Here is a 56,973-nt window from a genome sequence, read left to right as displayed (position 1 = left end):
GCGAGCAAGCCGATCTCGACGGGTGACAATCCGCTGATCGAGATGATCGGCCGCATTGAGATGTCGATCTTCGTGCCAACCGAACAGGGGGACGCGCAGGCTCTCGACCTGGCTGACCAGTGTGAAGCGATCTTCCGCAACTATCGTTGGCAAGTTCCGCCCAACCGATTGCTTGTCGAAGGTTTTGAGCGGACGATCCTACCTGAAGAACAGTGGTATCAAGTCAAAGTGTCTGCGCTTTGGCGCACGATCATGCGTCCAGAACGATGAAATCAGCGCCTCCGGATAAATATCTCCGGAGCAACTGGCTCCAAGAAACCTCTATTTTTGGAGCTAAAAGACAGATGTCTTATAATTCGAGCAATATTTCTTACTACATTCTTCCGGAGACTGTTGAAGGTGTCACGCCTGAGACTGGCACCGCGCTCAAGCTGGCGCACACGCCTGGCAGCGGCCCGAGCTACACGAAGGAAACTGTCTCCAGCAGCGCCCTTTATGCCAAGCGCCAGAGCGGCGGTGTCCGCACGATGGGCGGCAGCGTCAGCGGCTCCTTCGACTTCGAACTCAAGCGTTCGCCCGCCATCGACATCCTGCTCGCTTCTGCGCTTAGCGGCCAGTGGTCCGGCAATGTCCTCCAGGCCGGTGATCAGGACAGCAGCTTTTCGATCCTCAAGACCACCGGCGATGCCGACGATCTCTTCCACTGCTATACCGGCGTCCAGGCGAGTGAACTGTCGCTGACCACCGAGACGGTCGCCATGGTGGAAGCGTCTACCACGCTGATCGGTATGAACTACGTCGATCCGATCGCCTATGAGCCTGGCGAAGCGCTGGTGTTCCAGGAAGATGCTGGCGGTTTCCCGCTCGCCGCAATCGACGTGACCGCGTCCATCGCAGCCCTGCCTTCGATCGATGTTCGGTCGGCTACCCTGACGGTCTCGCATGAACGCGAAGCAAAGGCGGCCCTTGGCCCGGTCTCGACTATCGGGGTTGGCACTTCGGGTGCCCGCACCGCCACCCTGGAGGTGACCTTCTACCGCCGCGACTTCGCGCCGGAAACCGCTCTGGTCAACGATGCCACCACGTCGGTCGCCCTGACGATCGGCTCGGGCGCTGATGGCTATGTCATCAATATGCCTGCCGCCCAGGCCTCGTGGCCCGAAGAAAGCGTCGATGGCGCCAGCGTCCTGGTGACGATGACCTTCACCGCGAAGGTCAATGCTCAGGGCGATATCAAAATCACCAAGGCGGCATAACCTCGCCCGCCTTGGAGAGGGGAGGGCAAGCGCTCTCCCCTCGACCATTTGGATAAATAATCCGCAACATATTTGCGAGGTTATACATATGTCCAAGTTTAAGCGTCATTCCCGTTTCGATACCGATCTTGCCGAAACTGGTGTTTGGTTTTCCGTAAAGGATGAACTCGGAAATCATTACGGTGATTTTCTTTGCTCGCTGATCGATCAGCACGCCACCCATACCAAGCTCCGCGCCCAGCGTGCCACGAAAGGTCGTCCCGATCGTCAGGGTCAGAACACCGACGCCGCGAAGGTCGTTGCCGAACTGCTCGTCACCCTGTCGGTGACCGATTGGGAAGGCGTCTGCTACGCCGATGGCAAGCCGGTCGAATTCAACCGCGCCAACGCAATCGAGTATTTCACCGAAGAGACCTTCGTGGCCCAGCGGGTGCTGGAATATGCGCAGAACGTCGAGAATTATCAGCCTGCCAGCGCGGATGACATCGTAAAAAACTGATCGCCGTCCTCGACTATCGCTCGACCCAGGATTGGCGAGTATCAGTCGAGGACATCGAACGCGGAACCGCCAAGGCGCGGCAATATGCCCTGGAGCATATCGCCGCCTGCCCTCCAATCGAGCCATTCGCCGCCTTCTATCATGACGCTTTTATCGAGCTTCGAAGCGAAAGAGCGTTAGGTGTCGGTGGCTTCGGCCCGATCCCTATCACTCGCATCCATGAATATGGTCGTCACTATGACCTGACCCGCCATGAGATGCAGTCGTTGAAAACCGTGGTGATGACCCTGGACGGCCATGACCGCGAGAAGGCCGCCAAACGGGCCACCGGGGCGATGAAATAGGGCTGCACCGGCTAAATAGTCGATGCAGCCCGTCGCCTCCCCGAAAATTGACATCATCATCGACAGCAAGAGCGCCCAAGCTGGCGTCCAGCGCGTCAACGCCGCCCTGAATTCCATCGTCACCGGCGCCAATGGCATGAACAATGGCGTGTCCGGCGCCATGCGTGGCGTCACCGGTTCGACGATCACCACGGGCAATGCGGTCCAGCAACTCGCCCAGCGCTTGACCGGTGCGAACAACAACGCGGTCGGGCTGTCCGGAACGCTTGGTCGCCTGGCTGGCGTCGGCCGTGGTGCGGCAGGCTCGATCGCAGGGTTGGGCGCATCGTTCGCCGGTCTGGGCGGCTTGGCAGTCGCGGGTGGCGTGGCCGCAATTGGTGCGGCAATTGTCGCTGTCGGCACGGCTGTCACCTCTGCGACTGCCCAGGTGCAGGCTTACAAAGCCAGCCTCACGACGATCATCGGCGACACTCAGAAGGCCGGTCTCGCGTTCGACGCTCTGGCTGATTTTGCGCAACGCACCCCCTTTACATTGGACCAGGCGGTGGAGGGTTTCACCAAGCTGTCCGCCCTGGGTCTGACACCGTCAGAGCGCGCTATGACCTCCTATGGCAACACGTCGGCCGCCATGGGCAAAGACCTGATCCAGATGGTCGAGGCTGTGGCCGATGCGACCACTGGCGAGTTCGAAAGATTGAAGGAATTTGGGATCAAGTCGTCCCAAGAAGGCGACCGCGTCAAGTTTACATTTCAGGGCGTCACCACTGAAGTCGGCAAGAATTCCACGGAAATTCAAGACTACCTGATCGCGATCGGCGAGACGAAATTCGCTGGCGGGATGGACCGCCAGGCGCAGACCATCGGCGGCGCCATGGCCGCGCTGGGTGATCAGATATTCCTGCTTTTCGCCAAGATCGGCGAAGGTGGTTTCGCCACCGGCATGACCAAAATCCTGGACGGGATTTCCAGCGGGATCGCCGCGATCACCCCTCTGTTGTCAGGCATTGGGAGCGTCCTCGGGGGCATCATCAATTTCGTCGCCGAAGTGGCGTCGGGTTTTGGCTCGATGTTCACCGCGATGACGGGCGGCGGGAAGGAAAGCCTGGGCCTACTCGACCTGCTGACAGTCGGTTTCAATCTGTTGGGGCAGTGGGTCACGGTAGCGGGTAACACGGTCGGCTCGGTCTTCCGTGGGATCGCCAACGTCATCCAGTGGGTCGGCGGTGGTATCCGTGAATGGTTGGGCAAGGCCTTCACGTGGCTGACCGGTGCCAGCACCGCGACCGTCTCCGACATGGGGCTGTCGTTCATAGCGCTGCTGCGCTCGGTCAAGTATGTCGCCGGTGCGATCCCCGACCTGTTCGCGACCGCGTTCCAGGATGTCAAAAAGCTGTTTTCCGGCTTGGGCAGCATCGTCGGCCGCCTGCTGTCCGGTGACCTTACGGCTCTCGGTGACATCGGTTCGGCCTTCACGGTCAGCTTCGCGAACAGCGCCAAAGCAATGGGTAGCATTGTTGACCAGGCGGCAAAGATCGCCGGTGATCAGAAGGGTGCCCAGGGCGCTCTCGACCGCATGCTCGGCCGTGGCAAGACCGCCAAGATCGACGATTTTGCTCGGGAAACTCCGACCGACAAGCCGACTCCTGGCGTGGACAAGGATGCCGCGAAAGCCGCCGCCGACGCCGCCAAGGCCGAAGCGGAACGCCAGAAGCGTATCCAAGAGTATTGGCAGACGCTCGACAACAGCGTCACCCTGGCGAAGATGTTGCCATTGGAGGCTGAAAAGCACAGCAAGTTCCTGGAGCTTCAGAAACTATACGGCGATAAGCTGTCCGACCAGGACAAGGCCGCGCTCGCATCGTCGAAGCAGAAGATCGCCGACAAGCTGCGCGAAATCGCGCTCGGGAAGTCCATCACGTCGATGGCCGACCAGGCTCGCCAGATAGAAAATGCCAACCTGATCAACGCTGGCAAGAAGCTAGGGCTGACTGAACAGGAAGCCGGTGTGCAGGACACGTTGGCAAAGCTGCGGATCGACGCATTGAATGGCGGCGCCACGCTCGCCGACCTGTCCAGCGAAGCCTGGAAGGCAGAAGAGAAAAGGCTGGAAACGGCTCTCCGGACACAGGCCGCCTTCGACGGTCAAGCCGACGCTTTGAAGAAGGTGAAGGACATCGCGGCGGGATATTCGCCGCAGTATGATCGCGCCCAACGCCTGGCCGGTATCGAGAAGGATCGCGCTGATTTCCTGGCTGGTGCAGACAAGGCAGGCATCTCGAAGGGCGTCCAGGCCAGCGTCCTGGCGGGCATGGATAAGGCGCGCGCCGGTATCGAAAATGAGTGGGTCTACTCCTTTACGGACACGATCCATTCGCTGGCCGATGAACTTGGCGGCAGCTTCGGAAAGGCCATCGGCAAATTCGGACGCGCCATGGACCGCATGGCCGCCGCAGCATCGGGTGACCTCAATAATGCAGGGCCACTCGGCGGCATCGCAAAACTGCTCGGCAAGGATGTCTCGAAGGGTTTCGCGACCGGCGCCCAAGGGATGCTCGACGATCTCCAAGGCACGATTGGCAAAGCGTTCGGCATCAATGGCGAAGTCGGCCAGGCACTTGGTGAGACTCTCGGCAAGATGCAGGGTGGGGCGGAAATCGGTAGCGTCGCGGGCAACCTGGTCGGCGCCCTCGGCGTGAAGACTTCGGCGACTGGCTCAATGATCGGTGGCGCCCTCGGCTCGTTCGCGGGTCCGTTGGGAAGCGCGATCGGCGGCGTTCTGGGTGGCGTCGTGGGCGGCCTGCTGAAGAAGACGCGGTGGGCAACCGGCCAGATCGACCTGGTGAATGGTGGTCTCGCGACCGGCTCGGTGGCTGGTAATAAATCGTCTTTCCGCGACAATGCCAGCACGGCAGGCGGTGCGGTCGGCTCCAGCGTCCAGGAAATCGCTGATGCCCTCGGCGCCGTGATCTCCGGAAACCCCAACGTTTCGATCGGCCAATATAAAGGCGACTGGCGTGTCAGCAGCACGGGCCGAACCGGCAAGCTGAAGGGCAAGTATAGCGACGTGACGGATTTCGGCGACGATGCAGAAAGCGCCGTCGCATACGCGGCCATGCTCGCGATCCGCCAAGGTGTTCTCAGTGGGTTGTCTGACTTTGCCGACCGTGCGCTCCGCAATTCGTCCGACGATTCATTCGAAACGGTGCTTTCAGTCGCCACGCAATATGAGACGCTTCTGAAAGAACTGGCGGCTTTCGACGACCCGCTCGGCGCCAGCATCGACAATGTAAACAGCGGTCTCGACAAGCTGATCAGCCAGATGAAAAACTATGGCGCCACGGCTGAAGACCTGTCGAATGTGGAGCGCTATCGTCAGGTCCAACTCGACAAGATCATCGCGGATCAGACATCGTCGCTTCGTGACCTTCAGAAGACGCTGTCCGGCGAAGGTTCGGGCCGGACGGTCCTCCAGCGCCTGAACAGCAGCCTGGACGAATATGCCGGATACCAGGCCGATCTCGCCAGCGGAAAGTCGATCGACAATGACGCTTTCGCGTCGCTCGCCAATGAGATTTTCGGCCTGGCGGGCAGCGCCTATGGCACTTCGACCGGCCAGTTCCAGTCGATCCTTTCGATGCTCAAATCGGACAATGCTGCCGCGATTTCCGCGACGGAAGATCGCGTCATGGCAAGTCAGGATGCCGCCGCAGCCGCCCAGCAGAAGCTCGTCGAGCAGAACGCAGCCGCCGCGCAGCAGCGTGATCAGTTGCTGGCGGAACAGGCGAAAGCGAATGCGCTGTCGGCCGAACAAAACGCTCTTCTCCGTGAACTGGTCGCCAGGGGCGGGCTGGGCAATGCCTTCGCCAACGCCCTCGGCTACGTGAACGGCGTGCCGACGGCCCGGACGGTCTAAATACGACCATGGAAATTCTTAATCGCGGGTCTTTCGTCCGCAACAGCCACCGATATGAAATTCTCGAAGACCTCCCGCTTCAATCGCTGGAGCCATCGTCGCGGGAGATCGTCATTGAGACCAGCATGGGCGAGGCTGCGGCGCAGGCGCTGGCCACGAAAATTCTCGCGGATGCAGGGCGCGTCACGCAGGGGTTCGAGGTCGCGATCGAAGGCGTGATCGACCTCAATGATTTCGCCGGTCGTCCGCCGCTGTTCACCGTCTCGCTGCCTGGCTATGATGTCGCCGAACGCGTATTTCGGGTGATCGAAGCGCGGGTGACCCGCCTCGCTGGCCGCACGACCCTGGTGGTGCGCGGATGACCGCGATCCTTGTCGCCCCGTTGCCCTTCACCGTCATCAGCGGTGACGCTGCGGCGAACCGTCCGGTCAGCAACCTGGGCAAAAACCCGCCTGGCCTGGTGTGGCGCGTCGATGGTGAAACCGCTTCGATTGTGGTGCAGGTCGATGCCATGTTCGACACCATCGCGCTGATCGGTTCGAACTTACGGTCTTTTGATACCGTTCGCGTTCGCGTTGGTGCCACTGCCGCCGCGACGGTTTCCGCCCCATCGTTCGATAGCAGCGCAGTCCCCGCATGGTCTGGCACGAAGATCGACGGGGCAGGGGCCAAGACGATCATTCGCGCACCATCGACGATGGTCAGTCGCTTTGTCCGAATCGACATTGGCGCGCCCGGCCACCTGGACGGTTATATCGAGGCGCAGCGCCTAGTTGTCGGCAAAGCCATCCAGCACGATGCGATTGACCGGGATGCTGAGACGACCTGGGTTGATAGTTCACCGTCATACACCGGGCCGAACTGGTCGGCGTTCGATGAATATGTGCCGCTTCAGCAGACCAAGGCCTCGCTGTCATGGATTTCATCGGCCGCATATCATTCGGAGTGGGTGCCGTTCTTATCCCGTGTCGGTATCACGACGCCGATCCTGTTCGTCCCCTTCCTGGAGGATGTGGCGAGGCATCAGACGACCGTCGTCTTCGGCAATGTTCAGCAGTCGATGCCGGTCAGGCATCCTGCATATGACATCCATAACCTCGAACTCACGGTGCGAGCGCTGGCGCCTTAATCCTCATTTTTCGGCGCGTTGAAGCTCTGCAAAATGTTTGTGAACGCGGGTGGAGGAGGCGGCGCAGATGGCGGCGGCGGCACTTGGCCATGATTGAGCCACTGCCAGATTTCGGGAGGCAACGCTCCGCTGGCGCGCCAACTAGGGAAATCGACGAGGAAAAAGCAATCCTTCCCAAAATGGCCACGGAAACTCTCCGTCAGCGCCTGCGGCATAGCTTCACTCTTGAGGAAGAATGTCCCAACGAACGGCTGAAAATACTGACTTACGAGCCTGTTATACCTGATGAAATTAAGCAGCTTATTCTCATCATGTCCGAATGAAAAATATCCATAGTTTAGGACGAAGTTATTCACTGGTTGCGTCCTTCGCTTCGGGATTTGCGATCATTACCGGAGAAATTTGGATCGGAATTTCCTTCATCCCATCTTCCGTTCGAACTCCGATTTGCTGCTGGATCATCATCTTCTTCTCGACGTGCTGTTCGCGCTGAAGCCGATCAGGATCGCGGAGCGTGAAATAGACCAGTTGCCAGCAAGCGATCGCCGCAGGAACGATGCCGATCAGCATAAACAGCGAAGCAGCGATGTATTGGCTCGCAAAGAACAGGCCTCCGGATATCGATAGGCAGAGCGGAACTGCAATCAGACACATCGTGAGCGCGGGGTTCATTGCGCTGCTTGTGGTAATCCTGGTGGCGAGGGTCGCCAAATGACTCTGGTCGCTATTCATCATTCTTCCGGTGCCGCCACTTCGATTTCAGGAACATTCATAGCGAAATGATTGGTTGCGGGACAATACCTGTGATTGTCCCATAGCGACGCAATGGATGCACCCGCATCCTAAATATGGAGGTGCGTAACCTCCTAGTTAAGATCGAAGCCCGCGCCCAGAATGGCGCCACCCAAATTCTCCGTATGTCCTCGCTCGGCGCTTCGGCGGCCGGAACCGTCCTGGACGGTCATGCCTGGACCCCATGCGTCCGGGATTGGGGCGAACGCTCCATCTCCATTTTCTCCAGCGGCGAGCTTCAGCCCGCGTCCGTCTCACATGGCGATGTCATCTTCCTGGTTTCCAGTGATTTTGACAACACGGCCTGGGCCTCGCTTTCGTTCGACGGTCGCCCCGTGGAAATGTGGATCGGCGAAGATGGTGCCGATTTTTCGGAATACGAACAGGTGTTCGCCGGATCGTGCGGCGCGTTGGCGCGCAACGGTCTGGAATGCACGATCGGCCTGGCCGGTCCCGACGCCAAGATCGCCAAAGACCTTCTCTCGCTGACGTATAGCGGCGAAGGCGCACTGAATGGCGATCCGGAAATCAAAGGGGCGTTGAAACCGTGGTGTTCGGGCGAGGCCAAGAACGTCAGCGGCGTCCTGATTAGTGAGAATTATTGGGTCTACCAGTATCACGGTTATGGCCCCACGGGCGGCGTCACCGGCGTTTTTGAGAATGCCTGGCCCGTTGCGCCGAACGCGTCCGCGACGGTGGACAGCTATGGCGCGCTGATCGGCCTCGACCTTCAACCTGGTCAGTGGGCGCACTGTCCGAAAGAAGGTCTCTATCGCCTCGGTGGTCAACCCAGCGGCCTGATCACGGCCGATGTCGTCGGCGCCACGGTTGATGGATCGCCCGCGATGACGGTAGGCGAGATCGTTCGTCACCTCCTGTCCACGCGCGTTGACGCCGATGAAATCGACGCTGCTACCTTCGCGCCATTCACGCAGGCCTGGTCTCTCTATGTCGATAGCCAGGTCAGCGTTGGTGACCAGGTCCGTGAAGCCATGCGGCAGGCGGGCGGCTATCTGCTGCCCGATCCGAGCGGGAAATGGATCGCCGGTGATTTTTACGCCGATGGTCCGGTCGGTGAACTGCGGGGCGATCGCGCGGCCGAACCGTTGGTCGAGAGCTATAGCCAACTTGCATCCGCTCCGCCTGCCTATCGCGTGAAGGTCGGCCACGATCGCAGTTGGACCGTCCATAGCGACGATCAGATTTCACCGCTGCTGCTGGATATCACTGACGAAGAGGCGCGCGCTGCTGCCGCCGATGCTGCGGCGAAGGCCGAAGCGGCTGGTCAGAAGGCCGACACCGCGATCGGGAAGGTCGATGATGTCGCCACCGATCTCGAAGGCGTGAAGGAGACGGTCGATCAGACGGTCGGCAAGACCACCGCCCTGGAGCAGAAATTCGCGACGCTCGACGCAGCGATGGACGGTGCGGAAAGCGAGATCGCCGATCTCCAGGCCACCTATGGTTCGACCGCCGCTGCCGCCGCAAGCGCGGACGCTGCTGCCCAGCATGAAGCGAATGCTCAGACCGCCGCGACCAATGCCGCCCAGGCGAAGACCGATGCTGAAAAAGCCGAAACCGACGCCGTGGCGGCCAAGACCGCTGCGGAAACGGCGAGGGGCCAGGCTCAGACCGCCGCCACGAATGCTGGCACGGCCAACACCAACGCACAGTCGGCCAAAACTGCCGCTGAAAGCGCCAAGAGCGCAGCGCAGGCGGCGAAGGCCGATACCGAAACCGCGTTCGCGAATTCGACGACCGCGAAGAATGCAGCCCAGGCTGCACAGACGGCCGCTGAAACCGCGAAAAGCCAGGCTCAAACCCAAGCGTCAAACGCCGCTGGTTCGGCGACGGCTGCGGCGGGTAGCGCCTCGACGGCCAGCACGAAAGCGACGGATGCAGCCAAATCTGCCACCGCAGCCTCTGCGTCGCAGGTTTCGGCGCAATCTGCTGCTGATGATTCTCAGGACAGCGCGGATGCTGCTGCCACGAGCGCCTCGGCGGCTTCGACCAGCGCGTCTGCGGCCGGACAATCCGCCACCGCTGCCCAGAATTCTGCCACTACTGCGACGACGCAGGCCGGTAAAGCATCGACCAGCGCGACGAATGCGGCGACCAGCGAGACAAACGCCAAGGGATCAGAGAATGCGGCGAAATCGTCGCAGACCGCTGCTGCCACCTCCGCGACTACAGCCGGTCAAAAGGCTGATGCTGCTGCCACCAGCGCCTCGACCGCTTCGACAAAGGCGACAGAGGCCAGTCAATCCGCCTCGACGGCCACCACCCAAGCGAACACCGCGATTACAAAAGCCGGTGAAGCCAGCACGTCTGCCAGCCAGGCCGCGACCAGCGAAACGAACGCAAACGCTTCGAAAAATGCTGCGGCGACTTCGGCGACAAACGCTGCGAATTCGGCGAATGCGGCCGGTGGGTCTGCCACCGCTGCGGCGGGATCAGCATCCACCGCCAGCACTAAAGCGAGCGAGGCCGGGAACAGCGCGGCGGTTGCAAGCGCACAGGCGCTGACCGCAGCCAGTCACGCAGCCGGAAATTTGATCAAAAAGGGGGTCTTTTCGGATGGCTCTGTTGGCGAGTGGGGCGGCAGCGTATCCACGATCACAACTGGCTTCACGCCGCCAGATGGCTCCACTCGCGTTCTCCAATTGAAGAACCGTGACAGCTATGAAGGCGAGCTTTCGCCGTGGCCCTTTTCAACTGAACGTAAGGTGCGGCTTACCGGACACCTCCTGTCGTTTGGTGCATATAAAGCCAGCATGGGTGTCCAAATTCAGGACGCAGCGGGCACAAACAATTGGATTTTGCGTGGGGCAACTCCCGCCAACTCCAAGGTTTGGAGCTATATTGACGAAGTTGTAACGATCCCCGCCACCACTGCCAAAATCCGATACTGCGTCGTATCGGACGGCGCGTCCGGTGCGAGCGACCATGATCTCCGCGCTACTGGCCTGAGTGTCACCGACGTTACCGACAGCACTGCTGCCGCTGGATCGGCGAGCGCGGCGGCGACCTCTGCGTCGGCCGCAGGCACTTCCGCGACTAACGCGGGGACGAGCGCGAACAGTGCGACCCAATCGGCCAACACAGCATCGAGCAAAGCCAACGAAGCCGCCGCATCTGCATCGTCTGCCGCGAATAGTGCGTCTAGCGCGTCTAGCTCGTCAAACGCGGCGGGTAATTCGGCCACCGCCGCAAATTCGTCGGACGTATCTGCCAAGCTCACGGCTGCATCGCAGATGCCTTCGGACTTTCAACAAGATGGGAAGTTTTGGCAAAATGGCTTTGGCGGTCTGCCCGCCTCGCTGACCTCGATCACCCCGAACTCGACCTTCTCATTCGTCAACAACAGCGATGTTGGCCGGACGATGCGCGTCACGGCGTCAACGCAGACAGACGTGTCGCAGATCGGCATGATCCAGCTTCAGCCTGACCGGATTTATCGGATCAGCGCGAAAGTCCGACAGCAGAGCGGCTCCGTTTTCGCGCAGCTTCAGCTTTACCGGATCGGCGTGAATTCGACTGGTGGCACGCTGCAAAATGGCACCGTCCAGTCTACTTATACCTTCACCGCGTTGAATCAGTGGGTCGAAATGTCCGGCACCGTTCCGGCATCCACGACCAACGCAATGATCGCGGCTGGCGCATCCAGCATCCGTTCGCTGCTGCGGCTGATGGCAGCTTCGTCCACCGTAACGGTCGATTATTCCTACGTCCGGATCGAGGATATCACCGAAAGCACTGGTGCGGCAGGTTCGGCGAGCGCTGCTGCCAATAGCGCTTCACAGGCGTCCGCGAGCCAGGCTGGGGCAGCGAGCAGCGCATCATCCGCGCAGACTAACGCCACCAATGCGGCGACCAGCGCGGGACAGGCCTCCACGAGCGCCAGCCAGGCCAGCACGTCGGCGAATAATGCTGCGGGATCGGCGAACACGGCCTCGACCCAGGCGTCGAATGCCGCAAATTCAGCCAGCGCAGCCGGGGGCAGCGCGTCGGCCGCACAGTCGAGCGCCAGCACCGCCAGCACCCAAGCCTCGAATGCTGCCAATAGTGCCGCCGTCGCGAGCAGCCAGGCGCTTTACGCATCATCGCGCGCGGCGGGTAATCTGGTCGCCAAGCCCACTTTCGAGGATGGCGATAAGGGCATGTGGACCGGCACGGTGTCCGTCGTTGCGGACGCGAACTCGGCGATTGGCACGAGCAGGGCGCTCCGCTCGCAGGCGCGTGACGCCGCTGAAGGCGATTTCATCCCGATGCCTGGCAACGGCGTCCGCATCCTCCGCGTTTCTGGCTACGCAAAAGGCGGATCATCTGCATCTTATCCGGTCAACGTTGGCATCCAAGGCCAGTTGGCCAGCGGATCGTTCACCTTTCCATATTCGCGCGCCGCAAACGCTGGTGTCACGACCTGGACCGCCTTCGACTTCAACTTGGCCATTCCCGCCACGGTTCTCCGGTTCAAACCTTTCGTGCAATCGCAGAACGATGCTGGCCAGGCCGGTTCGATCCACGATGCCCGCGTTGTCGCCCTGCGGATTGAAGACATCACCGAAAGCAATAGCGCGGCAGGTTCTGCGTCTGCTGCTGCTTCGAGCGCCAGCACGGCCAGCACGAAGGCGGGGGAGGCGGGGCAGTCCGCCACGTCCGCGTCGAACAGCGCGAACACCGCGAATATCAGGGCTGGCGAAGCATCGTCGAGCGCGAGTGCAGCGGCGGGATCGGCCGCGACTGCATCCTCGGCAGCATCCACGGCGACGACGCAGGCAAACCTGACGGCGCAATACAGCACGGCGGGGGGCAACTTGCTCCAAAATACCGACTTTGCGGTCGATACGTCAGGTTGGTGGACTGGCATGAACAGCCAGTCGAATGTCGTGTTTCCGATCAATGGCGGCGGCAACGATTGGCATCCTGAATTTGCGAATGCCATCAGCATCTATCAGCAGAGCAGCGGCGCCACGGGGAGTTCAGATTGGATGCAGAATATCACGGTTCAGCCGAACCAGTGGTATGATGTCTCGGTGTTGGTTGCTGCGCATCGCTGCCAGGTGCAAATCTATCTCCAGTTCCAAAATGCTTCTGGTGGTGCTGTATCGACTCCATCATCTGGTGTCCTGACTCCGCTCAGCGGTGGCACGAACATGAGCAACTGGACCCAAGTAGGATTCAAAGGACAAGCGCCTGCCGACGCGGTCAAGGCCCGCCTGTATCTGCGCAAATTCGGCACATTTGGCGGCCAGGCGGATAGCTGGGCATGGTTCTTGCGCCCCCAGGTTCGCGAGACATTCGCGACCGCCCCAACCCCCTGCGCCTACTCGCCTGGTGGCAGCGGTGCTGTTGCGGCTAGTCAGCAAGCGACGATCAACACCCAGCAGACCGCCATCGCGACCGCCAACTCGACGATTGCCAACCACACGACCCGTCTCCAGGCCGCCGAAGCGAACGTCAGCCAGACGATGGGCGCGGTGTCCGACATTCGTGGGCGCACGACGGCCTTTTTCCAGGTCGATGCTGTTGCGGCTGGAAATCGTGCGCAGCTTCGCCTGGTTGCCGATGCGAATGGCGGTGCGGGCGTCGATATCATCGGCGATCTTCGCATCAGCGGTAACGCAATGATTGGCGGGACGATCAATCCGGAGGCGCTGGACCTGTCGCGTTTCGTGAAGAAAATTGGTCCTGCGTCGGCCAACGCCAGCGACGCCAGGCTGATGTATGCGGCCGACCTTGGCGTGACGATCGCGAATGGCAGCTACCAGCTAACCGGTTCGATCGGCTTCACCTACACGAGCGGCCGCCAGACCATGACGCAGAGCGGGAAACCATATTATATCGACTATCTCAATGATGGCGGCCTGCTGATTGCTCTCACCAAGAATGGCCAGACGATCGCGCAGAAGAGTTGGACCGGCACGCGGCTATCGGTCTATGGCGCGCAGAATTTCTCTGCGGATATCACCACGATTTTCGACGATCTCGACCTGGATAACTCGGTCGGGAACGTCACCCTGGCAGTCTATTCGCGCAAAGGGTCCAGCGATACCGGGATGATCAATGAGGGCGACTACTATCGCCGCGAGATGAGCGGAAATTACTACAATTTCTCGATGTCGAACGTGAAATGCAAATGGACCCTCTGGTGACAAACGGAGGGTCAAGAGAGAAAGCTAAATAGGTGCATGAGCCTTTACAGCAATCTCTCTACGACCCTCCGCGAGGTCATCACCGCAAGCCTGGCCGCAGTGGTCGCCCAGATCGACGAAATTGAAGCAGCGATCGAAGCCGCCACTGTCCGCCAGGGCGGCGCCATCGACCCGATGTGCGCGCAGAATTTCGTCAACCATATCTCCGTCCTCAACGGATCGTTGATCACCCTGCATAACGAGCGGGCGAGGCTGGAAGATATCCTGGCGAGCGAGGCCACCGAGTGAAGGCCGTGATCAAACGCCTGGCCAACAAATTCCGCACGAAGGCTGGGCGCAGGGTCGCATTGGCGCTCGCGGTGGCGGGTCTGGGTCTGGTCGGCGTCACCGCTGACCCCCAGCTTCTCGACGATAGCATTACGGTCGCGGTCGCGATCATCAGCGTGCTGTGATTGACTTCGATTTCCTGGAGGTCGCTTTTGGCTGGATCGATTGGGCCTCTGTGGGGATCGCGCTCGCGGCGCTATTCCAGTTCCTGCCGCAGATCGCCGCGCTGATGTCGATCGGCTGGACTGTCTATCGTGTCTATTCCGACTATCACGAGAAACGGGATAAAAACCGGACATAAATAGGGGTCATGTGATCCCTCTTGGCTCAAGATGGCCAAATCTGAAATCGGTCTGCGCGAAACGCCAGGCCCAACCAACAATCCACGAATTCTCGCCATGGCGAAGGAACTTGGCGGCAAGCGTCTCGGCATCGCCTACACGGCCGACAGCGTGGCCTGGTGCGGCCTCTTTGTTGGCTGGGCGATACTGAAGGCCGACATCGAGCCACCCGCCGTATGCGTCCGCGCGAAGGCCTGGGCGACATGGGGTGCCAATCTTCGAGCCGAACGTCTCTCGCCAGGCGCTGTCATGGTGTTCGATCGTTCGGGTGGCGGCCACGTCGCTTTCTATATCGGCGAAGACGCCACCCACTATCACGTCCTTGGTGGAAACCAGAGCGACAGCGTGAACGTCATGCGGATCGCCAAGGATCGTTGCATCGCTCGCCGGTGGCCGCGTGGTGTGGCTGTCACTGGTCGGCCGGTCTGGTTGGATGCCAAAGGCGCGCCGATCTCGACCAATGAAGCGTAGTTAGGCTTTCAAAGCCAGCGCCGCGACGGCGCCCACGATCAAAACGACGATCACCAAATAGATTACCTTATCGACCTTCGAAGATAGTTCTGCTTGCTCCGTCGCCCATTCTGCGTCCCACTCATCTTTTTTTCGCTGTTCTTCCAGTGCTTGCTCGTCAATCACACCCAAATGGGCGACATCGATGTCGTGGGCACCCTTCAATGCACTTTCTAGGTCAGCATAGGTCTGCTGGTTCATGACATAGCGGTCGAATAGTTCGTTGCGCTTGATGTCGTATTTTTCGGCCAACCAGAGACGATAGGCGTCAGACGAAAGATCGCGTTCCATCGGTGGCCTATTCGCAGCCGGATTAATTGCGATAGCAACCGCCTCTGGCGGCTGACGCTGGCCGCCAAAGATGACCAGCAGCGTGCCGATCAGGGTGACCAAGCCAGCCACCATCAGGTGGTTTTGGCGCTGCGCAATCAGCCCGATATTTTCAACCCTGCTTGATCCGAAATACGTGCTAGGCACCTCCACGCTTGTGTCCATATTGAACGCGATCAGCAACCAGATGACGCCGATAGCAATCAGACCAAATCCCACTGGTCGCATCATCACACACCCCCTAAGTCATTTGGACGCTTCGCATATCTCGTAACTCAAGACGAAAGAAGTGTCGGAGATCACGTTTTATCTTGGCACGCAGAACGCCTTCACGGTCGATGGGGCATATATGATGCCATTGCTGTTTGGTGGCGGGGCAACTTGTCGGCGGGTCACATCTCTAGCGTGCTGGCATTTTGCGCCAGACGGATAGTCGATTCGCGTCATGCCATCACGATCCGAGATGACCAATGTGTGCGGTCCAGGGGAGAGCTTTTCCTCTTTGGGATCGAATTGATCGAAGACGTTTTCATGCGGCGGCTCATATTTCTTCCAAGGGCCTTCTTCAGCCTGCGCGAGCAATAAGGCCAAGAGTGCAATCATGTTTTGATCCCCGTCGTTATAGCCGATTGGTGGCGCCTTTAGATCGACGAGGTCAAGCCGATCTCTTCCATCGTATCGCGGAAATCGTTCACCGATCGCAGCAGATCGGGCTGATGGAAATCGGGGAAGACCCGCGCGTCATCGTCCAATTGATCGTCCTTCGGGCGGCGCAGGTTCATGCTCCGTAGCATCCTCCGAGCAACCCTTTCCAAGACCGCACCAGGCGAAGGATCGGGCGTGGGATACATGGGCAGCGGCCGGTCCAGGCCAAGGTCGGCGCGATCCTCCGGATGAAGGGTCGCGATCAGGTAGGGGATGCCCATCGGATCGATCGTGTAGCTGAGATGGTCCAGCGGCTCGGGCGGACGGTCGAACAGGTCCATGATGTCGTGTCGAAGAGTGGGGGCGGGTGATTCGTCGGTATCGCGCATCACATATTTAGGGCGGGTGATTCGCCACAACGGCCGACCTTATTGGCCCGTCGTGTGGCTATTTTGCCCCAAACTGCCACTGTGTCTGACACATGTGGGACGCAAACGGCAATAATTGCCACATCGTCAACTATTCGAAAAGTGACCCAAACCCGCAGATTTCTGCCGATTTTTGCTGGTGCGGACGATGGGACTTGAACCCATATTCCCAGGGGGAGGCGGATTTTAAGTCCGCTGCGTCTACCGATTTCGCCACGTCCGCGCTGCGCCTTCCCCTGAAGGCTCAGGCGCGGCAGGTCAAGGGGCTGATCAGTCGGCGGCCTTGCCGTTCAGCCGTTCGCGCATTTCCTTGCCCGGCTTGAAATAGGGCACGCGCTTGGCCGAGACCGGCACCTGTTCGCCGGTGCGGGGATTGCGGCCGGTGCGGGCATCGCGGGCTCGGGTGGTGAAGGCGCCGAAGCCGCGCAGTTCGACCCGGCCGCCACTCGACAGGCGATCGACAATCTCGCGGAAGAAAAGATCGACGATCCTTTCCACTTCCTGCAGGCTGAGGCCCGGATTTTCTTCGCCGAGTTTCTGGATCAGTTCAGAACGGATCATAGTTCCTCCAGCACCCCTAATTTCCCCTGCCGACATTTATAAACAATTGGAAAGCTGTTGACAATCGGGGAGCAACGAAATCGTTTCGATAGGGCAAGGAAGTGGTGGAAGGGCATGAAAAAGCCCGCCGGAACCTGGGTTCCGGCGGGCTTTTCTTTGCCTGTTGGCAGGAAGGAAGGGATTAGCCTTCGTTCTTGGCCTTGAGCGCTTCGCCCAGGATGTCGCCCAGCGACGCGCCGCTGTCCGACGAGCCATACTGTGCAACAGCCTGCTTTTCTTCGGCAATCTGCATCGCCTTGACCGAGAAGGTCGGCTTCTTGGCGCGGTCGAAACCGGTCACCATGGCGTCGAACTTCTGACCGATCTGGAAGCGTTCCGAACGCTGTTCGTCGCGGTCGCGGCCCAGGTCGCTGCGCTTGATGAAGCCGGTGGCGCCATCTTCGCCAGCCTGGACTTCCAGGCCGCCGTCGCGAACTTCCAGAACGGTCACGGTGACGATCGCGTTCTTGTTCAGGCCAGCAGCAGCGGCGGTGGTGCCGCCGGCGGCCGGACCGCCACGCTCAAGCTGCTTCATGCCGAGGCTGATGCGCTCCTTCTCGACGTCGATGTCGAGAACGACGGCCTGAACCGTCTCGCCCTTGCGGTGCAGCGCCAGCGCGTCTTCGCCCGAGATGCCCCAGGCGATGTCCGACATATGGACCATGCCGTCGACGTCGCCGTCCAGGCCGATGAACAGGCCGAATTCGGTCGCGTTCTTGACTTCGCCTTCGACGGTCGAACCGATCGGGTGACGTTCTGCGAACGAATCCCACGGGTTCGACTGGGCCTGCTTGAGGCCGAGCGAGATGCGGCGCTTCTCGGGATCGACTTCGAGAACGATGACTTCCACTTCCTGGCTCGTCGAAACGATCTTGCCGGGGTGGACGTTCTTCTTGGTCCAGGACATTTCCGAAACATGGACCAGGCCTTCGATGCCCGGCTCCAGTTCGACGAACGCACCATATTCGGTGATGTTCGTGACGCGGCCCGACAGCTTCGCACCGACCGGGTACTTGGCGGCGGCGCCTTCCCACGGATCATTTTCCAGCTGCTTCATGCCGAGGCTGATGCGCTGGGTTTCGCGGTTGATGCGGATGATCTGGACACGGACGGTATCGCCGATGTTGATCATCTCGTTCGGGTGGTTGATGCGCTTGTACGACAGGTCGGTGACGTGCAGCAGGCCATCGATGCCGCCAAGGTCAACGAACGCACCATAGTCGGTGATGTTCTTGACGACGCCTTCGATGATCTGGCCTTCGGCCAGGGTCTGGATCAGGCCCGAGCGCTGTTCGGCGCGGGTTTCTTCCAGGATGGCGCGACGCGACACGACGATGTTGCCACGACGGCGATCCATCTTGAGGATCTGGAAGGGCTGCGGAATGTCCATGAGCGGGGTGACGTCGCGAACCGGGCGGATGTCGACCTGCGAGCCGGGCAGGAAGGCGACGGCGCCGTCGAGGTCGACGGTGAAGCCACCCTTGACGCGGCCGAAGATGACGCCTTCGACGCGGGCGCTTTCGGTGAACTCGGCTTCGAGCTTGTCCCAGGCGGCTTCGCGGCGAGCGCGGTCGCGCGACAGCATGGCTTCGCCATGGGCGTTTTCGACGCGGTCGACATAGACTTCGACTTCGTCGCCGACCTTGAGGTCAGCCTTCTGGCCGGGAGCGGCGAATTCGCGCAGCGGCACGCGGCCTTCCGACTTCAGGCCGACGTCGATCAGCGCCATGTCGTTTTCGATGCCGGTGACGGTGCCCTTTACGACGCGGCCTTCAAAGCCGCCGTCTTCGCCACCGAGAGAATCATTGAGAAGCGCGGCGAAATCGTCGCGCGAGGGGAATGCCGTAGAGGCCATGGTTGGTCCTTCACTCATCATTGCTGGCCAATCGGTTGTGTCCGATGGTCTTTGGCCAAACCACGCATGCGGCCGAATACCGCCTGCGTATCCAAGGGGTTGGGCGTTGGAACGCCAAGCCTGGAAAAGCGAAAAGGGCGCCCGGAATTTCCGCGCGCCTTATCGGGTCACACGCTTACGGGCGACCTTCAAGCTGGGCGTCCACAAGCGCGATGGCCCGCTGGACGGCGGCGTCTATAGTCAAATTGCTGGTATCTAGCAAGTCGGCGCCGTCGGCCACCTTGAGCGGGGCATGATCGCGGCTCATGTCGCGGGTGTCGCGGGCCTGGATGTCGGCGATCAGGCTGTCCATGTCGGGTTCGCCGCCATGGGCCTGGGCGTCCTTGAAGCGGCGTTCGGCGCGGACATGGACGCTGGCGGTGACGAAGATCTTGGCATCGGCGTCCGGCGCGATGACCGTGCCGATGTCGCGTCCGTCAAGGATGGCGCCGCCCGGCTGGGTGGCGAAGTCGCGCTGGCGCTGGACCAGGGCGTCGCGCACGCTCTGATGCACCGACACGCGCGAGGCGAGGCTGCCAACCGCTTCGCTGCGCAGCGCCGGATCGGCCAGGATGGCGTCGTCAAAGCCGCAGGCGGCCAGCGCGTCGGCCTGATGATCCGGGTCGCCGCCCTTTTTCAGCACGGACAGGCCCACGGCGCGATAGAGCAGGCCGGTGTCGAGCACCGGCAGGTTGTAGTGGCGGCCCAGCGCCTTGGCGATCGTGCCCTTGCCCGATGCGGCGGGGCCATCGACGGCGATGATCATGCGATGGCTCCCAGCGTCTGGAGCAGGGTGGTGAAGGTCGGGAAGCTGGTCGCGACCGGGCGCATGTCGTCGATGGTGACGCCATCGCGAGAGACCAGGCCGGCGACCGCGAAGCTCATTGCGATGCGGTGGTCGAGCCTGGTGGCGATCGGGCCGCCGCCGGGCAGGGGCTGGCCGCCGCTGCCCTCGATGATGATGCCGTCCTCCAGTTCCTCGACCGTGACGCCGATCGCACGCAAGCCGGTGGCCATGGTGGCGATGCGGTCCGATTCCTTGACGCGCAGTTCGTCGAGGCCGCGGAAGATGCTGCGGCCATGCGCAAAGGCTGCCGCGACGAAGGCGACCGGATATTCGTCGATCATGCTGGGCGCGCGGGCGGGATCGGGCTCGACGCCGTTCAGGGCAGAGGTGGTGACGACCAAGTCGCCGACCGGCTCGCCGCCGACTTCGCGGGCGTTGATGATCTCGATCGATCCGCCCATTTCGCGCAGCAGGTCGATCAGGCCCGCGCGGGTGGCGTTGAGGCCGACATTGGCGATCGTCACCTGTGATCCCGGCACCAGCAGCGCCGCGACCATCGGGAAGGCGGCCGACGAGGGGTCGCCGGGCACGACGATATTCTGCGGCTTGAGTTCGGCCTCGCCCTTGAGCGTGATGATGCGGGTGCCGTCGGCCTGGACCTCGACCTCAAGGTCGGCGCCGAAGCCCTTGAGCATGCGTTCGCTATGGTCGCGGGTCGGGATCGGCTCGACCACGCGGGTGATGCCGGGCGTGTTGAGGCCGGCGAGCAGGATCGCCGACTTCACCTGGGCCGAGGCGACCGGCAGGGTGTAGTCGAGCGGCACGGCCGGGCAGGCGCCGGTCATGGTCAGCGGCAGGCGATCGCCGGGGCTGGCGGTGAAGCTGGCGCCGACGCGGGAGAGTGGTTCGGTAACGCGCGCCATCGGGCGCTTGCTGAGGGACGCGTCGCCCACGAAGGTGGCGGTGATGCCATGGCTGGCGACCAGGCCCATCAGCAGGCGGGTCGAGGTGCCGCTATTGCCCATGTCGAGCGCTTCCTGCGGCTGGAGCAGGCCGCCGACGCCGACGCCATGAATATGCCAGATGCCGTCATCGTCACGGCGGATGTCGGCGCCCATGGCGCGCCCACCGCCGCCATCGGCGGCGGATACTTTGGTAATTTTCGCGCCCATGGCGCGAAGGGCGGCCGCGGTGGCCAGCACATCCTCGCCCTCCAGCAGGCCTTCGACCCGGCTTTCGCCCACGGCCAGGGCGGACAGCATCAGCGAACGGTGGGAAATGCTCTTGTCGCCCGGAACCGCGACGCTGCCGGACAGGGCAGGGGCGGCGGTGAAGGTCATCGGGCTGGGTTGGTCATTATGGCTGGTCACGGGGTATCCATCATCTTGGAACCGAAAAAATGCGCCCGGCTTTTGACAGCGCGGTTTCGCTATGGCAAGGCGCCCGACGTTTCGTGGCCGACTTCCGTCGCGCCGCGTGATTTCTGTTTGAGCATCGAAGAAGGAACAGGCCGGACATGGTGAAGGCTGAATGGGGCACGAAGCGGACCTGCCCGAAATGCGCGACTCGCTTCTATGACCTGGGCAAGGACGACCCGGTGACCTGCATCAACTGCGGCGCCGCCTGGGAGCCCGAACCGGTGCTGAAGTCGAAGCAGCCGCTGCCCTATGAAGAGGCCGCGCCCAAGAAGGTCGTGGAAACGGCCGATGGCGAGCTGGAGACGGCGGACGATGATCTGGACATTGATCTGGACGTCGATGATGACGGCGATTCGCCGGATAATGACGTCGATCTGGGCGGCGATGACGACCTGGGCGTCGACGCCGGCAACGATGACGGCGACGACGACAATTAAGTGAAAATTCTGCTTGCCAACGGGATCGGCTGATCCTAGAGGCAGCGACCTCCGAGGCGCCGGACCCAACGGCGCCTCAAGATGGTACGGGGCCTTAGCTCAGCTGGGAGAGCGCCTGCATGGCATGCAGGAGGTCAGCGGTTCGATCCCGCTAGGCTCCACCAATTTTTTCGGCCGACGGCTTGTGCCGGACATGGTCTGATCCATTCGGGACGCGGTTCGCGCCGTATCAGGATGGGGCCTTAGCTCAGCTGGGAGAGCGCCTGCATGGCATGCAGGAGGTCAGCGGTTCGATCCCGCTAGGCTCCACCAATTTTTTCGGCCGACGGCTTTTGCCGGACATGGTCTGATCCATCGGGACGCGGTTTGCGCCGTATCAGGATGGGGCCTTAGCTCAGCTGGGAGAGCGCCTGCATGGCATGCAGGAGGTCAGCGGTTCGATCCCGCTAGGCTCCACCATTTTTCTTCACATAGCATCATGCACACGCGCCGCATGGGATTGCGTTGATGGCCTTCGGATTCGGTCGGGCCGGCTGCGGCGTCATTGCCTGTTGGCGGCAAATTTCACTACATTCGCAATAACGATGTCGGGCTTTGACGGCTGACGACCAAACGCAGACGCTCAATCATTGCCATCCGCATTCTGAAACCCACCGCTGATCAAAAGCGCAGGTCGAAAGCCGAATAGTCAAATCTGGTGAAAAGCGGGCACGGTGCAGCCTCGCAGGCTCCCCTCACATCCGCTTAGTCGAGTTCGCGATAGCGCGACCGAGCCTCCTGTTCTGCTTCATCCGACGAGCCGAACAATCCTGTCTCTAACAAGCCCGGTTGCCAGAAATCCGCTTCGCTTTCGGCAACGTATTCAAGCTGATCTGCGTAGAAGCAGAATAGGCCATCGTTCCGCTGGCAAATGGCGACGACGAAGCGCCCGTCCCCGCTCGCTACTGTGCAAACCTCCCGATGCCGCTCCGATCGGTAAATCCACCAATGCTCTTGCCGACGATTGTCTTCCATGGCGTCAACCAGCACGGATCACGAATGTTCGCAACTGGACGAATGTTGCCAAACGATTTTCTTCGCGCAGCGTCAGCTATCGCCGGTCATCACCCCAGAAGCGGACCGTCGCCTTCCCACCCTCTTAGGCCATTCCTGCTTTTGCGAATGAGGACGGGGCAACGCCGTTCAGGCCAGCGTGACGAAGCTGTCCATCACCCGCTTGCGGCCGGCGGTTTCGAAGTCGATTTCCAGCTTGTTGCCCTCGATCGCGGCAATCGTGCCATAGCCGAATTTCTGGTGGAAGACGCGCTGGCCGACGGACACATCGTCGCGGCCCTTGTTGCCGAGCGACACGGCGGAGGTGCGGGCTTCGACGATTCGCACGGGCTCGCGGCTGAACTGGCCGCTGGTCTGGGCGCGTTGCCAGCCCGGCCCCCGCGACGAGCCGCGCGCGACATTGGCGAAGGGGTCGTCCCGTTCCGACCAGTTGGCGCGCCAGAGCGAGGCGCCGCCGGACATGCTGCTTTCCTCGTCCACATGTTCGGGTGGCAATTCGCCGACGAAGCGGGAGGGGATGGAGCTGGTCCACTGGCCATAGATGCGGCGGTTGGCGGCGTGGAGGATGGTGCAGCGCTTGCGCGCGCGGGTGATCGCCACATAGGCGAGGCGCCGTTCCTCCTCCAGGCTGTTGAGCCCGCCTTCGTCGAGCGCGCGCTGCGAAGGAAAGATGCCTTCCTCCCAGCCGGCGAGGAAGACATTGTCGAATTCAAGGCCCTTGGCGGCGTGGATGGTCATGATGGTGAGCTTCTGCTCATCCTGCTGCGCCTCATTGTCCATGACCAGGCTGACATGTTCGAGGAAGGCGCCCAGCGTCTCATATTCCTCCATCGCGCGGGTGAGTTCGCTCAGATTTTCGAGGCGCCCGGCGCTTTCGGTCGAGCGTTCGGCCTGGAGGGTGGCGGTATAGCCGCTTTCGTCCAGGATCTGACGCGCCAGTTCGGCATGGGGCAGCTGCGCGGCGCGATCGCGCCAGCGGGCGAGGTCGCCGATGAAGGCGCCGAGCGAACGGCGCGCCTGGGGCGTCAGTTCGTCGGTGTCGAGGATGCGTGCAGCAGCAAGGGCGAGGGGAATGCCCTCCGCGCGCGCCAGCCGGTGCAGCTTCTCGACCGCCTTGTCGCCCAGGCCGCGCTTCGGCACGTTGACGATGCGTTCGAAGGCCAGGTCGTCGGCCGGCTGGTTGACGAGGCGCAGATAGGCGAGCGCGTCGCGGATTTCGGCGCGCTCATAGAAGCGGAAGCCGCCGACGATGCGATAGGGCAGGCCGATCTGGATGAAGCGGTCTTCGAACTCGCGGGTCTGGTGCTGGGCGCGGACGAGGATCGCGACCTCGTCCAGCGAGCCGCCGGCGCGGGCGATCGCCTCGATCTCGTCGCCGACGCGGCGGGCTTCCTCCGGCCCGTCCCACACGCCCAGCACGCGCACCTTTTCGCCGACGTCGATGTCGGTCCACAATGTCTTGCCCAGGCGATTGCCATTTTCCGCGATCACCCCGGAGGCGGCGCCCAATATGTGCGGGGTGGAGCGGTAATTCTGTTCCAGGCGAACGATCACGGCGCCCGGAAAATCCTTTTCGAACCGCAGGATATTGGCGACTTCTGCGCCACGCCATGAATAGATGGACTGGTCGTCGTCGCCGACGCAGCAGATATTCTTGCGGGTCTGGGCGAGGAGGCGCAGCCAGAGATATTGGCTGGAGTTGGTGTCCTGATATTCGTCCACCATGATATATTTGAAGCGCTGCTGATATTGCTCCAGCACGTCGCGGTGGCGCTTCAAGATGGTGAGAGAATGGAGCAGTAAGTCACCAAAATCGCAGGCGTTCACTTCACGCAGGCGAGCCTGATAGGCGGCGTAGAGCTTCTGCCCCTTACCATGGGCATAGCCCTCCGCCTCGCCGGCACCGACTTCCTCCGGCGTGAGGCCCTTATTCTTCCACTGGTCGATCAGGCCAGCGAGCTGGCGGGCGGGCCACCGCTTCTCGTCAATCCCCTCCGCCTGGATCAACTGCTTCATCAGGCGCAACTGGTCGTCGGTGTCGAGGATGGTAAAATTGGACTGAAGGCCCACCAGTTCGGCATGGCGGCGCAGCATCTTGGCGGCGATCGCGTGGAAGGTGCCGAGCCAGGGCATGCCCTCGACCGCCGGGCCGATCATCCGGCCGACACGCTCGCGCATTTCCCGTGCCGCCTTGTTGGTGAAGGTCACGGCCAGGATTTCCGATGGCCAGGCGCGCTGGGTCGCGACCAGATGGGCGAGGCGGGCGGTGAGCGCTGCGGTCTTGCCCGTGCCCGCGCCGGCCAGCACCAGCACCGGCCCCTCCGTGGTCAGCACAGCTTCGCGCTGCGGTTCGTTGAGGCCCTTCAGATAGGGCGGGTCATTGGGAGAGGGGGCAGGCACGGTCATGGGCGATCAACTAGGGATGGGCGGTTGCGGGGGCAAGGGCGGATGGCCTTGCAGCGGGACGCAATCTATGAGAACAAAAAGGGAATCACGCAAGATGCGAATGGAGCAAGATGATGGTGACGGGGCGGTGCCAGTGCGGGGCGATCCATTATGCGGCGGAGGGCGAGCCGGTTTACAGCGCGCTGTGTCATTGCAGCGATTGCCGGATGAGCGCGGGCGCGCCGATGGTCGGCTGGGCGCTGTTCGCGCATGACAAGGTGACGATAGAGGGCGATCCGGTCACCTACCAATCGTCGGACAATGCGACCCGCCATTTCTGCGGCATTTGTGGCACCGGGTTGTTCTACACCAACCCGACGGTCTTTCCCGGCATGATCGACATCCAGAGCGCGACGCTGGACGACCAGAGCGCCTTTCCGCCGGCGGTGCATGTCCAATATGCCGAGGCGGCGCCGTGGATGGCGGCGGCGCATGACCTGCCCCGGTTCGATCGATACCCGTCGGACTGAGTGCGGCCGACGTCAGCGGCGGCACGGTTCGTCGCTGATGCGGAACAGGGACGCGGGGCGGCCGGTTTCTCCCTTGCTCGGGGCAAGGAGTAGAAGGACCAACCCGATGAAGATCATCATGATCGCCGGCTTTGCCGCTTTGTCGATGGCAGCGCTGCCCGGTCAGGCCGGGGCGCAGGCGATGTCGCCGCCGGCCCAGAACCAGGATCCCAATGCGGCCCAGCCGACTGGCGCGGTGCCGGCCGAGACGGGCATGGTGCCGGCGCCTGCGGACGTGCCGCGCGATCCGGCCGCGCCGGTGGGCACGGCGGCCAATCCTGTGACGGTAGGCGGCAACATGACGCCGCCGCCGACCGAGGCAAAGGCCTATCCGGTCTGCGGCAAGGGCGTGCAGGACGGGTGCGTCAATCCGGGCGAGGCGAAGAAGAGGATGCGCAGGCCGGGCTGAGATCCGGTTTGGGATCGGCAGCGGCAGCGGCAGCGGCAGGGCCGGGCAGGGCGGCGATGAGCGCTGCGAGGCCGGTCCGGTCACGCGCCGCGTCGGCCAGGCTATAGCCGTCCAGCACAGTCAGGAAAGCACCGACCGCCTGGGCCAATATGCCTGACAGGCCGCAGGCCGGGCGGATCGCGCAGGACGCGCAATCGGCCATCGCCATATCCGGCTCGCTATGGCGCACGACCGCGCCGATGCGGATATCGACAGGGTCGGCGGCAAGGGTGAAGCCGCCGCCGCGGCCGCGCTGGGTGCGGATGAAGCCACCCTGGCCCAGGCCATGCACCACCTTCATCAGATGATTACGCGACAGGCCATAGGCGTCGGCAATTTCCGGGATCGTCGCCCGTCCGCCCGAAACGGCGGCGAGATGGATCAGCACGCGCAGCGCATAATCGGTGTGGCGGGTCAATTGCATCGCGCCCTCCTATCCTGCGGGCAGAGCGTCATAAACATATATTCAATTTACATCTTAAAAGATGCATATTAAATGAACCTTATCGAGTCCCCGATAAGGAGCCTGTCATGCGCGAAAATTTGTCCCCCGAAACCATCGCCATCGTGAAGGCGACCGGCCCGGCGCTGCGCCGCCATGGCGTCGAGATCACCACCCGCATGTATGCACGGCTGTTCGAGGATGCGTCGATCAAGGACATGTTCGATCAGGCGGCGCAGGCCAGCGGCGAGCAGCCGCGCCGGCTCGCGGCGGCGATCCTGGGCTTTGCCGAGAATGTCGACAAGTTGCAGGCGCTGGACGGCGCGATTGCGCGCATGGTGCAGCGCCATGTCGATACCGGGGTGCAGCCGGACCATTATCCCAAGGTGGCGGCCGCGCTGTTGCCGGCGATCCGCGAGGTGCTGGGCGAAGAAGTGGCGACCGATGAAGTGCTGGCCGCCTGGGCGGAAGCTTATACTTTCCTGGCCAATATCCTGATCGGCAAGGAACAGGCGGCCTACGCGGAGGCCGCCTGATATTCCGCCTGATCGTTACGCGGCGGGCGCGCTGTCCTCTGCGCGGAGCAGGGTGAGGCGCGCCTTGCCGACGTCGCGCACGGCGTCGACGGTGAAGCCCTTGACCGCGACGTCCTCGCGCCGGTCGGTTTCGATGCTGATCCAGGTGGCCGGGCTGGTCCAGCCCAGGCGCGCCAGCTTGTCGAGCGCGACCTGGCCCGCGCCGGTATCATAGGGCGGGTCCATGAAGATGAGGTCGAGCGGCGTCTTCGTCGGGCCGAGCGAGAGCACGCTGGTCTGGCGGATGTCCGGGCGCAGGCCGAGCTTGTCGCCATTGGCGCGGATCGCGTCGATCGCCGCCTTGTCCTGCTCGACGAACAGGCAGGAGCCGGCGCCGCGCGACAGGGCTTCAAAGCCCAGCGCGCCCGAGCCCGCGAAGAAGTCGCCCACGGCCAGTCCCTCGAACGATCCCAGTCGGCTCGCCAGCATCGAGAAGAGCGTTTCGCGGGTGCGGTCGCCGGTGGGACGAGTGGCGTCGCCCTTGGGCGCGACCAGCGGACGGCCGCGCCATTGACCCGAGATAATCCTCATTTCTGTGCTTTCTTCAGGCTGCTGCGGAAGGCGACCAGGTCATGCTGGCGCACTTCCTCGACCGCGCCGCCAGGCAGTTCGCCCAGCTCGAACGGGCCGTAGCTGGTGCGGATCAGGCGATTGACCTTGAGTTCGAAATGTTCGAGCACGCGGCGCACTTCGCGGTTCTTGCCTTCGGTCAGGGTCATTTCGATCCACTGGTTGCGGCCGGTGCGCCGTTCCAGATTGGCCTCGATCGGACCATATTGGATGCCGTCAATCTCGATGCCGTCGAACAGATCCTCCAGCTGCTGTTGGCTGACCTCGCCAAAGGCGCGGGCGCGATAGGTGCGCGGCACGCCGGTCGAGGGCAATTCCATCTCGCGCTTGAACTCGCCGTCGGTGGTGAGCAGCAACAGCCCCTCGGTATTCATGTCGAGGCGGCCGATCGGCATCAGCCGCGGCAGGTCGTCGGGCAGGATGTCGTAGATGGTCGGCCGTCCGGCGGGGTCGCGCTCCGTGGTGAGGAAGCCGGTCGGCTTGTGGAACAGGAACAGGCGTGCGGGCGCGGGCGCGGCGACCGGATCGCCGTCGACGGTGACGCCATGGAGCGAGGTCAGCAGCGTCGCGGGGGTATCGATCGTGACGCCGTCCCTGGCGATACGGCCTTCCTCGATCATCCGCTCGATCTCGCGGCGCGAGGCGATGCCGGCGCGGGCGAGCAGCTTGGCGATGCGCTGGGGTTCGCCCTTGCCGCTGGTTTCCGCGGCGGCACGGGCCGGGTGCGGGTTGGCGACATGGGGCGCAGCCGGCTTCTTGCTGCCGGGGCGGCGCGGCGGATAGGATGTGCCGCCCATACGACCTTCAGTGCGGCCTTCCGGGCGCGGGCGGGCCGGGCGGTCACCGAAAGCGGGGCGGGCGGCGCGCTCGCCAAAGGGCGCGCGCGCGGGACGATCTCCAGCGGCCGCGCGCTCGGGGCGCTTGCCTTCGGTCGGGCGACCGCTGCGGGCGGGCCGTTCGCCACGCGGGGCGGGGCGGCCCGGACGGCCTTCGTTCCGGCTGTCAAAACGACCTTCGTTGCGGCTATCCGGTCGGGCGTCCGATCGGGCGGGGCCACGGCCAGCGCCGCGATCGGCGCCGCCACGCGATCCGGGGCCGGAGGGACGCTTGGGACCGCCCGGACCTGACCGGCGCGGCGGACCAGATTTTTTTGGCGGTTCCACTTGATGCATTCCTTTTCGTGACGGGTGGCCATCCCCATATCAGGGCGGCATGTGCAATATGATGAACGGTGCCATAGCGCCGTCCATGTGAACGGCAAAGCCCCGGCCGGGCGCAACCCGGCGCCGGGGCGCGGCGTTGGTCGGTTGCATGGCGGAAACGGGGCAGGACAGCAAATGTTTTTCGGGCGAATCAGAGGGGACGACACCGCCAGGGACGGGGCGAGAGACGGGGCAGGTGCGCCGCGCAACGTCATTCGCAGCGTGCTGGTGGTGGAGGATGAACCGCTCGTCGCCTTCGACCATGAGCATATCCTGTCCCAGGCAGGCTATCGCATCGCCGCCACCGTCGACAGCCACACCCATGCTGCCCGCGTGATCGATGCCGGATCGGTCGATCTGGTCGTCACCGACATCAATCTGCGCGGTGGGCGCTGCGGCATTGAGGTCGCGCGTCATGCCCATGCGCGCCAATTGCCGGTGCTGTTCGTCACCGGTGCCTGTCCCGCCGATGCGCGATCGCTGGCGGTCGGCTGCCTCGCCAAGCCCTTCGCCCCGCGCGATCTGCTGGCGGCGATCGCGGTGGTCGATGCTGTGCTGGCCGGACGTGCGCCACCACGCAAGCCGCGCGGCATGAAGCTGTTCGCCGAGATCGCCTGACGCCGGGCTGATCCGGGGCAGACAGGCGGCCGTGCCGCTTGCCTCTGCTGCATTTGCTCATATGGTGGCGCCCGGATCGCATCATCGGGGGCATCACAGATCATGACGGAATTGGCCGGCGGCACGCGCAGCTGGAGCGACGCGGTAAAGCCCTATGTGCAGAAGGAGCCGCTGGCGGCCTTCTTCCTGGGGGTTTCGTCAGGCTTTCCCTATGCGATGATCGGTGCCACGCTGACGACGCGGCTGGCACAGGACGGCATCGACAAGAAGGCGGTGACCGCCTTCACGCTCGCCTTCCTCGTCTATAATCTCAAATGGCTATGGGCCTGGATGGTCGATGGCGTGCGCCTGCCGATCATCGGCCGGTTGGGGCAGCGCGTATCCTGGCTGTTGCTGACGGGGCTGCTGGTGATGGCGGCGGTCGCCAATCTGGCGCTGGTCGATCCGACCACCGGCCTGTTGCAGACGGCCTATGCCGCGATCCTGGTCGGCGCTGCGGGGGCGACCTTCGACATCGTGATCGATGCCTATCGGATCGAGACGCTGAAGCCCGAACAACTGGGCGTGGGATCGGGCATGTCGCAATATGGCTGGCGGATCGGGTCGGTGGCGGCCGGCGCGCTGGCGCTGGTGCTGGCGGCGCGGATCGGCTGGCATGGCGCCTATCTGGCCTGCGCGGTCTTTGCCCTGCCGGCGATGCTGACCGGGCTGGTGCTGGGCGAGCCCGAACGGCACCGCGAGGCCGCGGCGCGGCGCGGCATGGGCGAAGTGTGGCAGTCGATCGCCGGTCCGCTGGTGGAGTTTTTCCGCCGCCGGGGCGCGGTACTGGTCCTCTGCTTCATCCTGCTGCACAAGATCGGCGACACGCTCGCCAACCTGACCTTTCGCCTGCTGTTCGACGATATGGGCTACAGCAATGACGAGATCGCCATCTATGACGTCGGCATCGGATTCTGGGCCTATCTGATCGGCATCTTCGTTGGCGGCATCCTCTATGCGCGGCTGGGCATGAAGCGGTCGGTGCTGATCAGCCTGGTGCTGATGTGTGTGTCCAATTTCAGCTTCGCGGCGCTGGCGGCGCTGGGCAAGAGCAACTGGGGCATGGCCGGGGCGATCGGTTTCGAGAATTTCGCGAGCGGCATCGGCGGCGTCACTGTCGTCGCCTATTTCTCGGCGTTGTGCGACTTGCGCTTCACGGCAGCCCAATATGCGCTGATCTCTGCAGCGGCGAGCATCGTCGGCCGTTTCCTGACCGGGACGACCGCCGGCGCGTTGATCGAGCGGTTCGGCTATGTCGATTTCTACCTGCTGACGACGGCGCTGGCAGTGCCGGGCATCCTGCTGTTCTGGCTGATGATGCGGGCCGGGCTGATCGACGCGAGCATCGGCACGGCGGCAAGCGCCGATGGCGACAGGGCTAACGGAAGCATCGCATGATCTTCCTCGTCGCGTCCATCTGTATCCAGATCATCTGTGCGGTCGATGTCGTGCGCAGCGGCCGCAACCAGATCTGGATGCTGTTCATCTTCCTCTTCTCTCTCGCGGGCTGCTTTGCCTATCTGATGCTGGAGGTGCTGCCGGCCTATTGGGGCAATCGCCATCTGCGCACCGCGCGCAGCCAGGTGGTCGGCAAGGTCGATCCCGAACGCGGCCTGCGCAAGGCGCGGGCTGATCTGGACCTGGCCGAGACCGCCGCCAACCGGATCGCACTGGGCGATGCGCTGCTGGACCTGGGCCGCTTTGCCGAGGCAGAGGCGGCCTATCGCAAGGGGCTGGCGCTGGGGCCGGGGCAGGATGCGACGACGCAGGTGAAGCTGGCGCAGACCATGTTCGAACTGGGGCGCAGCCGCGAGGGACTGGCGGAGCTGGACGATGTGCCAGAAGTCGGCCGGGGCAGCGAATGGGATCGGCGCGCGCTGCTGCGGGCGCGGATGCTGGCCGATATCGGTGAGGATGCGCAGGCGCGCCTGCTGTTCGAGGATGTGATGAGCCGCTATGCCGGCGAGGAGGCGCGCTGCCATTATGCCGCCTTCCTGCTGGAGCAGGGCGACCGGCTGCGCGCGCGGCAGATATTGGAGGAGGTCGAGCAGCGGGCCAGGCGGCTCGACCGCACCCAGCGCGCCGCCCAGGCCGACATGTATCGCTGGGCCGGCGAGCGGCTGGCGGAGTTGCGGAAGGCGGCGGCTTAAGAGGCGGCGTAGAGGTCCAGCGGCCGGCCAAGGTCGCTATGCGCCTGCGCCACCGCCTGCAGGCAGGTGAGCGCGCCCAGCGCATCGTCATTGCCCAGCAGTCCCGAGACATTGTCGAAAGCGGTATGCGGATCACGCAGCGCATCGCCCACCGCCTGCATGATCGCCGCCTCATCCGCCGTCATCCGCGCGCAGCAACAGGGGGCTACCATGATCTTGCGGCTGGCGGCGCGCGCCAATTCCAGCATCATCGCGCGCATCAGCACCAGGGGCCGGCGATAGCTTTTGCCGAAGGCGCCCAGCATCGCATTGGCGGCATGGGCATCATTGACCCCGGCCGTCGCCATGCGGCGCATGACGAACAGGAACAGCCGATTGCCATAGCCGCCCGGAATGGGCCGGGGCAGTTCGACGGGGTAGCTTTCTCCATATGCCATGCGGGTGCGCCTTTGTGTGACTCGGGGACACACAAGCTACGCTATTGCGAGGCATTCGCAAGTCTAAATCAGTCGGGCAATTGTCCGTTCAACCGCAAAATCTCTCCGGCCATATAGAGCGATCCGGCGATCAGGATGATCGGTGCCGCATCCTGGGCCTGGGCGGCATCCTGCGCGATGGCGGCGATCGCCGCTTGCGGGCCGTCATGGGCGGTGCAGCCTATGCCCCAGCGGGCGGCGACGGCGGCGAAGCGTTCGGGCGGATGATGATCATGCCCCGGCACCGGCAGCGCATGGATATGGGCGATCCGGCCGCCGAACGGCGCGAGATAGGCGTCCATATCCTTGTTGGCGAGCATGCCGATGACGAGCTGGATCTGGCGGCTGTGCAGCCGATCGGCGGTGAAGAAGGCGCTGATCGCCTGGCCTGCGGCTTCATTATGGCCGCCGTCGAGCCAGGCTTCCGCCGCTTCGGGCAGGGCGGCGAGCAGCGGGCCGCGCTCCAGCCGTTGCAGCCGGGCAGGCCAGTGCGCCCAGAGTGGCGCGGCCTTCAGCGCCGCCTCGCTGATCGGCACGGCCTGCTGATGGCGGAGCATGGCGATGGCCAGCGCGACATTCTGGACCTGATGCGCGCCGGGCAGGCGCGGCATCGGCACGTCGACATGGCCCTGTTCGTCGCGATAATGGACCCGGTCGCGATAGACGGCCGCGTCCCAGGCAATGCCCATGGCGAGCCATAGGGTGCCGGCGCGATCGGCGGCGTCCTGCATGACAGGGGCAAGGGCTGCCTCATAGCGCTGCGTCACCAGCGGCGCGCCGGGCTTGGCGATGCCGGCCTTTTCCGCGGCGATCACGGGTAGCGTGTCACCCAGGAAGGCCTGATGATCGATGCCGAGCTGGGCGATGCCGCAGACTACGGGGTCGACGATGACGTTGGTGGCGTCGAGCCGCCCGCCAAGGCCGACCTCGATGATGCAGGCGTCGGCATTATGTTCGGCAAAGGCGAGGAAGGCGGCGGCGGTCGTCACCTCGAAGAAGCTGGCGCCGATCCCTTCGGCCACGTCCAGCACGCGAGCGAGATAGGCGGCCAGCATGGCATCGTCGATCAGCTTGCCGGCGATGCGAATGCGCTCGTTGAAACGGACCAGATGGGGCGAGGTGAAGACGTGGACGGTCTTGCCGTCCGCCTCCAGCGCGGCGCGCAGGAAGGCGCAGGTCGACCCCTTGCCGTTGGTGCCGGCGACATGGAAGACCGGCGGCAGGCGAAGGTGGGGATCATCCAGCCGCTCCAGCAGCCGGGTGATCCGCTCCAGTCCCAATATGTCGGCGCCGGGGGACAGCGACCAGAGCCGGTCAAGCTGGGCCTGGACCTGCGGGTCGTCCGAAACGGCATGGTCGGCCATGGCGCGCTGATCCCCCTATCGCGCTTTTGAGGCTCAGGCGGCGGCGCGCGGCGTCAGATAGCCGATCACGCGGGCCAGCGTGTCGCGCAGTTCGCTGCGATGGACCACCATGTCGAGCATGCCATGGTCGAGCAGATATTCGGCGCGCTGGAAGCCTTCGGGCAGCTTTTCGCGGATGGTGCTTTCGATGACGCGCTGGCCGGCGAAGCCGATCAGGGCATTGGGCTCCGAAATCTGGATATCGCCCAGCATCGCATAGCTGGCGGTGACGCCGCCGGTGGTCGGATCGGTCAGCACGACGATATAGGGCAGGCCCGCCGCATGCAGCTTCTGGATCGCCACGGTGGAGCGCGGCATCTGCATCAGCGACAGGATGCCTTCCTGCATGCGTGCGCCGCCGGCGGCGGTGAAGATCACATAGGGGCATTTATGCGCGATCGCGTCATTGATGCCCTGGATGAAGGCCGCGCCCACGCCCATGCCCATGGAGCCACCCATGAACGCGAAATTCTGCACGCCCATGACCAGCGGCACATCGTCGATCGCGCCGCGCGCGTTGATGAGCGCGTCCTGGTCGCCGGTGGAGGCGCGGGCGGCCTTGATCCGGTCCGGATAGCGCTTGCTATCCCGGAACTTGAGCGGATCTTCCGGCACGCCGGGCGTCGGCAGCAGGATGAAGCCGGCGTCAAGGATCTGCTCGAACCGTTCCGACGGACCGATGCGGCCATGATGGTCGCAGCGCGGGCAGACCGAGAGATTTTCCTCCCATTCCTTGATGAAGACCATTTCCTTGCACGACGGGCACTGATGCCAGAGCGTTTCGGCGGTGGTTTCCTTCTTGGTGAAGGGCAGGGCGTTACGAACGCGGTTGATCCAGCTCATGCTGCGGTCTCCCGGATAGAAGTGGTGAGGGCGCCGCTAAGCGACGCGACGAATTCCTGGACGAAGGGGCCGGCGGCATCGCCGTGCGAGCCGACGATGTCGACGATCGCCGAACCGACCACCACGCCATCGGCAACGCGGCCGATGGCGGCCGCCTGTTCGGGCGTGCGCACGCCGAAGCCGACCGCGATTGGCAGGTCGGTGGCGGCCTTCAGCCGATCGACCGCCATTTCGATATTGGCCTGCGCCGCCTGCTGCTTGCCGGTGATGCCGGCGACGGCGACATGGTAGAGGAAGCCGCTGGCGCCGTTCAGCACGGCGGGCAGGCGGGCCGCATCCGTGGTCGGGGTCGCAAGGCGGACGAGATGGACACCGACGGCGCGCAGGGCGGGGCCGAGTTCGGCATCTTCCTCTGGCGGGATATCGACACAGATCACGCCGTCGACACCGGCGGTCTGGCACTGGTCGGCGAACCATGCGGACCCGCGCGCCAGCATCGGATTGGCATAGCCCATCAGGATCAGCGGCGTTTCCGGATGGCGCGCGCGGAAATCGGCGGCGAGGGCGAAGACGTCCTTGGTCTTGGTCCCCGAGCCGAGGCTGCGCAGGTTGGCCAGTTCGATCGCCGGGCCGTCGGCCATCGGATCGGTGAAGGGCATGCCCAGTTCGATGATGTCGGCGCCGCCCGCGACCAGCGCATCGAGGATGGCGGGGGTCGAGGCGACGTCCGGGTCACCGGCGGTCACGAAGGTGATGAGCGCGGCGCGGCCCTGCGCCTTGCAGGCGGCGAAGCGGGTGGCGAGACGGTCGGTCATGCTCACATCTCCACTCCCAGCGCGTCGGCGACGGTGAAGATATCCTTGTCCCCCCGGCCCGACAGATTGACGACGATGATCTTGTCCGCGTCCAGCGTCGGCGCGACCTGTTCGGCGGCGGCCACGGCATGGGCGGATTCGAGCGCGGGGATGATGCCTTCGAGGCGCGAGAGGGTCTGGAAGCTTTCCAGCGCCTCGTCATCCTTGATCGGCAGATATTTCACCCGACCAATCTCGTGCAGCCAGCTATGTTCCGGGCCGATGCCGGGATAGTCCAGACCCGCCGAAATGCTGTGCGCTTCGGTGATCTGGCCGTCCTCGTCCTGGAGCAGATAGGTGCGGTTGCCGTGCAATATGCCCGATGCGCCGCCAGCCAGCGAGGCTGCATGCTTCTTGTCGAGGCCTTCGCCGGCCGCTTCCACACCGATCATCGCGACTTCGGGATCGTCAAGGAAGGGGTGGAACATGCCGATGGCGTTGGAGCCACCGCCGACCGGGGCGATCAGCATGTCGGGCAGGCGGCCTTCGGCCTCGATGATCTGCGAGCGGATTTCCTTGCCGATGATCGACTGGAAATCGCGCACCAACTCCGGATAGGGGTGCGGGCCGGCGGCGGTGCCGATGATGTAGAAAGTGTCATGGACGTTCGACACCCAGTAGCGCAGGGCGTCGTTCATCGAATCCTTGAGCGTCGAGGAGCCGGAATGCACCGGGATCACCTCTGCGCCGAGCAGCTTCATGCGGAAGACGTTGGGCTTCTGCCGCTCGACATCCTTGGCGCCCATGAAGATCTTGCATTCCATTCCGAACAGGGCGGCGACGGTTGCGGTTGCGACGCCATGCTGGCCCGCGCCGGTCTCGGCGATGACCTTCTTCTTGCCCATGCGGCGGGCAAGCAGCGCCTGGCCGATGCAATTGTTGATCTTGTGCGCGCCGGTGTGGTTGAGTTCCTCGCGCTTCAAATAGATCTTGGCACCCTTGCCGGGTTCGGCCTTGGCGCGCAGCGCTTCGGTCAGCCGCTCGGCATAATAAAGCGGGTTGGGGCGGCCGACATAGGAGCGCAGCAGCTCGGCATATTCGGCGTGAAATTCGGGATCGGCCTTGGCGGCCTTATAGACCTTTTCCAACTCCAGGATCAGCGGCATCAGCGTTTCGGCGACATAGCGGCCGCCAAAGGCGCCGAAATGGCCATTATCGTCAGGCTGGCTGCGAAGGCTGTTGGGCAGGGTAATGGTGTCGGTCATGAATATCTTTCCGGGGACAAATGATGGGCGTTCGCTTGTGGTCAGGAAGCGATCAGCGCCATCGTCCTTCGATGCGCATGGCAGGGGCGTTCAGCGTCAACATGCCGACACCGCTTTGCAGAAGGCCATGATCTTGTCCACACTCTTGATGCCCGGTGCATCCTCGACGCCCGAAGAAACGTCGATCAGCGGCGTGTCGGTCAGGCGGATCGCCTCGCACGCATTGTCGATGCCAAGGCCACCCGAAAGCCCCCAGGGCGCGGGCATGGCGACGCCGCGCAGCAAGGTCCAGTCGAAGCGCAGGCCCATGCCGCCGGGCAGCGCCGCGCCATCGGGCGTCTTCGCGTCGAACAGCAGCCGGTCGACCGTGCCGGCATAGGCCTGGGCCGCGTCGATGTCGGCGCGGGTCTTGACCGAAATCGCCTTCCACACCGGCAGGCCGAAACGCTGGCGGATAGCGGCAACCCGCTCCGGGCTTTCCTTGCCATGGAGTTGCAGGGCGCTGAGTGCGCCGGTGCCGGTCAGGCGGGCAAGCTGTTCGTCATCGGCATCGACGACCACGGCGACGCGATCGACATGGGCCGGGACGGCCGCAGCGAGCGCGCGCATCTGGTCGGCTTCGACATGACGCGGGCTCCTGGGGAAATGGACGAAGCCGACATGGCTCGCTCCGGCCTGCACGGCGGCGCCCACCGTCTCCAGCGTCGACAGGCCGCAGATCTTGATCGCGATTCGGGACATGGGCGGGCCTTTAGACCGTAAGGGAAGGGAAGTCACATCCTGGTGGGAGTAGGCATATGGCCATCGCAGGTCAGGTCCATGTCATGCAGCGCCAGCCATTCGTCGGCATGGGTGATGCAGGCCTGACCAAGAAAGGCGTCCGCGGCCGCGATGATCGCCTCGTCATCCAGAATTGCCGGGTCGAGCGGGGCATGCCAGTGAAGGTCGAAGTGGGCGCCCGCTGTTCGTGCTAGATAGAAGGGAGTGAGACGGGCGCCGGTCTTGCGCGCCAGGCGCAGGGCAATCGACAAATTGCCCGACGGCGGCAGCGGTCGGCCGAAGCGCGGAAACCAGACCTGCTGCTCGCGCCGTTCGTCGACCAGAATATAGAGCATCGCCCGGTTCTTGGCCAAATGGCGCATGATCTCACGCGCGGCGCCGCCGCTACCCGTGATCGCTTCCCCCATATAGCTTTGTCGCGCACGCTTGAGCTGAGCGGCGACGCGCGGATCCTCCGGCGGGTCGTAGACCCCCAGCGGCGGCCGGTCGGTCGCGTCCTTGAGGTGGGCAGCCATCAGATCCCAATTGCCCATATGGGTGGTGAGGAAGATCATGGGGCCGGGCATGTCGAGCACCGTCCGATAGCCCGCGGCATCGATCACCCGGACATGGCGGGGACTTACCAGTCGGTCGATATTGGCGAGTTCGGCCAACGTGCGGCCAATGTTGAACCAGCGCCTCGTCAGGATCGCCTCCCGATCGGCTTCCGGCAGATCGGGCCGCAACAGCGCCAGATTGGCGCGTGCACGGGCATCGCGGAGTTTCATGCGGGGGCGGGCAAGCCGAACGGACAACCAGCCACCAAGCCAGGATGCCAGGCTGGCAGGGAGGTGGCGGAGCAGGGTGAAGAGAAAGGGGTTGGAGAGCATGGTCCTGACCGTCATACAGGACCGGTTGAGGCGGTAAAGAGCCGCGAAGGGGGCTGGTGGTGACGATGATGCTGGCGCTGTGGCTGCTGCTCCAGGCGCTGAGCCTGATGGGCGTGGTCAATTATTGGCGTCATCTGCCGGCGGACCGGCAGGAGGAGGCGCCCGACGGCGCGGTCATGATCATGTCGGTGCGCGATGACTGGGAAGGTGGCAGCGAACTTGTCACCCGGTTGAAGGCGCAGAGCGCGTCGTTCCGACTGCTGCTCGCGACCTCCGGCGCCTGTGCAGCGGCGGAGGCGCTGGCTGCCGCCGAGCCGGATTGGGTGCAGATCGTGCGCGCCGGCGTGGCGCGCGACGAGGGGCAGAAGGTCCACAAGCTGCGGGCGGCGCTCAAGGCGCTGCGCGACGCGGATCGTTACCTGATCTTCATTGATGCGGATATCGAGCCGCCGGCGCGGCTGGCCGGGCGGCTGCTCTTCCCACTGGTGCGGGGCAAGGCGGATATCGTGACAGGCTATAGGCTGCTGCTGCCGGCCGGGCTGGGCATGCCGGCGCTGGTCGGCGCGGTCGAACTGCAACTGGCGACGCTGCCGCGCGCGGCCAGTTCCACCATGCCCTGGGGCGGGGCAATGGCGATGACGCGCGCCGCCGCCGAGCGGATCGATATCGATGCGGCGCTGGCCGGGCGCCTGTCCGACGACATGGCGATCGGACTGGCTGGATGGCGCGCGAAGCTGCGGATGCGGCCGGTGCGCGACCTGCTGGTGGCGAGCCCGCTGGACGGAAGTTTGAGCGCGCTCTGGAATTTTGGCGTGCGTCAATATCGGCATATCCTCACCAACAGCCCGCGCATGTGGGCGGTGGCGACCGGCGCGGTCGCGTTGCAATCGGGTTTCTGGCTGTGGGCGCTGGGCTGGGGCGGCTGGCCGGCCATCGCGATCGGCTATGGCACTGCCTGGGGGCGGGCGGCGACGCGGCGGCGGATATTGGCGGCCGTGCTGGAGCCAGAGCAGGCGGCGCGGGCGCGCCGATCGCTCTGGTGGGACATGGTGACGCCCTTTGCCGTCTGCTGGGCGCATCTGGCGGTGCAGCTACAGGCTGCCACATCCAATCGCATCAGTTGGGGCGGCTGGACCTATCGCGTCGTGCGTGGCCGGGTGGTGGAGATGGGGCGGGGGTAGTTCCCTTCCTCCCCGAGGCTGGCTCGGGAAGAAGGGGAATGGATCAGAACCCAGCCGGGAACAAATGATTGCCGGCGTCGTCGAGGCGCAGGATCACCTTGCCGGCGACGGCGCTGATCGGCAGGTCGCCATAGAGATGGGGGAAGAGGGCGCCGCCGCGCGACACTTCCCATTTGATCGCCTCGCCAAAGGGGGCGAGGTCGATCATCAGCATCACCAGCCGATCCTGTCCCGCGAAATGCTTGGCCGCCGTTTCGGCCGCCTGATCGCGCGTGGACATGTGGATATAGCCGTCCTGCAGGTCGATCGGCGCGCCCTTGAACACGCCGTCGGCCTTGAACTGGTCATATTGCTCGGCGGTCAGGATCTTGTAGGCGAACAGCTCGCTCACGCCTCGCTGCCCTCGCTGCCGGCTTCCGGGGCGGTTTCGGGTGCGCCCTCGATGGTGCCTTCGGCCGGTGCCTCCGCATTGTCATCTTCGCCGTCCTCGATCCGGGCGGTGGACACGACATGCTCGTCCTTGGCGACGTTGAACAGGCGCACGCCGGCCGAGTTGCGGCCGATCACGCGCATCGACGACAGGCCCATGCGGATCAGCTTGGCCTGATCGGTCACGAGCATCAGATGATCCTCATGCGCGACCGGGAAGCTGCCGACGACCAGGCCGTTGCGGGCGATATTGTCGATATTGGTGATGCCCTGGCCACCGCGACCGGTGCGGCGATAATCATAGGCCGAGCTGATCTTGCCATAGCCATTGGCGCAGACGGTCAGGATGAACTGTTCCGCCTGGGCAAAGGCGGCCATGCGTTCGGCGCTGTTGATCGCCGGGGTGGCTTCATTTTCCTTCCAGGGGGCGGCGCGCAGATAGTCGTCGCGTTCCTCCGTGGTCGCGTCGAAGCCCTTGAGGATCGAGAGCGAGATGACCTCATCGCCGTCCTTGAGCGTCATGCCGCGCACGCCGGTCGAGGTGCGGCTCTGGAATTCGCGCACGTCGGTGGCGGCGAAGCGGATCGCGCGGCCCTGGCGGGTGGCGAGCAGCACATCGTCCTCTTCGGTCAGCAGTGCAACGCCGATCAGGCGATCGTCGCTGCCTTCGTCGAAGCGCATCGCGAGCTTGCCGTTGCTGGGCACATTGGCGAAGGCATCCATGCTGTTGCGGCGCACGGTGCCGTTCGCGGTGGCGAACATGACGTGCAGTTCCTTCCAGCTTTCCTCATCCTCAGGGAGCGGCAGCACGGTCTGGATGGTTTCGCCCGGTGCCAGCGGCAGCAGGTTGATCATCGGCCGGCCGCGGGTGGCGGGGCCGCCCTCGGGCAGGCGCCAGACCTTGAGGCGATAGACCTTGCCCGCGGTCGAGAAGAACAGCACCGGCGTGTGCGTCGAGGTGACGAACAATTCGGTGACGGCGTCCTCATCCTTGGTCGCCATGCCCGAACGGCCCTTGCCGCCACGGCCCTGGGCGCGGAAGCTCTCCAGCGGGGTGCGCTTGATATAGCCCTGCACGGTGACGGTGACGACCATCTCCTCGCGCTCGATCAGATCCTCGTCATCGATGCCGTCGGCGGCAGGGGCGATGACCGACACGCGCGGCGTGGCAAATTCGCTCTCGATCGCCTCGAACTCTTCGCGCATCACGGCGTAGAGCTTCACCCGGTCACCCAGGATGGCGAGATATTCGGCGATGGCTTCGGCCAGTTCGGCCAGTTCCTTGCCGATTTCGTCACGGCCGAGCGCGGTCAGGCGGTGGAGGCGTAGGTCGAGGATGGCGCGGACCTGCACGTCGCTGAGCTTGTAGCTCTCACCGCTGACTTCGGTCTCGATCGCCTCGACCAGGGCGAGATAGGGCGCGATCTCGCCGATCGGCCATTCGCGCGCCAGCAGCGATTCGCGGGCGGCGGCCGGGCTGGCCGAACCGCGGATGATCTTCACCACCTCGTCGAGATTGGTGACCGCGACGACCAGGCCCAGCAAGATATGGGCGCGGTCGCGCGCCTTGTTCAGCTCGAACTTGGTGCGGCGGGTGATGACCTCTTCGCGGAACTTGACGAAGGCTTCGATGATCTCGCGCAGGCCCAGCAGTTCCGGGCGGCCGCCACGGATCGCCAGCATGTTGGCGGGGAAGCTCGACTGGGCCGGGGTGTTGCGCCACAGCTGGTTGAGGACGACGTCCGGGGTGGCGTCGCGCTTCAGGTCCATGACGATGCGCACGCCTTCGCGGCTCGATTCGTCACGAATGTCGCTGATGCCCTCGATCCGCTTGTCCTTGGCGGCTTCGGCGATCTTTTCGACCAGGCCGCTCTTGCCGACCTGATAGGGGATGGAGGTAAGGACGATCGAGCGACGGTCGCCACGGCCTTCCTCCACCTCGTGCCGGGCGCGCATCAGGATCGAGCCGCGACCGGTATGATAGGCATTGCGGGCGCCGGACTGGCCCAGGATCAGCGGCGCGGTCGGGAAGTCGGGGCCGGGGACGATCTGGATCAGTTCGTCGGTCGAGATTGCCGGGTTTTCGATATAGGCAAGGCAGGCGCGCAGCACTTCGCCGAGGTTATGCGGCGGGATGTTGGTCGCCATGCCGACGGCGATGCCGCCGGCGCCGTTGACCAGCAGGTTGGGGAAGCGGGCGGGCAGCACCTGCGGCTCGCTTTCCGACGCGTCATAGTTGGGGGTGAAGTCGACGGTGTCCTTGTCGAGATCTTCCAGCAGCGCGGTCGCGACCTTGGCCAGGCGCGCTTCGGTGTACCGCATGGCGGCTGGCGGATCGGGGTCCATCGAACCGAAGTTCCCCTGACCATCGATCAGCGGCACGCGCATCGACCAGTCCTGGGTCATGCGGGCCAAGGCGTCGTAGATCGAGCTGTCGCCATGGGGGTGATATTTACCCATGACTTCACCGACCAGACGGGCCGACTTGCGATAGGGGCGGTTGTAGACGAAGCCCGATTCCTGGGCCGAGAAGAGAATGCGGCGATGCACCGGCTTCAGGCCGTCGCGCACGTCCGGCAGGGCGCGGGAGACGATCACAGACATGGCATAGTCGAGATAGCTCGACTTCATCTCATCAACGATGCTGATGGGGCTGATGTCCGAAGGGTCGGCGAGGACGGTCTCGTCGGTCAAGGCGATTCTCTTTTTGGATGGGTGTGATGCGTTGCCACTGCACTAGCCGAGCGAAACAAATCTGTCACCCCTCGCGCGCGCCCGCGCGCCCGCATGTGCAGCCAAGGCGGTGATTGGCGGGCGCGAAGAAAAGCGGAACGAAGCGGCAGCATGACAGTTGCAAAATGCGCGGATATAGGCTTGTTCAAAGCCCGTTCACGCGCCGACCCCTAATCGGCGTTCAACCCGGATGTCGCCTGTGGTCCCCCTGTCAGGCGCGAAAAGGAGATGAGGATCATGCGTTTTGTTACCCCGCTGTCGCTCGCGCTGGCTCTGGCGCTGACCGGCGGCGCCGTTTCGGCTCCCGCCTCCGCCGCGAAGAAGGAAGAAAAGCCGGCCGGCCGCAAGCTGAACGTGTCGCCCGAAGTGCTCAAGTCGCTCCAAGCGGCCCAGAAGGCGTCCGATGCCCAGGATTTCGCCGGTGCCAAGACGGCGCTGACCGAGGCCGATGGCAAGGCGGCGTCGAACGACGACAAGTACCAGATCGGCGCGATCAAGCTGAACACCGGCATCCAGAGCAAGGATGACGCGCTGAAGATGGAAGGTCTCAACCAGATGCTCGACAGCGGCCTGACCCCGCCCGAGCAGACCGGCCAGTTCAACATGGTGGCGGCCGATGCGGCTCTCGCTCAGAAGAATTACGACGTCGCGATTTCGCGTGGCCAGGCGGCGCTGGCTGCTGGCTACAAGGCCGAGCAGGTCAACCCGACCATCGCCCAGGCCTATTTCGGCAAGGCCGGCACCGGCAATGCCTCGGCCGAGCCGGCGCGTGGCTTCAACCAGCAGGGCCTCGCTGCGCTGAAGGCGGCGGCTGACGCGACCAAGGCGTCGGGCCAACCCGTGCCGGCGCAATGGTATCAGATCGGCGTCAGCCGTGCGGCTGCAGCGCGCCTGCCGGAAGTCACCGACTGGGCCAAGTGGGCCTATGCCGCCAATCCGAGCGGTGAAAATCTGCGCACGCTGATCCGCCTGTTCCAGCAGGCGAACCCGAACATCACCAACCGCGAAAATCTGGACGTGCTGCGCCTGATGTCGGCGGCCAAGGGTCTGGTGGTCGCTGCGGACTTTACCGAACTGGCCGAAATGGCGTCGAAGACGGGCATTTATGGCGAGGTCAAGTCGACGATTGACGCCGGTCGCGCCAAGGGCGTGCTGAACGCCAGCCAGGCGGGCGACATCTATCAGGCCGCCGTGGGTCGCATTCCGGGCGACAAGTCGTCGCTGGGCGCCGCCGAAGCGGATGCCGGCAAGGCTGCCAATGGCAAGGTCGCGGCTGCGACCGGCGACGCCTATCTGGGCTATGGCGACTATGCCAAGGCGGCGGCGATGTTCGAACTGGCCAAGCAGAAGGGTGGCGTCGACGCCGACGAGATCAACACCCGCCTGGGCATTGCCAAGACCATGGGTGGCGACAATGCCGGCGCCAAGTCGGCGTTCGAGGCAGTCCAGGGCGGTGCGCGTAAGCAGATCGCTGATCTGTGGCTGACCTATCTGGGCACCAAGGCCTGAATCTAGTATAAGGCGCGCAGATCGCCGCTGGTTCGGCGGTCTGTGCGCCTTCATTTTTTTTGAATGACCGGCCGGGGGCCGGGATATTGCAGTGGGGGAGGCCTGTCATGGCCAAGCGGAATCCTGTTTTTCTGACTATCGGACTGCCGGTCGTGCTGGCCGGCGCCATGCTGGCGACGCCGGCTGCGGCCAAGAAGAAGATCGTGGTGGCAGGGCCGCCGATCGAGATGTCGGACGCCTTCCGCGCCGATGTGCAGGCCGCAGAAACCGCGATCAAGGCGCGTGACGCATCGACCGCCAATCTGCGCATCGCTGCGCTCAATCCGACCACCGACATGGAGGCCTATGCCGCGGCGGGCCTGCGTTTCGAGGTGGCGGTGCTGCGCCGGGACATCCAGGCTCAGCGGATCGCGCTGACCGACATGTTCAAGACCAGTTCGGTGCCCAAGGCGGACGCGCCGCGCCTGCGCTTCATCGCCGGCTATCTGTCCTACATGGTCGCGAACTATACCGATGCGGTGGCGCAGCTCGATTATGCCAAGACGCTGGGCTATTCGGGCATCGACGCCACCATGCTGCGCGCCGACATTGCGATGCGCAAGAACAAGTCCAAGGAAGCCCGCACCTATGTGCAGGAGGCGCTGGCGCAGCAGAAGACATCGGGTCAGCCGATCCCGGCCGCCTGGTATGACCGCGCCATCTCCATGGCCTATCAGGCCAATGACTGGGATGAGGTGAGCAGCCTATATCGCGAGCGGCTGGAAGTCTATCCGTCGACCCCCGAATGGCGTTCGGCGCTGACCAACTATCTGGCCGGTCAGGAAAGCGACCCGCAGGTCCAGCTGGACCTTTATCGCCTGCAGGCCGCCAATGGCGCCATGGCGAGCGAGCGCGATTACCAGACCTATGCCCAGCTGGCCGAGAAGACCGGCAATTTTGCCGAAGCCAAGGCGATCATCGAGGCGGGCCGTTCGGCCGGCAAGCTGACCACCAACCAGGCGACCACGGCGCAGTTGCTGAAGGCGGTGACGCCCAAGGCGACCAAGGATATCGCCGCCATGCCCGCGCTGGCGAAGAAGGCGGCGGCGGCGAGCGATGGCAAGGCGGCGCTGAATGCGGCCGACGGCTATTTCTCGCTCGGTCAATATCCGCAGGCGGTGGAACAGTATCGGCTGGCGCTGAGCAAGGGCGGAGTCGATCAGGGCCATGCTAATGCGCGCCTGGGCATCGCGCTGGCCCGTTCGGGCGATCTGGCCGGTGGCAAGACCGCGCTGGCCCAGGTGACCAGCGGCAACTGGAGCAATGTCGCCGGCTTCTGGTCGGTCTGGGTCGATCTGCAGCATCGCAAGTCGGCGCAGCAGGGCACGGCGCAGACGGCCAGCTGATCGCGGCGCGACATGACAGGAAAAAGGGCCGGTCCCCCGTGGGGCCGGCCCTTTTTCGTTGCGCCTGCGTGCCGGCTGTCGCGAACTGGCCGGATCAGACCGGCAGCGGGACGCCGGGCAGATTCTTCGACGTGCGGATCGTCAGCGACGTCTTGACGCTCACCACATTGGGTGCCGGTGTCAGCTTCGACGTCAGGAATTGCTGGAAGCTCTGCAGGTCGCGCGCGACCACCTTCAGGATGAAGTCGATCTCGCCGTTCAGCATATGGCATTCGCGCACTTCGGGCAGGGCGTCGACATGGTCCTGGAACGCCTTGAGATCGGCCTCGGCCTGGCTCTTGAGGCTGACCATCGCGAACACGGTGATGGTGTAGCCCAGCATCGCCGGATCGACCACGGCGTGATAGGCGGTGATGGCGCCGGCTTCCTCCAGCGCGCGGACGCGGCGCAGGCACGGCGGTGCCGTCAGCCCGACCTTCCGCGCCAGATCCACATTGGTCATCCTGCCATTGTCCTGCAATTCGCCCAGGATCTGCAGGTCGATGTCGTCGATATTGGGCCCCGCCATCAGATTGATTATTTCCTTACCTGTTACTGCGGGCGCATCATAATAATATTTCAGCGCAATGCAATTGTCCCACTATGCGACGCTCATATTGTGCGTCGAAATCACGCTTTCGCTTTGGGTAAGGACTGCTTATCGGTTAGGATGTAACGAACAGCGATGCGGGCATGCCGCCTGTTACCGCTTGAATATGGGGACTTTGGTTGCGCTTCAACGACATCATGCAAACCGTGCTGGCTGCCGACGATCGCAGCGGCGTGGGCGCGGTGACGCTGTGGCGGCAATGCGTCGACCTGCTGGCGCAGCATGATCGTTATGATCGTCCCCCCATGGACGCACCCGATCGCGAGGCTCTGCTCGGCCGATTGGCCCAGTTGCGGCCGCAACTGTCTGAAATGCAGCGAATCGCGACCGTTGTCGAACTGGGCGGCCGGCTGCGTTCGGCCAGCCTGATCCGCTTCTTTGCCGGTGACCGTCCGGCGATCGCCGGCGCGGCGATGGCACGCGCACGTCTGTCCGATCCGCTGTGGGCCGCACTGCTGCCGCACCTCAGCCCCACGGCGCGCGGCGTGCTGCGCGGCCGTCGCGACATCGGCCCCGAAACGCGGCAGGGGCTCGAAGCGTTCGGCCCGACCGACCTGGTGCTGACCAGCGGCACGAGCGTCCGTGAGACCGACATGCTGCTGACCGCGGACATGGCGCTCGCGCCTGAGCCCGTCGTCGAGCCGGAAGTTGCGCCGCAGCCGGTGGCCGAACCCGGCCCCGACCAGATCCGCAACCTGGTCGACCGCATTGCGCGCTTCACCAGCACCCGGCGTCCGCCCGAAGAGGCGCCGCCGCAGGACATCATCGTCGCGCCGGTGTCGCAGCCCGCGCTGCGCGCCGAACAGCCGCATTTCTTCGCGTTCGAGACGGATTCGACCGGCGTGCTGGTCTGGGTGGACCAGGGGCCGCGTGCCGCGCTGGTCGGCTTGTCGCTCGGCGAAATCGCGCTGGAAGGGGCGAGCGGCCCCGATGGTCATGTCGCCGGCGCCTTCCAGCGCCGCAGCGGTTTCCAGAATGGCCGTTTCACCATCATCGGTGGGATGATGGCAGGCGAATGGCGCCTGTCGGCAACCCCCTTCTTCGATCCGCGGTCCGGTCGGTTCCAGGGCTATCGCGGCCAGGCACGGCGCCCCTATCTGCACGAAGTGGCGACGACGCCGTCGGGACCGGTGACGATTGCCGGCCTGTCGGCGGATTCACTGCGCCAGCTGGTGCATGAACTGCGCACGCCGCTGAACGCGATCCTGGGCTTTGCCGAGATTATCGAACAGGAATTGTTCGGCCCGGCCGGCGTCGAATATCGCGAGATGGCCGGCAATATCGCGGTCGATGCGCGCCATCTGCTGGCGGCGTTCGACGATCTGGATCTGGCGGCGAAGGTGTCGCGCGGCGACGGTATCGGTGCGCCGCAGACGATCGATCCGGCATTGCTGGTGATGCAGGTCGCGGCCCGTTTCCGCGACCAGGATGGCCGGGCGGTGACGCCGATCGACATCGCCGTGTCGCAGGATCTGCCACAGATCAGCATCGATCCGGTGCAGGGCGAGCGCATGGTGCAGCATCTGCTGCGCACGCTGATTTCGGTCGCGCCCGAGGGCGAGGCGGTGACGGGCGCCTGCTGGTTCCAGCCCGATGGCGCGTCGGGCAAGGTCGTGCTGGCGATCGACCGTCCGTCGACGCTGAGCGGCATGGACGAGGCGCATCTGCTCGATCCGGGCTACACGCCCGAGGGCGACTGGGCGGACGGGCCGTTGCTGGGGCTGGGCTTCTCGCTGCGTCTGATCCGCAGCCTGGCGGCTGGTTGCGGCGGCAGCCTGGATGTCGGCCCGGACCGTTTCCTGCTGCGCATCCCGATCGACGGGATGGAAGAGGATGTCGTTGGCAATGGCTGATTTTCGGGCTGGTCGGGCGCGGGCTTGACCGGAACGAAACCCTATCGCAACCATTGCGGGATAGGGAAGGGCGATGCAATCAGCTCATCATCATGACGGCAATCTGCTTCGGGCGCCGCTGCCCGAGGATATGATTGCGCTTCCGGCCGCGTTCGGCACCCGTTTCATGCTGTTCGTCGATACCGAGGAGGAATTCGACTGGAACGCGCCGTTCCGCCGGGAAGGCCATGGCGTGACGGCGCTGGCCGGCATGGCGCGCGGCCAAGCCTATTTCGCTGCGGCCGGGGTCAAGCCCGTCTATGTGACCGACTATCCGGTGGTGGACAGCGATGCGGCCGCCGGGATGATGGGGGCGTGGGTGGCTGCGGGCGAGGCCGATGTCGGCGCGCATCTCCACCCCTGGGTCAATCCGCCCCATGTCGAGGATGTGAACGCCGCCAATTCCTATGTCGGTTCGCTGCCCGAGGCGGTGGAGGCAGCCAAGCTGGAGGCGCTGTGCCGGCGGATCGAGGATCGTTTCGGTAAGCGGCCGATCGCCTATCGGGCGGGGCGCTATGGCGTCGGCCCCAACAGTGCGCGGCTGCTGGAGGCGGCGGGCTTTCGCCTCGATACCTCGGTGCGCAGTCGGTTCGATTACAGCCATCAACATGGCCCCGATTTCCATGGCCTGCCGCAAAATCCCTATTGGGCGGGGCCGACCCGCAGCCTCGTCGAATTGCCCTTGTCGACGGCGATCACTGGTCTTTTGCGTGGCGGGGGCGAAGGGCTTTATCGCGCGACCCAGGCGATGGGGCCGCTGGCCGGTGCGCTGGCGCGGGCGCGGATGCTCTCGCGCGTGCCGCTGACGCCCGAAGGCATCACCGCGACCGAAGCGACGGCTGCGATCGACGCGCTGATCGACGAAGGCGTGCGCGTCCTCAATTTCAGTTTCCATTCGCCCACGCTGGAGCCGGGCCACACGCCCTATGTCCGTGACGAGGCCGATCGCACCGCCTTTTACGGCTGGTGGGATAGGGTGCTGAGCCATCTGGCGCGGCGCGGCGTGGCGGCGGTCAGCCTGGATCAGTTGCTGGATGCCATTCCCGCGCGTGCGAAGGCTTGCCAAGCCGCCTGATGCTCCTTATCGCCGCGTTCAAGGTGGGGCCTGTAGCTCAATGGTTAGAGCTGGCCGCTCATAACGGCTAGGTTGCGGGTTCGAGTCCTGCCGGGCCCACCATTGTCTCCAAGCTGTTGAAAGGCTTGGAATTCGTTGAAAGATAAGGACTTTTTGCGGACGTCTGTTACATCTGTAACAGTTATCGAAGTATCCAGTCCTATTTCGCTAATGGCGGCGCAGTTTCTTATTTTCGGCGGATCGTGCCCGATAAAAAGCGCGCCACCCTCGGTAAGCATGAAATCATGCTGTTCCTGTGGGCTAAGGATAAAGAGGAAGCCAAACGGCTCATCTCGAAGAAATCCTCAAATCCGACGCGCTGTTTGCCAGTGAAAGTCGAGCATGAACGGGGTGCTCTACAAGCAACGCAGCCGCATCGAGCGCATGCGCGGCCACCGCAAGCAACTGCGCCACCGCCAGATACTGGCTCAAATTTGTCCAGGACGCCGGGCATCATGAGTCTATGCGCGACACCGAAGGTGATAAATCAGTCAGCGCAAACGCAAGGTAGGGCCGCGCATCCCGCCGCAATGCGGACCGGATTGCACCGCGCCATTGCGCCTTCCGGCAGCGTCACCGAAAAGCCTCTGTGCAACGGATCGGGCGCGCCGGGATAATAGTCCGTGCTGACCGCCTAGGCGCCGCTGGCCATGGCCGCCTGTGCCTTGCGATGATCGCCGGCGCGTGCCTCCACCGTATTGGCATCGGTCCGCGTGCGCACGATGACGCCCTGCTTCACCCATGCGCTGATCTTGGCACCATCGACCAGCGGATCCTGCACGATCTGGATCGCGGATTCGGGCTGATCGTCGGGATACCAGCCGAACATCGCCCGCCCCGCCAGCGAAGCATGGCCATCGCGATAGACGTTGGAGACCGCATCGCGCACGTCGAGCATGATGTAGATGCGGCCTCGCGCGGCATCCAGGCTGGGCCATCCATGGGTGCGCACGGCATCGCGCAGCGTCCTGGCCTTGCCGCGCACCTCATCGGGCGTGATGAGCCGCTTGCCCGGCAGGACGGATCGGATTTCGGCATCGAGCGCATCCAGCAGCCCCTTGTCGTCCAGTCCGATCGGATTGCTGATCCCCGGTCGGTTCGACGGCGTGTCGGCCGCATTGATGGTGATCATGATCGGCAGGTGATCGGGGTGCGCGCGTGACCAGCGATCGACCTCGGCCAGGCATTGGACGAGCGCCGGGCAGGTGCTGAGATAGTCGACATCGGGAATGTGGAACGTCTTGAAACCGGGCTTCAGCATCGCCTGGCGGTCGAACCCGGTCTGTTCGCCGGCCTCCCGCGCCCATTGCTCGCCCTTGGGATCGGCATAGCGACCGCCCTGCGGGTCGGCGAAGATGTCGAGTTCAAGCTGGCGAACGCCGGCATCCAGTTGCTGGGTGAGCGGCAGATGATAATAGTCCAGCCCATCGGCGAGTCGCGGCTCGATCGCCCTGATCCTGGCCATGACCGCCGCGGGTATGCGCGCCTTGAAGCTGTTATGCGATCCCACCACCTGGATATCGTTCATGGCGCGTGGGGCCGCCGCGCCGACCAGGGTCAGCGCGGCGGTGGCAAGAGCGATGGCAGGGGCGATGGCTGGTCCGATCCCGCGCATCAGAATTCGGTCCGGATGCCGAACAGGAAGGTGCGGCCATAATATTGGATCTCGTTGAACCGCTCCTTGATGCCATTGTAGGAATAGGCCCTGGCCCCGGCGAGGTTGATCGCCTCCAGGCTGACCAGCGTCTTGGGCAGCACCCGGATGGACAGGTTGCCGTCGAGCGATCCGAACGGCGCCACATAGGATTCGGTCTGGGTCGTGCTGCCATTGCCGGACAGATATTCGCCGCGCCATACATAGGACAGGCGCGCCGAAATCGGCCCCTTGTCGTAGAAGCCGACAAGATTGTAGCTGTCCTTCGACAGGCCGATCAACTGATCGACGATCGGACGCGCACCGGCGGTATAGTTCGATTCTACTTCGGTATGGGTGTAGGACGCCTGGAACCCCAGGCCATCGAACGGGGCCGGCAGGAAATCGAACACCTGGTTATAGGCCGCTTCGATGCCATAGACCTTGGCCGTGCCGCCATTGACCTGGGTGCTCAACAGCACCGTGCCACGCCCCGGAATTTCGGTGTTGACGTTCTGCGCGGTGATATAATCATCCATCTTCTTGTAGAAGAGCGCGCCGGTCAGCGACGCATTGGGACGGAAATACCATTCCAGCGAACCGTCGAACTGCGTTGCCAGGAACGGCTTGAGGTCCGGGTTGCCGCCACTCGCGGTCGGGGCATCGGTCGACACGCTGATCTGCGGCGCGGTCTGGGTCATGTTCGGGCGGGTCAGCACCCGGCTGGCCGCCAGACGGCCGATCAGGCTGGGCGTCAGTTCGGCGCGCAGGTTGAAGCTGGGCAGCCAGTTGTTGAACGTCTTGGGGAAGCTCGCCGGGGTCGGCGTGGTGCCCAGTGTCAGCGTGCCGCTCGCCACCTGGTCGGTGTGGACATAGCGCAGGCCGACATTGCCGGTGATGCCCACGCTGCCGAGATCGAAACCATAATCCGCGCGGACATAGCCACCAAGGATCTTTTCCGTGACGACATAGGAAGCGCGCATGTCGCCCGCCGTCAGCGGCGCGTTGGCGATCGCATCGGTGAACAGCGTGTCATAGAAGGCGCTGGTGATGGGCGTTGCCCAGTTGCGCGGGAAATTGCCCGGAATGTTCGAGAAGGCATCATCGAAGGGCAGTGCTTCATAGCCGCCCGGCACGACCTGCGAGATTGGCGGGTTGCCGGTGATGTTCACGGTGAAGTCGCGGCGCCAATAGTCGCGCTTGCGCCAATGATATTCGCCACCGGCCTGGATCTTGGTGATGAAGCCGTTGAGGTCGCGGCCCACGTCAAGGCGGGCATAAGTGTCCCAGTCCTTGCTGTTCTTGGGGGCGATGTTGAACGGATAATAGATGTAATTGGCCGGATTGCTGACGTCGACCGGCGTGCTGAGCGTCGGCGCGACCTTGTACCCGCCCGACGCGTCATAGGTCAGCGGCGCGATGATCTGCATGCGGCTGCGCACCGTGCCTTCGGCATAGCTGGGGTGGAAGCTATGGGCATAGGACCAGTTGGCATTGGCCGAAACATGCCAGTCGCCCGGATTCCACACCTGCTTCAGGCCGACATTGATCAGGTCGTGGCGGTTGAGACTATATTCGCGCGAGGCCATGAAGCGGACATTGTTGATCGTCGCCTTGGTGACCGTATTGCCGTCCAGCGTCACCGACCCCGGCACAAGATAGGTGCCCGGATCGTCGGGATAGATGTCGAGGCCGAACTCGTCATATTCGACGTCCAGCCGCGTCAGCGACACGTCCAGCGTCGTTTCCAGTTCGTCCGAAGGGCGCCACTGGGCCGAGATCAGGCCTGAAAGACGCTTGCGGTCTTCGGTTTCGATCGTGGGACGGGTGCGGGTCGGCGTGTAATAACCGGCAGGCAGATATTCGGCGCCCGCAACCGGATTGGCAGGCTGCACGAATTTGTTCAGGTTCCAGCCGGTATTGTAGAAACGGTCGTTGCGCACCGACTTGGCCCAATATTGGGCGCCAACCAGGAAGCCGAACTGATCGTCCCTGGTCTTGAAGCTGGTCAGCACGGTGGCGTTCGGTCGCACCTTGTCGGTCATGCTGGTGTAGGTGCCGCGCAGATTGACCGTGGTCTTGTTGCCCACGTCCAGCGGGTGGAAGGTCTTGACGTCGATATTGCCGCCCAGCGCCCCCTCGGTCATGTCGGCGGTCGGCGTCTTCACGACGTCGATCTGCGACACGAATTCGGCCGGCAGCATCTCGAAACGGAACTGGCGCCCTGCTGCACCGCCATTTTCGATGAGGTCGTTGATCGCGACGGTGCGGCCGTTGACCAGCGTGCTCTGGAATTGCGGGCCAAGGCCACGGACGCTGACATAAAGGCCTTCGCCGCGCGGACGGGTAATCGCGACACCGGTGATAAGCTGCAACGCTTCGGCGACATTCTGGGTCGGGAACTTGCCGATGTCGGTGGATGCGATGGAATCGACGCCATAGGCGGCCTTGCGCTTGGTCTCGGTCGCGGCCGCCAGGCTGCGGGCATAGGTGCCGGTGACGACGATTGCGCCATCGTCCTGCCCATCGGCAGGGGCAGCCTGATCGGCGGCCAGTGCGACGCTCTGCGCCTGGACCGGCGACGACAGGACCAGCGCAAAAATGGCGAGCGGAAGCGGCGCGCAAAGCATGCGCGATGAACGTGACATGTGGTGGTTCTCCCCAAGGCTCCAAGGCCGACGGGGCGCGGTTAGGCCGTTGTTATTGCAATATTGTGGCGCGTATATTTCATCTTGAATTTTCCGCCGCTCGATCGTTCCTGTCTTGGAAACCTGTCAGGAACGACCAGATGCTGCCGATCCACGCTCGTTTGCGCCTACGATCAGTCGACCGTCGGCTATTGCACTGGTTGCGTGAAAGGTCGGACAAGATCCGATCCTATCGGTTCCTTGTGGGAAAACGGCGCGGCAATCGGGTTGTGCTCATTAGGCGGCGTGACAGCGCGTCGTGGATGGTGTCAGGCAGCCTCGATTTTCAGGGGCGCGCGCTCGGGTTCCAGGCTAGGGCTCATGGTAGGCCTTCCCCATAGATAGCCTTGCGCTTCATCGCATCCTTCGGTGCGAAGGAGCCGAAGCTGATCCTCGGTTTCCAGTCCTTCGGCCAAAACTGGCACTTCAAGGCTATGTCCCAGCGCAAGGACCGCACGAATGATCGCCCGAGCCTGATGGCTGGTTTCCGAATCCAGCAGGAAGGAACGGTCGATCTTGATCTTGTCGAAAGGGAAGGAGTTGAGCGTATCGAGCGACGAATAGCCGGTGCCGAAATCGTCCATCGCGATGGAAACGCCAATCGCCTTGATTTGACGCAGAATATGCAGGGCACGGGCCTTGTCACTGACAAGGGCGGTTTCGGTTATCTCCAGTTCCAATCGATGCGCCGGCAACCCGCTCTCCAGAAGTGCCGATGTGACAATCTGGATGAGATCGACATGCATGAGTTGTATCGGCGACAGGTTGACCGCCACACGCCAGGGTTCAGGCCAGTTGGCGGCATCACGGCACGCCTGACGCAGAACCCATTCGCCAATGGCCAGAATTTCCCCGCTTTCCTCGGCAATCGGGATGAATTCCGCCGGAGAGATCCAGCCATCGCGTGGATGCTGCCAGCGCAACAGCGCCTCATATCCGACCACGGCCTCGGTGGAGACCAATTTCTGGACCTGATATGCCAAACTGAACTCGTCGCGTGCGACAGCCTCGCGCAGATCATTGGCGAGCGTGCGGCGGGCGCGCGCGGCCTCGTCCATGCCCTGTTCGTAGAAGCAGACCTGACGACCAATAGTCGCTTTTGCCCGATACATGGCGAGATCGGCATTGTTCACCAACGGCTCTCGGCGGGAGCCGTCCGTTGGGAAAATGGCGATGCCAAGGCTCGCGCCAGGATGGATGGAGAGGCCATCCATTTCGATCTTCTCGACCAGGCAGCGTTCCAGGCGGGAGATGAAATTGTCCAGGGCATCGTCATTTTCAAACGATTTGAACGCGGCAAACTCATCGCCGCCGAAGCGGGCGACGACCTCGCCTCGACCCAATTGGCCTAGCATGCGTCGAGCCAGTTCCTGCAGGACTGCATCGCCCGTTGAATGGCCATGCACATCGTTCACTTCCTTGAAGCGATCAAGGTCGATGCCGATCACGGCGACCTTTCCACCATTTCGACTTGCCTGGCTAAGCGCGAGATCGAGACTGTCATTATAGCTCGATCTGTTCGGCAGACCCGTCAGTTCGTCATGCAGTGCCATATGTTCGATGCGTTGCTCCGCCCGACGACGATCCGTGATATCGTCGAAGGTGGACACCCAGCCACCATCTGGCAGCGCATGATGGGCAATGGAGAAGGTCGAGCCATCCGCAAAATCAGCAATCAGAACGCCGCCATCCGGATTTTCGATACAGGCCCGGTGTCGGGCCAGAGTTTCTTCCAGTGCCTCTACTGCGACCGCGCCTCCGGTGCGCTTTGCTACCGCAATCCGAACAAGTTCCTCGAAAGCGGTTCCAGGCGGGCATTGCTCGTGAGAGACGTCGAACAGCGTGCTCACCCTGTCATTTGCCAATGTCAGGTGCCCATTTTGGTCGAAGAGGCAGAGGCCTTGATGCATGTTGGACAGGGCGACGTCGAGTTTTGATCGCGTCTCCTCCAACCGCAATTGATCTTCCCTCATTCGGGTCATATCGCGCGTGATCTTGGCGAAGCCACGGAAGAGTCCTGTTTCGTCAAAGACGGACTCGATCGTCACATGAGCCCAAAATCGGCTGCCGTCTTTGCGATAGCGCCAGCCTTCCGCATTGAATTTACCATCTTGCCGCGCTGTTTCTATGCCGCGTCTCGGCAGGCCCGCCGATCGATCCTCTTCGGAGTAGAAGGAGGACAGTTCCAACCCCATGGCTTCGGTGCTGCTATAGCCCTTCAGGCGCTGTGCGCCGGCATTCCATGAAGCGACGCGACCGTCCCGGTCCAGCATATAGATTGCGCAATCGCTGATGCCTTGGACAAGAACCTTGAACTCGCGCTCGCTAGCCCCGACGGCAGCATGCAGTCGTGCGCTCGACAGTGCCGCCATGATGCTGACGGTCAGGACGCCCAATGCAACAATGGCGACGGCCAAGCCCATTTGCGGAGTGGAAAGAAGAAGCCCTCCGGTTTCCTCAAGACGGTTGGGGCGCAGGGATAGCGCAGCCATGCCGGCAAAATGGAGCGACAATATGCCGCTGAGTATGGACAAGGCCGCGAGCACCCCGGTCGCGTATCCACGCCGGTCGAGGGCGAAATGAAAGGCAAGCGGTGCTGGAGCGGTTATGAGCAGGATGGATGCGATCACCATCGGTTGCGACCACCGGAAATCGGCATCGATCCTGATGGCGTAGATGCCCAGATAATGCATCGAGGCGATACCCAGTCCAACCACTAGGCCCGCCAGAATGCGGGCGTTGAGGGCAGAGGATCGCAAGGCAATCATATGTGCCAGGGTGAGCGCGCTCACGACCGTCAGAAGCGACAATATTGTGGGAACGAGCGCATAGCCGAGTATTATGCCCGGGTCATATCCCATCATGGCGGTGAAGTGCGTCGACCATACCCCGAAGCCGCCAACGCCTCCCGACGCGATTGCCCAGCGTATATGATCGATATTTTTCGTATCCCGGGCGCGCCGCAGAAACAGGACAATCGCTATCGCGGATATGGCGCAAATTAGCCCTGCAGCCGCGACGAGGCGAAGATCGTGATCGTCTCGGATGCAGAAATAGATATCGAACATGAGGCTGGATCCCTTAACCACACCCCTCTGGCATGCGCGCCTTTAGTCGAAGTTAATGACCCGAAAAATTATGTATTTTGCAGATCCTGTCGCGTCACAAGTTCTTGATCGCATGCGGATATCTCGAAAGGACAGCGATGTTATTTTCCGCTGCGGGAAGGCGTGGGGGAATTCCGGTCATCTTTTAACGCCCCTTTACGGCCATTCAGTCACCGATTTTCCGGTCCAGGTCGCGGCCAACTCGCTATGCTGCTCTGGATGCCCGGCACTGGCCGCAAGGAGAATGGCTGCGTTCCGCCGATTGAGTGTCAGCCCCATGTCGTTTGAGAATAGCGGCAGACGAACCGTTCGCGCCCATAACAGGCGCATCGAACCGCAGGCTGTCCGATTTCGAAAGACAGGGGGGG

52 protein-coding genes and 5 tRNA genes (1 of these 57 only partly in view) are annotated in these 56,973 nt (G+C 63.4%); 28 read left to right on the top strand and 29 right to left on the bottom strand.

Translation table 11 applies throughout. The annotated features are described in order from the left end of the window. The 7 genes from BRX37_RS21415 to BRX37_RS21390 form a co-directional block, all read left to right on the top strand. Positions 1-270 carry the 3' portion of a phage tail terminator-like protein gene (locus BRX37_RS21415; RefSeq protein WP_125989316.1) on the top strand. The gene continues 141 nt to the left of window position 1, outside the view, so only the last 270 of its 411 coding nucleotides appear in the window; its start codon lies off the left edge, out of view; the stop codon is at positions 268-270. After that, the gene (locus tag BRX37_RS21410; RefSeq protein ID WP_206434203.1) at positions 267-1,256 is read left to right on the top strand and encodes a phage tail tube protein; all 990 of its coding nucleotides are present in this window, start codon (positions 267-269) and stop codon (positions 1,254-1,256) included. Before BRX37_RS21415 ends, BRX37_RS21410 begins: the two co-directional genes overlap by 4 nt. 88 nt (positions 1,257-1,344) lie before the next feature. Further along, positions 1,345-1,755 (top strand): hypothetical protein, encoded by a 411-nt coding sequence (locus BRX37_RS21405; RefSeq protein WP_125989312.1) that lies wholly within the window; start codon positions 1,345-1,347, stop codon positions 1,753-1,755. Continuing rightward, positions 1,752-2,099 (top strand): phage tail assembly chaperone, encoded by a 348-nt coding sequence (locus tag BRX37_RS27670; RefSeq protein ID WP_486056894.1) that lies wholly within the window; start codon positions 1,752-1,754, stop codon positions 2,097-2,099. Before BRX37_RS21405 ends, BRX37_RS27670 begins: the two co-directional genes overlap by 4 nt. A 22-nt stretch (positions 2,100-2,121) precedes the next feature. Beyond that, positions 2,122-6,012, top strand: coding sequence for a tape measure protein (locus tag BRX37_RS21400; RefSeq protein ID WP_125989310.1), 3,891 nt, complete (start codon positions 2,122-2,124; stop codon positions 6,010-6,012). 125 nt (positions 6,013-6,137) lie between these two features. Beyond that, positions 6,138-6,374, top strand: a complete 237-nt coding sequence (locus BRX37_RS21395; protein ID WP_125989308.1) for a hypothetical protein — start codon at positions 6,138-6,140, stop codon at positions 6,372-6,374. Then, the gene (locus BRX37_RS21390) at positions 6,371-7,141 is read left to right on the top strand and encodes a hypothetical protein (protein ID WP_125989306.1); all 771 of its coding nucleotides are present in this window, start codon (positions 6,371-6,373) and stop codon (positions 7,139-7,141) included. The genes BRX37_RS21395 and BRX37_RS21390 overlap by 4 nt, the downstream gene beginning before the upstream one ends. Here BRX37_RS21390 and BRX37_RS21385 read toward each other — a convergent pair. Together BRX37_RS21385 and BRX37_RS21380 are read right to left on the bottom strand one after the other, a co-directional pair. Beyond that, positions 7,138-7,497 carry a hypothetical protein gene (locus BRX37_RS21385; RefSeq protein ID WP_125989304.1) on the bottom strand — a complete coding sequence of 120 codons (360 nt, stop codon included), beginning with the start codon at positions 7,495-7,497 and terminating at the stop codon, positions 7,138-7,140. The two genes, BRX37_RS21390 and BRX37_RS21385, sit on opposite strands and share 4 nt — an antisense overlap. Continuing rightward, entirely contained in the window at positions 7,490-7,876 is a 387-nt protein-coding gene (locus tag BRX37_RS21380) for a hypothetical protein (protein ID WP_125989302.1), read from the bottom strand. The genes BRX37_RS21385 and BRX37_RS21380 overlap by 8 nt, the downstream gene beginning before the upstream one ends. Before the next feature lie 113 nt (positions 7,877-7,989). Between BRX37_RS21380 and BRX37_RS26870 the strand changes: the two genes are divergently transcribed. From BRX37_RS26870 to BRX37_RS21360, 5 genes are read left to right on the top strand one after another with little or no spacing between them, the layout of a single operon-like run. Next, positions 7,990-14,088, top strand: coding sequence for a carbohydrate binding domain-containing protein (locus BRX37_RS26870; RefSeq protein ID WP_164522503.1), 6,099 nt, complete (start codon positions 7,990-7,992; stop codon positions 14,086-14,088). Positions 14,089-14,124: 36 nt separating this feature from the next. Continuing rightward, positions 14,125-14,376: a hypothetical protein gene (locus tag BRX37_RS21370; RefSeq protein ID WP_125989300.1), complete on the top strand. Its 252-nt coding sequence runs from the start codon at positions 14,125-14,127 to the stop codon at positions 14,374-14,376. Positions 14,377-14,381: 5 nt separating this feature from the next. Next, complete coding sequence (locus tag BRX37_RS26865; protein WP_164522502.1) at positions 14,382-14,540, top strand: hypothetical protein; 159 nt, start codon at positions 14,382-14,384, stop codon at positions 14,538-14,540. Beyond that, positions 14,537-14,716: a hypothetical protein gene (locus BRX37_RS21365; protein WP_125989298.1), complete on the top strand. Its 180-nt coding sequence runs from the start codon at positions 14,537-14,539 to the stop codon at positions 14,714-14,716. The genes BRX37_RS26865 and BRX37_RS21365 overlap by 4 nt, the downstream gene beginning before the upstream one ends. 31 nt (positions 14,717-14,747) lie before the next feature. Beyond that, the gene (locus tag BRX37_RS21360; RefSeq protein WP_125989296.1) at positions 14,748-15,227 is read left to right on the top strand and encodes a TIGR02594 family protein; all 480 of its coding nucleotides are present in this window, start codon (positions 14,748-14,750) and stop codon (positions 15,225-15,227) included. Here BRX37_RS21360 and BRX37_RS21355 read toward each other — a convergent pair whose 3' ends face one another. The 8 genes from BRX37_RS21355 to aroA all read right to left on the bottom strand — a co-directional run bounded on the left by BRX37_RS21355 (position 15,228) and on the right by aroA (position 21,290). Continuing rightward, entirely contained in the window at positions 15,228-15,827 is a 600-nt protein-coding gene (locus tag BRX37_RS21355) for a hypothetical protein (RefSeq protein WP_125989294.1), read from the bottom strand. Between the two features lie 75 nt (positions 15,828-15,902). Continuing rightward, positions 15,903-16,199: a hypothetical protein gene (locus BRX37_RS21350; RefSeq protein WP_125989292.1), complete on the bottom strand. Its 297-nt coding sequence runs from the start codon at positions 16,197-16,199 to the stop codon at positions 15,903-15,905. 38 nt (positions 16,200-16,237) lie between these two features. Then, a complete protein-coding gene (locus BRX37_RS21345; RefSeq protein ID WP_125989290.1) occupies positions 16,238-16,630 on the bottom strand; it encodes a hypothetical protein in 393 nt (130 codons plus the stop codon). A gap of 176 nt (positions 16,631-16,806) precedes the next feature. Further along, positions 16,807-16,892 (bottom strand) — tRNA-Leu (locus BRX37_RS21340). A gap of 47 nt (positions 16,893-16,939) precedes the next feature. Further along, a complete protein-coding gene (locus BRX37_RS21335; protein ID WP_004207675.1) occupies positions 16,940-17,230 on the bottom strand; it encodes an integration host factor subunit beta in 291 nt (96 codons plus the stop codon). Positions 17,231-17,411: 181 nt separating this feature from the next. Continuing rightward, positions 17,412-19,124 (bottom strand): 30S ribosomal protein S1, encoded by a 1,713-nt coding sequence (gene rpsA, locus BRX37_RS21330; protein ID WP_004207674.1) that lies wholly within the window; start codon positions 19,122-19,124, stop codon positions 17,412-17,414. Positions 19,125-19,299: 175 nt separating this feature from the next. After that, positions 19,300-19,929 (bottom strand): (d)CMP kinase, encoded by a 630-nt coding sequence (locus BRX37_RS21325; RefSeq protein ID WP_125989288.1) that lies wholly within the window; start codon positions 19,927-19,929, stop codon positions 19,300-19,302. After that, positions 19,926-21,290 carry a 3-phosphoshikimate 1-carboxyvinyltransferase gene (gene aroA, locus BRX37_RS21320; RefSeq protein WP_206434204.1) on the bottom strand — a complete coding sequence of 455 codons (1,365 nt, stop codon included), beginning with the start codon at positions 21,288-21,290 and terminating at the stop codon, positions 19,926-19,928. Before aroA ends, BRX37_RS21325 begins: the two co-directional genes overlap by 4 nt. A 176-nt stretch (positions 21,291-21,466) precedes the next feature. On the opposite strand from aroA, the gene BRX37_RS21315 reads away from it, so the two are divergent. The 4 genes from BRX37_RS21315 (at position 21,467) to BRX37_RS21300 (ending at position 22,264) form a co-directional block, all read left to right on the top strand. Further along, positions 21,467-21,805, top strand: a complete 339-nt coding sequence (locus BRX37_RS21315; RefSeq protein ID WP_004207671.1) for a TIGR02300 family protein — start codon at positions 21,467-21,469, stop codon at positions 21,803-21,805. 88 nt (positions 21,806-21,893) lie between these two features. After that, a tRNA-Ala gene (locus tag BRX37_RS21310) sits at positions 21,894-21,969 on the top strand. Positions 21,970-22,041: 72 nt separating this feature from the next. Beyond that, positions 22,042-22,117, top strand: a tRNA-Ala gene (locus BRX37_RS21305). Between the two features lie 71 nt (positions 22,118-22,188). Next, positions 22,189-22,264 (top strand) — tRNA-Ala (locus tag BRX37_RS21300). Positions 22,265-22,549: 285 nt separating this feature from the next. On the opposite strand, the gene BRX37_RS21295 is transcribed toward BRX37_RS21300, so the two are convergent. Both BRX37_RS21295 and BRX37_RS21290 read right to left on the bottom strand, forming a co-directional pair. Next, entirely contained in the window at positions 22,550-22,834 is a 285-nt protein-coding gene (locus tag BRX37_RS21295; RefSeq protein WP_125989284.1) for a hypothetical protein, read from the bottom strand. Positions 22,835-22,987: 153 nt separating this feature from the next. Beyond that, on the bottom strand, positions 22,988-25,264 hold the full coding sequence (locus BRX37_RS21290) for an ATP-dependent helicase (RefSeq protein ID WP_125989282.1): 2,277 nt from the start codon (positions 25,262-25,264) through the stop codon (positions 22,988-22,990). A gap of 113 nt (positions 25,265-25,377) precedes the next feature. On the opposite strand from BRX37_RS21290, the gene BRX37_RS21285 reads away from it, so the two are divergent. Beyond that, the gene (locus BRX37_RS21285) at positions 25,378-25,773 is read left to right on the top strand and encodes a GFA family protein (protein WP_125989333.1); all 396 of its coding nucleotides are present in this window, start codon (positions 25,378-25,380) and stop codon (positions 25,771-25,773) included. Positions 25,774-25,879: 106 nt separating this feature from the next. After that, positions 25,880-26,221 (top strand): hypothetical protein, encoded by a 342-nt coding sequence (locus BRX37_RS21280; RefSeq protein ID WP_010336087.1) that lies wholly within the window; start codon positions 25,880-25,882, stop codon positions 26,219-26,221. Here the strand turns inward: BRX37_RS21280 and BRX37_RS21275 are convergent. Beyond that, complete coding sequence (locus tag BRX37_RS21275) at positions 26,178-26,684, bottom strand: Rrf2 family transcriptional regulator (protein WP_125989280.1); 507 nt, start codon at positions 26,682-26,684, stop codon at positions 26,178-26,180. The two genes, BRX37_RS21280 and BRX37_RS21275, sit on opposite strands and share 44 nt — an antisense overlap. 107 nt (positions 26,685-26,791) lie before the next feature. On the opposite strand from BRX37_RS21275, the gene BRX37_RS21270 reads away from it, so the two are divergent. Continuing rightward, positions 26,792-27,238 (top strand): globin domain-containing protein, encoded by a 447-nt coding sequence (locus tag BRX37_RS21270; protein WP_125989278.1) that lies wholly within the window; start codon positions 26,792-26,794, stop codon positions 27,236-27,238. A 15-nt stretch (positions 27,239-27,253) separates the two neighbouring features. Here BRX37_RS21270 and rsmD read toward each other — a convergent pair whose 3' ends face one another. Both rsmD and BRX37_RS21260 read right to left on the bottom strand, forming a co-directional pair. After that, positions 27,254-27,808: a 16S rRNA (guanine(966)-N(2))-methyltransferase RsmD gene (gene rsmD, locus BRX37_RS21265; RefSeq protein ID WP_125989276.1), complete on the bottom strand. Its 555-nt coding sequence runs from the start codon at positions 27,806-27,808 to the stop codon at positions 27,254-27,256. Continuing rightward, positions 27,805-29,010, bottom strand: coding sequence for a pseudouridine synthase (locus tag BRX37_RS21260; RefSeq protein ID WP_125989274.1), 1,206 nt, complete (start codon positions 29,008-29,010; stop codon positions 27,805-27,807). The genes rsmD and BRX37_RS21260 overlap by 4 nt, the downstream gene beginning before the upstream one ends. 174 nt (positions 29,011-29,184) lie before the next feature. Between BRX37_RS21260 and BRX37_RS21255 the strand changes: the two genes are divergently transcribed. The 3 genes from BRX37_RS21255 to BRX37_RS21245 all read left to right on the top strand — a co-directional run bounded on the left by BRX37_RS21255 (position 29,185) and on the right by BRX37_RS21245 (position 31,856). Continuing rightward, positions 29,185-29,667: a response regulator gene (locus BRX37_RS21255; RefSeq protein ID WP_125989272.1), complete on the top strand. Its 483-nt coding sequence runs from the start codon at positions 29,185-29,187 to the stop codon at positions 29,665-29,667. A gap of 102 nt (positions 29,668-29,769) precedes the next feature. Continuing rightward, on the top strand, positions 29,770-31,104 hold the full coding sequence (locus BRX37_RS21250) for an AmpG family muropeptide MFS transporter (RefSeq protein WP_125989270.1): 1,335 nt from the start codon (positions 29,770-29,772) through the stop codon (positions 31,102-31,104). Then, a complete protein-coding gene (locus BRX37_RS21245) occupies positions 31,101-31,856 on the top strand; it encodes a tetratricopeptide repeat protein (protein ID WP_125989268.1) in 756 nt (251 codons plus the stop codon). The genes BRX37_RS21250 and BRX37_RS21245 overlap by 4 nt, the downstream gene beginning before the upstream one ends. On the opposite strand, the gene BRX37_RS21240 is transcribed toward BRX37_RS21245, so the two are convergent. The 7 genes from BRX37_RS21240 to BRX37_RS21210 all read right to left on the bottom strand — a co-directional run bounded on the left by BRX37_RS21240 (position 31,853) and on the right by BRX37_RS21210 (position 38,286). Further along, a complete protein-coding gene (locus BRX37_RS21240) occupies positions 31,853-32,293 on the bottom strand; it encodes a DUF6628 family protein (protein ID WP_125989266.1) in 441 nt (146 codons plus the stop codon). The genes BRX37_RS21245 and BRX37_RS21240 overlap by 4 nt on opposite strands. 68 nt (positions 32,294-32,361) lie before the next feature. Then, positions 32,362-33,696, bottom strand: a complete 1,335-nt coding sequence (locus BRX37_RS21235; RefSeq protein ID WP_125989264.1) for a bifunctional folylpolyglutamate synthase/dihydrofolate synthase — start codon at positions 33,694-33,696, stop codon at positions 32,362-32,364. 33 nt (positions 33,697-33,729) lie between these two features. Continuing rightward, entirely contained in the window at positions 33,730-34,578 is an 849-nt protein-coding gene (accD, locus tag BRX37_RS21230) for an acetyl-CoA carboxylase, carboxyltransferase subunit beta (RefSeq protein ID WP_004207658.1), read from the bottom strand. Further along, complete coding sequence (gene trpA, locus BRX37_RS21225; protein ID WP_125989262.1) at positions 34,575-35,393, bottom strand: tryptophan synthase subunit alpha; 819 nt, start codon at positions 35,391-35,393, stop codon at positions 34,575-34,577. The genes accD and trpA overlap by 4 nt, the downstream gene beginning before the upstream one ends. Before the next feature lie 2 nt (positions 35,394-35,395). Next, complete coding sequence (trpB, locus tag BRX37_RS21220) at positions 35,396-36,637, bottom strand: tryptophan synthase subunit beta (protein ID WP_125989260.1); 1,242 nt, start codon at positions 36,635-36,637, stop codon at positions 35,396-35,398. A gap of 96 nt (positions 36,638-36,733) precedes the next feature. Then, entirely contained in the window at positions 36,734-37,378 is a 645-nt protein-coding gene (locus BRX37_RS21215) for a phosphoribosylanthranilate isomerase (protein WP_125989258.1), read from the bottom strand. Positions 37,379-37,410: 32 nt separating this feature from the next. Beyond that, complete coding sequence (locus tag BRX37_RS21210; protein WP_125989331.1) at positions 37,411-38,286, bottom strand: lysophospholipid acyltransferase family protein; 876 nt, start codon at positions 38,284-38,286, stop codon at positions 37,411-37,413. 65 nt (positions 38,287-38,351) lie between these two features. Between BRX37_RS21210 and BRX37_RS21205 the strand changes: the two genes are divergently transcribed. Next, positions 38,352-39,467, top strand: coding sequence for a glycosyltransferase family protein (locus BRX37_RS21205; protein WP_125989329.1), 1,116 nt, complete (start codon positions 38,352-38,354; stop codon positions 39,465-39,467). Positions 39,468-39,510: 43 nt separating this feature from the next. Here BRX37_RS21205 and BRX37_RS21200 read toward each other — a convergent pair whose 3' ends face one another. Both BRX37_RS21200 and gyrA read right to left on the bottom strand, forming a co-directional pair. Beyond that, complete coding sequence (locus BRX37_RS21200; protein ID WP_010336100.1) at positions 39,511-39,858, bottom strand: DUF952 domain-containing protein; 348 nt, start codon at positions 39,856-39,858, stop codon at positions 39,511-39,513. Further along, on the bottom strand, positions 39,855-42,590 hold the full coding sequence (gene gyrA / locus BRX37_RS21195; protein WP_125989256.1) for a DNA gyrase subunit A: 2,736 nt from the start codon (positions 42,588-42,590) through the stop codon (positions 39,855-39,857). The genes BRX37_RS21200 and gyrA overlap by 4 nt, the downstream gene beginning before the upstream one ends. A 276-nt stretch (positions 42,591-42,866) precedes the next feature. Between gyrA and BRX37_RS21190 the strand changes: the two genes are divergently transcribed. Beyond that, positions 42,867-44,138, top strand: coding sequence for a YfgM family protein (locus tag BRX37_RS21190; RefSeq protein ID WP_004207650.1), 1,272 nt, complete (start codon positions 42,867-42,869; stop codon positions 44,136-44,138). A 107-nt stretch (positions 44,139-44,245) separates the two neighbouring features. After that, entirely contained in the window at positions 44,246-45,523 is a 1,278-nt protein-coding gene (locus BRX37_RS21185) for a tetratricopeptide repeat protein (protein ID WP_125989254.1), read from the top strand. A gap of 94 nt (positions 45,524-45,617) precedes the next feature. Here BRX37_RS21185 and BRX37_RS21180 read toward each other — a convergent pair whose 3' ends face one another. Then, positions 45,618-46,091, bottom strand: coding sequence for an Lrp/AsnC family transcriptional regulator (locus BRX37_RS21180; protein WP_004207648.1), 474 nt, complete (start codon positions 46,089-46,091; stop codon positions 45,618-45,620). A 200-nt stretch (positions 46,092-46,291) separates the two neighbouring features. Between BRX37_RS21180 and BRX37_RS21175 the strand changes: the two genes are divergently transcribed. The 3 genes from BRX37_RS21175 (at position 46,292) to BRX37_RS21165 (ending at position 49,241) form a co-directional block, all read left to right on the top strand. Further along, on the top strand, positions 46,292-48,025 hold the full coding sequence (locus tag BRX37_RS21175) for a sensor histidine kinase (protein ID WP_125989252.1): 1,734 nt from the start codon (positions 46,292-46,294) through the stop codon (positions 48,023-48,025). A 73-nt stretch (positions 48,026-48,098) separates the two neighbouring features. After that, positions 48,099-49,139: a polysaccharide deacetylase family protein gene (locus BRX37_RS21170; RefSeq protein WP_125989250.1), complete on the top strand. Its 1,041-nt coding sequence runs from the start codon at positions 48,099-48,101 to the stop codon at positions 49,137-49,139. A 26-nt stretch (positions 49,140-49,165) separates the two neighbouring features. Next, positions 49,166-49,241: transfer RNA gene (locus BRX37_RS21165), tRNA-Ile, on the top strand. A 571-nt stretch (positions 49,242-49,812) separates the two neighbouring features. Here the strand turns inward: BRX37_RS21165 and BRX37_RS21160 are convergent. The 4 genes from BRX37_RS21160 to BRX37_RS27135 all read right to left on the bottom strand — a co-directional run. Then, entirely contained in the window at positions 49,813-50,793 is a 981-nt protein-coding gene (locus tag BRX37_RS21160; RefSeq protein WP_318276838.1) for a Ca2+-dependent phosphoinositide-specific phospholipase C, read from the bottom strand. Further along, complete coding sequence (locus BRX37_RS21155) at positions 50,793-53,459, bottom strand: TonB-dependent receptor (protein ID WP_318276837.1); 2,667 nt, start codon at positions 53,457-53,459, stop codon at positions 50,793-50,795. Before BRX37_RS21155 ends, BRX37_RS21160 begins: the two co-directional genes overlap by 1 nt. A gap of 308 nt (positions 53,460-53,767) precedes the next feature. Then, complete coding sequence (locus tag BRX37_RS21150) at positions 53,768-56,566, bottom strand: bifunctional diguanylate cyclase/phosphodiesterase (RefSeq protein WP_125989248.1); 2,799 nt, start codon at positions 56,564-56,566, stop codon at positions 53,768-53,770. Between the two features lie 195 nt (positions 56,567-56,761). Continuing rightward, positions 56,762-56,973: hypothetical protein (locus BRX37_RS27135; protein ID WP_206434202.1), on the bottom strand; the 212-nt coding region annotated here is incomplete at its 5' end.

It is taken from the genome of Sphingomonas sp. S-NIH.Pt3_0716 (assembly GCF_003950715.1).
GTDB classification, from domain to species: Bacteria; Pseudomonadota; Alphaproteobacteria; order Sphingomonadales; family Sphingomonadaceae; genus Sphingobium; species Sphingobium yanoikuyae_A.
Note: the sequence above shows the minus strand (reverse complement) of the source record. Positions and strands in the feature narration are given on the sequence as shown.

Excerpts from the sequence above, each read along its gene's own strand:
- BRX37_RS21410 (WP_206434203.1), top strand. The coding sequence starts at position 267 with ATGAAATCAGCGCCTCCGGATAAATATCTCCGGAGCAACTGGCTCCAA.
- BRX37_RS21405 (WP_125989312.1), top strand. The coding sequence starts at position 1,345 with ATGTCCAAGTTTAAGCGTCATTCCCGTTTCGATACCGATCTTGCCGAA.
- BRX37_RS21400 (WP_125989310.1), top strand. The coding sequence starts at position 2,122 with ATGCAGCCCGTCGCCTCCCCGAAAATTGACATCATCATCGACAGCAAG.
- BRX37_RS21395 (WP_125989308.1), top strand. The coding sequence starts at position 6,138 with ATGGGCGAGGCTGCGGCGCAGGCGCTGGCCACGAAAATTCTCGCGGAT.
- BRX37_RS21390 (WP_125989306.1), top strand. The coding sequence starts at position 6,371 with ATGACCGCGATCCTTGTCGCCCCGTTGCCCTTCACCGTCATCAGCGGT.
- BRX37_RS21380 (WP_125989302.1), bottom strand. The coding sequence starts at position 7,876 with ATGATGAATAGCGACCAGAGTCATTTGGCGACCCTCGCCACCAGGATT.
- BRX37_RS26870 (WP_164522503.1), top strand. The coding sequence starts at position 7,990 with ATGGAGGTGCGTAACCTCCTAGTTAAGATCGAAGCCCGCGCCCAGAAT.
- BRX37_RS21370 (WP_125989300.1), top strand. The coding sequence starts at position 14,125 with ATGAGCCTTTACAGCAATCTCTCTACGACCCTCCGCGAGGTCATCACC.
- BRX37_RS21360 (WP_125989296.1), top strand. The coding sequence starts at position 14,748 with ATGGCCAAATCTGAAATCGGTCTGCGCGAAACGCCAGGCCCAACCAAC.
- BRX37_RS21355 (WP_125989294.1), bottom strand. The coding sequence starts at position 15,827 with ATGATGCGACCAGTGGGATTTGGTCTGATTGCTATCGGCGTCATCTGG.
- BRX37_RS21350 (WP_125989292.1), bottom strand. The coding sequence starts at position 16,199 with ATGATTGCACTCTTGGCCTTATTGCTCGCGCAGGCTGAAGAAGGCCCT.
- BRX37_RS21345 (WP_125989290.1), bottom strand. The coding sequence starts at position 16,630 with ATGCGCGATACCGACGAATCACCCGCCCCCACTCTTCGACACGACATC.
- BRX37_RS21335 (WP_004207675.1), bottom strand. The coding sequence starts at position 17,230 with ATGATCCGTTCTGAACTGATCCAGAAACTCGGCGAAGAAAATCCGGGC.
- rpsA (WP_004207674.1), bottom strand. The coding sequence starts at position 19,124 with ATGGCCTCTACGGCATTCCCCTCGCGCGACGATTTCGCCGCGCTTCTC.
- BRX37_RS21325 (WP_125989288.1), bottom strand. The coding sequence starts at position 19,929 with ATGATCATCGCCGTCGATGGCCCCGCCGCATCGGGCAAGGGCACGATC.
- aroA (WP_206434204.1), bottom strand. The coding sequence starts at position 21,290 with ATGACCTTCACCGCCGCCCCTGCCCTGTCCGGCAGCGTCGCGGTTCCG.
- BRX37_RS21315 (WP_004207671.1), top strand. The coding sequence starts at position 21,467 with ATGGTGAAGGCTGAATGGGGCACGAAGCGGACCTGCCCGAAATGCGCG.
- BRX37_RS21290 (WP_125989282.1), bottom strand. The coding sequence starts at position 25,264 with ATGACCGTGCCTGCCCCCTCTCCCAATGACCCGCCCTATCTGAAGGGC.
- BRX37_RS21285 (WP_125989333.1), top strand. The coding sequence starts at position 25,378 with ATGGTGACGGGGCGGTGCCAGTGCGGGGCGATCCATTATGCGGCGGAG.
- BRX37_RS21280 (WP_010336087.1), top strand. The coding sequence starts at position 25,880 with ATGAAGATCATCATGATCGCCGGCTTTGCCGCTTTGTCGATGGCAGCG.
- BRX37_RS21275 (WP_125989280.1), bottom strand. The coding sequence starts at position 26,684 with ATGCAATTGACCCGCCACACCGATTATGCGCTGCGCGTGCTGATCCAT.
- BRX37_RS21270 (WP_125989278.1), top strand. The coding sequence starts at position 26,792 with ATGCGCGAAAATTTGTCCCCCGAAACCATCGCCATCGTGAAGGCGACC.
- rsmD (WP_125989276.1), bottom strand. The coding sequence starts at position 27,808 with ATGAGGATTATCTCGGGTCAATGGCGCGGCCGTCCGCTGGTCGCGCCC.
- BRX37_RS21255 (WP_125989272.1), top strand. The coding sequence starts at position 29,185 with ATGTTTTTCGGGCGAATCAGAGGGGACGACACCGCCAGGGACGGGGCG.
- BRX37_RS21250 (WP_125989270.1), top strand. The coding sequence starts at position 29,770 with ATGACGGAATTGGCCGGCGGCACGCGCAGCTGGAGCGACGCGGTAAAG.
- BRX37_RS21245 (WP_125989268.1), top strand. The coding sequence starts at position 31,101 with ATGATCTTCCTCGTCGCGTCCATCTGTATCCAGATCATCTGTGCGGTC.
- BRX37_RS21240 (WP_125989266.1), bottom strand. The coding sequence starts at position 32,293 with ATGGCATATGGAGAAAGCTACCCCGTCGAACTGCCCCGGCCCATTCCG.
- BRX37_RS21235 (WP_125989264.1), bottom strand. The coding sequence starts at position 33,696 with ATGGCCGACCATGCCGTTTCGGACGACCCGCAGGTCCAGGCCCAGCTT.
- accD (WP_004207658.1), bottom strand. The coding sequence starts at position 34,578 with ATGAGCTGGATCAACCGCGTTCGTAACGCCCTGCCCTTCACCAAGAAG.
- trpA (WP_125989262.1), bottom strand. The coding sequence starts at position 35,393 with ATGACCGACCGTCTCGCCACCCGCTTCGCCGCCTGCAAGGCGCAGGGC.
- trpB (WP_125989260.1), bottom strand. The coding sequence starts at position 36,637 with ATGACCGACACCATTACCCTGCCCAACAGCCTTCGCAGCCAGCCTGAC.
- BRX37_RS21215 (WP_125989258.1), bottom strand. The coding sequence starts at position 37,378 with ATGTCCCGAATCGCGATCAAGATCTGCGGCCTGTCGACGCTGGAGACG.
- BRX37_RS21210 (WP_125989331.1), bottom strand. The coding sequence starts at position 38,286 with ATGCTCTCCAACCCCTTTCTCTTCACCCTGCTCCGCCACCTCCCTGCC.
- BRX37_RS21205 (WP_125989329.1), top strand. The coding sequence starts at position 38,352 with ATGATGCTGGCGCTGTGGCTGCTGCTCCAGGCGCTGAGCCTGATGGGC.
- BRX37_RS21190 (WP_004207650.1), top strand. The coding sequence starts at position 42,867 with ATGCGTTTTGTTACCCCGCTGTCGCTCGCGCTGGCTCTGGCGCTGACC.
- BRX37_RS21185 (WP_125989254.1), top strand. The coding sequence starts at position 44,246 with ATGGCCAAGCGGAATCCTGTTTTTCTGACTATCGGACTGCCGGTCGTG.
- BRX37_RS21180 (WP_004207648.1), bottom strand. The coding sequence starts at position 46,091 with ATGGCGGGGCCCAATATCGACGACATCGACCTGCAGATCCTGGGCGAA.
- BRX37_RS21170 (WP_125989250.1), top strand. The coding sequence starts at position 48,099 with ATGCAATCAGCTCATCATCATGACGGCAATCTGCTTCGGGCGCCGCTG.
- BRX37_RS21160 (WP_318276838.1), bottom strand. The coding sequence starts at position 50,793 with ATGCGCGGGATCGGACCAGCCATCGCCCCTGCCATCGCTCTTGCCACC.
- BRX37_RS21155 (WP_318276837.1), bottom strand. The coding sequence starts at position 53,459 with ATGTCACGTTCATCGCGCATGCTTTGCGCGCCGCTTCCGCTCGCCATT.
- BRX37_RS21150 (WP_125989248.1), bottom strand. The coding sequence starts at position 56,566 with ATGTTCGATATCTATTTCTGCATCCGAGACGATCACGATCTTCGCCTC.